This window comes from Salipiger bermudensis, assembly GCF_020171625.1.
In the GTDB taxonomy this organism is placed as follows: domain Bacteria; phylum Pseudomonadota; class Alphaproteobacteria; order Rhodobacterales; family Rhodobacteraceae; genus Salipiger; species Salipiger bermudensis_B.
In genome coordinates this window covers 1-57,295 of sequence record NZ_JAIUZY010000011.1, presented here as the reverse complement: position 1 = coordinate 57,295, position 57,295 = coordinate 1, and the positions used below count along the sequence as shown (strand labels likewise).

At 67.6% G+C, this 57,295-nt stretch carries 50 protein-coding genes (1 of these 50 cut by a window edge); 27 read left to right on the top strand and 23 right to left on the bottom strand.

Features of this window, described 5'->3' with window-relative positions:
• From LCM15_RS17070 to LCM15_RS17025, 10 genes are all read right to left on the bottom strand, one after another.
• Positions 1-203, bottom strand: the 5' portion of a protein-coding gene (locus LCM15_RS17070; RefSeq protein ID WP_007802785.1) for a DUF2160 domain-containing protein. 73 nt of this gene lie to the left of the window's left edge; the window shows 203 of its 276 coding nt (coding positions 1-203); the start codon lies at positions 201-203; its stop codon lies beyond the left edge, outside the window.
• A 198-nt stretch (positions 204-401) separates the two neighbouring features.
• Positions 402-1,265: a carbohydrate ABC transporter permease gene (locus LCM15_RS17065; protein ID WP_224858524.1), complete on the bottom strand. Its 864-nt coding sequence runs from the start codon at positions 1,263-1,265 to the stop codon at positions 402-404.
• 1 nt (position 1,266) lies between these two features.
• Entirely contained in the window at positions 1,267-2,136 is an 870-nt protein-coding gene (locus LCM15_RS17060) for a carbohydrate ABC transporter permease (RefSeq protein ID WP_007802787.1), read from the bottom strand.
• Between the two features lie 136 nt (positions 2,137-2,272).
• Complete coding sequence (locus LCM15_RS17055) at positions 2,273-3,349, bottom strand: ABC transporter ATP-binding protein (protein ID WP_224858522.1); 1,077 nt, start codon at positions 3,347-3,349, stop codon at positions 2,273-2,275.
• A gap of 12 nt (positions 3,350-3,361) precedes the next feature.
• Positions 3,362-4,450: an ABC transporter ATP-binding protein gene (locus LCM15_RS17050; RefSeq protein WP_224858520.1), complete on the bottom strand. Its 1,089-nt coding sequence runs from the start codon at positions 4,448-4,450 to the stop codon at positions 3,362-3,364.
• A 12-nt stretch (positions 4,451-4,462) separates the two neighbouring features.
• A complete protein-coding gene (gene glpD, locus LCM15_RS17045; RefSeq protein ID WP_224858518.1) occupies positions 4,463-6,058 on the bottom strand; it encodes a glycerol-3-phosphate dehydrogenase in 1,596 nt (531 codons plus the stop codon).
• 425 nt (positions 6,059-6,483) lie between these two features.
• Positions 6,484-8,280, bottom strand: coding sequence for an IlvD/Edd family dehydratase (locus tag LCM15_RS17040; RefSeq protein WP_224858516.1), 1,797 nt, complete (start codon positions 8,278-8,280; stop codon positions 6,484-6,486).
• Between the two features lie 16 nt (positions 8,281-8,296).
• Complete coding sequence (locus tag LCM15_RS17035) at positions 8,297-9,613, bottom strand: TRAP transporter large permease (protein WP_224858514.1); 1,317 nt, start codon at positions 9,611-9,613, stop codon at positions 8,297-8,299.
• Positions 9,613-10,173 carry a TRAP transporter small permease subunit gene (locus LCM15_RS17030; protein WP_224858512.1) on the bottom strand — a complete coding sequence of 187 codons (561 nt, stop codon included), beginning with the start codon at positions 10,171-10,173 and terminating at the stop codon, positions 9,613-9,615. The genes LCM15_RS17035 and LCM15_RS17030 overlap by 1 nt, the downstream gene beginning before the upstream one ends.
• Before the next feature lie 74 nt (positions 10,174-10,247).
• A complete protein-coding gene (locus LCM15_RS17025; protein ID WP_224858511.1) occupies positions 10,248-11,285 on the bottom strand; it encodes a TRAP transporter substrate-binding protein in 1,038 nt (345 codons plus the stop codon).
• 278 nt (positions 11,286-11,563) lie between these two features.
• Between LCM15_RS17025 and LCM15_RS17020 the strand changes: the two genes are divergently transcribed.
• Genes LCM15_RS17020 through LCM15_RS17010 form a run of 3 tightly spaced genes read left to right on the top strand, consistent with a single transcriptional unit; the run spans position 11,564 to position 14,228 of the window.
• On the top strand, positions 11,564-12,595 hold the full coding sequence (locus LCM15_RS17020) for a LacI family DNA-binding transcriptional regulator (RefSeq protein WP_224858510.1): 1,032 nt from the start codon (positions 11,564-11,566) through the stop codon (positions 12,593-12,595).
• Between the two features lie 30 nt (positions 12,596-12,625).
• Positions 12,626-13,576, top strand: a complete 951-nt coding sequence (locus LCM15_RS17015) for a 2-dehydro-3-deoxygalactonokinase (protein WP_224858509.1) — start codon at positions 12,626-12,628, stop codon at positions 13,574-13,576.
• 10 nt (positions 13,577-13,586) lie between these two features.
• Entirely contained in the window at positions 13,587-14,228 is a 642-nt protein-coding gene (locus LCM15_RS17010; protein ID WP_224858508.1) for a 2-dehydro-3-deoxy-6-phosphogalactonate aldolase, read from the top strand.
• Between the two features lie 466 nt (positions 14,229-14,694).
• Here LCM15_RS17010 and LCM15_RS17005 read toward each other — a convergent pair whose 3' ends face one another.
• The 4 genes from LCM15_RS17005 to LCM15_RS16990 form a co-directional block, all read right to left on the bottom strand.
• Positions 14,695-15,279 (bottom strand): DUF1190 domain-containing protein, encoded by a 585-nt coding sequence (locus LCM15_RS17005; protein WP_224858507.1) that lies wholly within the window; start codon positions 15,277-15,279, stop codon positions 14,695-14,697.
• 11 nt (positions 15,280-15,290) lie between these two features.
• Complete coding sequence (locus LCM15_RS17000; RefSeq protein ID WP_224858506.1) at positions 15,291-16,496, bottom strand: glutathionylspermidine synthase family protein; 1,206 nt, start codon at positions 16,494-16,496, stop codon at positions 15,291-15,293.
• Between the two features lie 326 nt (positions 16,497-16,822).
• Entirely contained in the window at positions 16,823-17,908 is a 1,086-nt protein-coding gene (locus tag LCM15_RS16995) for an acyltransferase family protein (RefSeq protein ID WP_224858505.1), read from the bottom strand.
• Between the two features lie 147 nt (positions 17,909-18,055).
• Entirely contained in the window at positions 18,056-19,753 is a 1,698-nt protein-coding gene (locus LCM15_RS16990; protein ID WP_224858503.1) for an ArnT family glycosyltransferase, read from the bottom strand.
• Positions 19,754-19,927: 174 nt separating this feature from the next.
• Between LCM15_RS16990 and LCM15_RS16985 the strand changes: the two genes are divergently transcribed.
• The 4 genes from LCM15_RS16985 (at position 19,928) to treY (ending at position 25,954) form a co-directional block, all read left to right on the top strand.
• Complete coding sequence (locus LCM15_RS16985) at positions 19,928-21,412, top strand: UbiA family prenyltransferase (protein WP_224858501.1); 1,485 nt, start codon at positions 19,928-19,930, stop codon at positions 21,410-21,412.
• The gene (locus tag LCM15_RS16980; protein WP_224858499.1) at positions 21,409-21,783 is read left to right on the top strand and encodes an EamA family transporter; all 375 of its coding nucleotides are present in this window, start codon (positions 21,409-21,411) and stop codon (positions 21,781-21,783) included. The genes LCM15_RS16985 and LCM15_RS16980 overlap by 4 nt, the downstream gene beginning before the upstream one ends.
• A 272-nt stretch (positions 21,784-22,055) precedes the next feature.
• Positions 22,056-23,771: a malto-oligosyltrehalose trehalohydrolase gene (gene treZ / locus LCM15_RS16975; protein ID WP_224858497.1), complete on the top strand. Its 1,716-nt coding sequence runs from the start codon at positions 22,056-22,058 to the stop codon at positions 23,769-23,771.
• Positions 23,768-25,954, top strand: coding sequence for a malto-oligosyltrehalose synthase (treY, locus tag LCM15_RS16970; RefSeq protein WP_224858495.1), 2,187 nt, complete (start codon positions 23,768-23,770; stop codon positions 25,952-25,954). Before treZ ends, treY begins: the two co-directional genes overlap by 4 nt.
• Before the next feature lie 33 nt (positions 25,955-25,987).
• Here treY and LCM15_RS16965 read toward each other — a convergent pair whose 3' ends face one another.
• The 3 genes from LCM15_RS16965 to LCM15_RS16955 form a co-directional block, all read right to left on the bottom strand.
• Positions 25,988-26,803, bottom strand: coding sequence for an SDR family oxidoreductase (locus LCM15_RS16965; protein ID WP_224858493.1), 816 nt, complete (start codon positions 26,801-26,803; stop codon positions 25,988-25,990).
• A gap of 23 nt (positions 26,804-26,826) precedes the next feature.
• Complete coding sequence (locus tag LCM15_RS16960; protein WP_224858491.1) at positions 26,827-27,624, bottom strand: SDR family NAD(P)-dependent oxidoreductase; 798 nt, start codon at positions 27,622-27,624, stop codon at positions 26,827-26,829.
• A 301-nt stretch (positions 27,625-27,925) separates the two neighbouring features.
• Positions 27,926-29,980 carry an ATP-binding protein gene (locus LCM15_RS16955; RefSeq protein ID WP_224858489.1) on the bottom strand — a complete coding sequence of 685 codons (2,055 nt, stop codon included), beginning with the start codon at positions 29,978-29,980 and terminating at the stop codon, positions 27,926-27,928.
• A 564-nt stretch (positions 29,981-30,544) separates the two neighbouring features.
• On the opposite strand from LCM15_RS16955, the gene LCM15_RS16950 reads away from it, so the two are divergent.
• The 4 genes from LCM15_RS16950 to LCM15_RS16935 all read left to right on the top strand — a co-directional run bounded on the left by LCM15_RS16950 (position 30,545) and on the right by LCM15_RS16935 (position 36,022).
• Complete coding sequence (locus LCM15_RS16950) at positions 30,545-30,793, top strand: hypothetical protein (protein WP_224858487.1); 249 nt, start codon at positions 30,545-30,547, stop codon at positions 30,791-30,793.
• Between the two features lie 618 nt (positions 30,794-31,411).
• Positions 31,412-31,897: a MarR family winged helix-turn-helix transcriptional regulator gene (locus LCM15_RS16945; protein ID WP_224858485.1), complete on the top strand. Its 486-nt coding sequence runs from the start codon at positions 31,412-31,414 to the stop codon at positions 31,895-31,897.
• Positions 31,894-32,961 (top strand): efflux RND transporter periplasmic adaptor subunit, encoded by a 1,068-nt coding sequence (locus tag LCM15_RS16940; protein WP_224858483.1) that lies wholly within the window; start codon positions 31,894-31,896, stop codon positions 32,959-32,961. The genes LCM15_RS16945 and LCM15_RS16940 overlap by 4 nt, the downstream gene beginning before the upstream one ends.
• A 10-nt stretch (positions 32,962-32,971) precedes the next feature.
• On the top strand, positions 32,972-36,022 hold the full coding sequence (locus LCM15_RS16935) for an efflux RND transporter permease subunit (RefSeq protein ID WP_224858481.1): 3,051 nt from the start codon (positions 32,972-32,974) through the stop codon (positions 36,020-36,022).
• Between the two features lie 92 nt (positions 36,023-36,114).
• Here LCM15_RS16935 and LCM15_RS16930 read toward each other — a convergent pair whose 3' ends face one another.
• A complete protein-coding gene (locus tag LCM15_RS16930) occupies positions 36,115-37,305 on the bottom strand; it encodes an MFS transporter (RefSeq protein ID WP_224858479.1) in 1,191 nt (396 codons plus the stop codon).
• Between the two features lie 195 nt (positions 37,306-37,500).
• On the opposite strand from LCM15_RS16930, the gene LCM15_RS16925 reads away from it, so the two are divergent.
• Positions 37,501-38,091: a TetR/AcrR family transcriptional regulator gene (locus LCM15_RS16925; RefSeq protein ID WP_224858477.1), complete on the top strand. Its 591-nt coding sequence runs from the start codon at positions 37,501-37,503 to the stop codon at positions 38,089-38,091.
• Here LCM15_RS16925 and LCM15_RS16920 read toward each other — a convergent pair.
• Positions 38,088-39,164: an ABC transporter ATP-binding protein gene (locus LCM15_RS16920; RefSeq protein ID WP_224858475.1), complete on the bottom strand. Its 1,077-nt coding sequence runs from the start codon at positions 39,162-39,164 to the stop codon at positions 38,088-38,090. The two genes, LCM15_RS16925 and LCM15_RS16920, sit on opposite strands and share 4 nt — an antisense overlap.
• A 133-nt stretch (positions 39,165-39,297) precedes the next feature.
• Here LCM15_RS16920 and LCM15_RS16915 point away from each other — a divergent pair, with 133 nt between their 5' ends.
• From LCM15_RS16915 to LCM15_RS16865, 11 genes are all read left to right on the top strand, one after another.
• Positions 39,298-39,999 carry a GntR family transcriptional regulator gene (locus LCM15_RS16915; RefSeq protein ID WP_224858473.1) on the top strand — a complete coding sequence of 234 codons (702 nt, stop codon included), beginning with the start codon at positions 39,298-39,300 and terminating at the stop codon, positions 39,997-39,999.
• Entirely contained in the window at positions 39,996-40,907 is a 912-nt protein-coding gene (locus LCM15_RS16910) for an alpha/beta hydrolase (protein WP_224858471.1), read from the top strand. The genes LCM15_RS16915 and LCM15_RS16910 overlap by 4 nt, the downstream gene beginning before the upstream one ends.
• A 24-nt stretch (positions 40,908-40,931) precedes the next feature.
• Entirely contained in the window at positions 40,932-42,146 is a 1,215-nt protein-coding gene (locus LCM15_RS16905) for an ABC transporter substrate-binding protein (RefSeq protein ID WP_224858469.1), read from the top strand.
• 79 nt (positions 42,147-42,225) lie between these two features.
• Positions 42,226-43,149, top strand: a complete 924-nt coding sequence (locus LCM15_RS16900) for a sugar ABC transporter permease (protein ID WP_318246068.1) — start codon at positions 42,226-42,228, stop codon at positions 43,147-43,149.
• Complete coding sequence (locus LCM15_RS16895) at positions 43,149-43,982, top strand: carbohydrate ABC transporter permease (RefSeq protein WP_224858465.1); 834 nt, start codon at positions 43,149-43,151, stop codon at positions 43,980-43,982. Before LCM15_RS16900 ends, LCM15_RS16895 begins: the two co-directional genes overlap by 1 nt.
• Before the next feature lie 17 nt (positions 43,983-43,999).
• Complete coding sequence (locus tag LCM15_RS16890) at positions 44,000-44,887, top strand: sugar phosphate isomerase/epimerase family protein (protein ID WP_224858464.1); 888 nt, start codon at positions 44,000-44,002, stop codon at positions 44,885-44,887.
• The gene (locus LCM15_RS16885) at positions 44,884-45,879 is read left to right on the top strand and encodes a Gfo/Idh/MocA family protein (RefSeq protein ID WP_224858463.1); all 996 of its coding nucleotides are present in this window, start codon (positions 44,884-44,886) and stop codon (positions 45,877-45,879) included. Before LCM15_RS16890 ends, LCM15_RS16885 begins: the two co-directional genes overlap by 4 nt.
• A gap of 207 nt (positions 45,880-46,086) precedes the next feature.
• Positions 46,087-46,992, top strand: a complete 906-nt coding sequence (locus LCM15_RS16880) for an ABC transporter substrate-binding protein (RefSeq protein WP_224858462.1) — start codon at positions 46,087-46,089, stop codon at positions 46,990-46,992.
• Between the two features lie 11 nt (positions 46,993-47,003).
• Positions 47,004-48,173: an ABC transporter permease gene (locus tag LCM15_RS16875; protein ID WP_224858461.1), complete on the top strand. Its 1,170-nt coding sequence runs from the start codon at positions 47,004-47,006 to the stop codon at positions 48,171-48,173.
• Positions 48,170-49,105, top strand: coding sequence for an ABC transporter ATP-binding protein (locus tag LCM15_RS16870; RefSeq protein WP_224858460.1), 936 nt, complete (start codon positions 48,170-48,172; stop codon positions 49,103-49,105). The genes LCM15_RS16875 and LCM15_RS16870 overlap by 4 nt, the downstream gene beginning before the upstream one ends.
• The gene (locus LCM15_RS16865; protein ID WP_224858459.1) at positions 49,102-49,842 is read left to right on the top strand and encodes an ABC transporter permease; all 741 of its coding nucleotides are present in this window, start codon (positions 49,102-49,104) and stop codon (positions 49,840-49,842) included. Before LCM15_RS16870 ends, LCM15_RS16865 begins: the two co-directional genes overlap by 4 nt.
• 276 nt (positions 49,843-50,118) lie before the next feature.
• On the opposite strand, the gene LCM15_RS16860 is transcribed toward LCM15_RS16865, so the two are convergent.
• Positions 50,119-50,433, bottom strand: coding sequence for a DUF6476 family protein (locus LCM15_RS16860; RefSeq protein WP_224858458.1), 315 nt, complete (start codon positions 50,431-50,433; stop codon positions 50,119-50,121).
• Between LCM15_RS16860 and LCM15_RS16855 the strand changes: the two genes are divergently transcribed.
• From LCM15_RS16855 to phaR, 4 genes are all read left to right on the top strand, one after another.
• Positions 50,432-51,463 (top strand): RluA family pseudouridine synthase, encoded by a 1,032-nt coding sequence (locus tag LCM15_RS16855; protein ID WP_224858457.1) that lies wholly within the window; start codon positions 50,432-50,434, stop codon positions 51,461-51,463. The two genes, LCM15_RS16860 and LCM15_RS16855, sit on opposite strands and share 2 nt — an antisense overlap.
• A 241-nt stretch (positions 51,464-51,704) precedes the next feature.
• Positions 51,705-52,601: an RNA polymerase sigma factor RpoH gene (rpoH, locus tag LCM15_RS16850; protein WP_224858744.1), complete on the top strand. Its 897-nt coding sequence runs from the start codon at positions 51,705-51,707 to the stop codon at positions 52,599-52,601.
• Positions 52,602-52,737: 136 nt separating this feature from the next.
• Positions 52,738-53,709, top strand: a complete 972-nt coding sequence (locus tag LCM15_RS16845) for a Gfo/Idh/MocA family protein (protein ID WP_224858456.1) — start codon at positions 52,738-52,740, stop codon at positions 53,707-53,709.
• A 93-nt stretch (positions 53,710-53,802) separates the two neighbouring features.
• Positions 53,803-54,363, top strand: a complete 561-nt coding sequence (gene phaR, locus LCM15_RS16840) for a polyhydroxyalkanoate synthesis repressor PhaR (protein ID WP_224858454.1) — start codon at positions 53,803-53,805, stop codon at positions 54,361-54,363.
• A 107-nt stretch (positions 54,364-54,470) separates the two neighbouring features.
• Here phaR and LCM15_RS16835 read toward each other — a convergent pair whose 3' ends face one another.
• The 3 genes from LCM15_RS16835 to LCM15_RS16825 all read right to left on the bottom strand — a co-directional run.
• Entirely contained in the window at positions 54,471-55,682 is a 1,212-nt protein-coding gene (locus tag LCM15_RS16835; RefSeq protein ID WP_224858452.1) for a DegT/DnrJ/EryC1/StrS family aminotransferase, read from the bottom strand.
• A 121-nt stretch (positions 55,683-55,803) separates the two neighbouring features.
• Positions 55,804-57,105 carry an NAD(P)/FAD-dependent oxidoreductase gene (locus tag LCM15_RS16830; protein WP_224858451.1) on the bottom strand — a complete coding sequence of 434 codons (1,302 nt, stop codon included), beginning with the start codon at positions 57,103-57,105 and terminating at the stop codon, positions 55,804-55,806.
• Between the two features lie 91 nt (positions 57,106-57,196).
• The coding region (locus LCM15_RS16825; protein WP_224858743.1) for a glutamine synthetase at positions 57,197-57,295 on the bottom strand (99 nt) is incomplete at its 5' end.

The following is a 57,295-nucleotide window of genomic DNA, read 5'->3' as shown; positions in this document are numbered from 1 at the left end:
ACGAGCCCCAGCCAGGCGAGGTTGATGAAGGCGCTGCCCAGAAGCGTGATGAAAAGCCGGTCGCCGCGCGTGGTCTCGATCCGCAGCACGCCGACGCGCGGCGTCTCGGGAAACTTGATCGCGAGGATCGTGAACACGATCAGCAGCGAGGCGATCACCATGAAAAAGATCGCGGTCGGCCAGGTCCATGCCATCCAGTCCATGTCAGGTCTCCTTTCGAAGGCTGGCCAACGGGTACAACCGGCGCGCATGCGCCAGGCCCGACCTCCCCCCCGGGAGGGCCTTTGTTGGGTCGATGTATGCGTGGGTGACGCCGGTGCTTTGGAGTGCGACCGCCGGGCTGGCGATGACGCCCTCCCGAGGTCGGGCCTGGCGCATGCGCGCCTTCTTGGCGGCCGTCATCACACCCTCCCCAGGGCGAAGCCCTTGGCGATGTAGTTGCGCACGAAGTAGATCACCAGCGCGCCTGGCACGATGGTCAGGATGCCCGCCGCCGCCAGCACGCCCCAGTCGATGCCCGAGGCGCCCTGCGTCCGGGTCATGATCGCGGCGATGGGCTTGGCGTCGACGGTGGTCAGCGTGCGCGACAGCAGCAGCTCGACCCACGAGAACATGAAGCAGAAGAACGCCGCCACGCCGATGCCGGAGGCGATCAGGGGCATAAAGATCTTCACGAAGAACTTCCCGAACGAGTAGCCGTCGATATAGGCGGTCTCGTCGATCTCCTTGGGCACGCCGCGCATGAAGCCCTCGAGGATCCACACCGCGAGCGGCACGTTGAACAGGCAATGCGCCAGCGCCACCGCGATGTGGGTGTCGAAGAGCCCCACCGACGAATAAAGCTGGAAGAACGGCAGCGCGAAGACCGCCGGCGGCGCCATGCGGTTGGTCAGCAGCCAGAAGAACAGGTGCTTGTCGCCCATGAAGCTGTAGCGCGAAAAGGCATAGGCTGCCGGCAGCGCCACAAGAAGCGAGATCACCGTGTTCATCACCACGTAGATCAGCGAGTTGACATAGCCCAGATACCAGCTCGGATCGGTGAGGATCGTGCGGTAGTTGGCCAGCGTCAGGTCGCGCGGGAACAGGGTGAAATCGTTGAGGATCTCGGCATTGGTCTTGAGGCTCATGTTGAGCAGCCAGTAGATCGGCAGCAGCAGGAAGAGCAGGTAGGCCCCCATCACCAGCGCGCTTGCGTTGACGCGGACGCGATTGCGGCTGGTGGTGCCGCCGGCGGTGAGGTTCTCGGGAATGGCGCTGTCGGTCATGTCACATGCCTTTCTTGTCGAGATTGACCATCACGGTGTAGAACACCCAGCTGATCAGCAGGATCACCAGGAAATACATCAGCGAGAACGCCGCCGCCGGGCCGAGGTCGAACTGCCCCAGCGCCATCTTCACCAGATCGATGGAGAGCAGCGTGGTGGCGTTGCCGGGGCCGCCCCCGGTGACCACGAAGGGCTCGGTGTAGATCATGAAGCTGTCCATGAAGCGCAGCAGGATGGCGATCATCAGCACGCCCATCATCTTGGGCAGCTCGATGTAGCGGAACACCTTCCAGCGGCTGGCCTGATCGATCTTGGCGGCCTGGTAATAGGCGTCGGGGATCGATTTGAGTCCGGCGAAGGCGAGCAGAGCCACCAGCGAGGTCCAGTGCCAGACATCCATCACGATGATGGTGATCCACGCGTCGAGCGTGTCCTGCGTGTAGTTGTAATCGATCCCGAGCTTGTCGAGGACGTAGCCCAGCAGGCCGATATCCACGCGACCGAAGATCTGCCAGATCGTGCCGACCACGTTCCACGGGATCAGCAGCGGCAGCGACATCAGCACGAGGCAGAAGCTCGACCAGAAGCCGGATTTCGGCATGTTGAGCGCCACGAAGATGCCCAGCGGAATCTCGATGGCGAGGATGATGCCCGAGAACAGCAACTGCCGTTTCAGAGCGTTCCACATGCGGTCGTCGTGCAGCATCTCCTCGAACCACTCAAGCCCGGCCCAGAAGAACTGGTTGTTGCCGAAGGTGTCCTGCACCGAGTAGTTGACCACGGTCATCAGCGGTATCACCGCCGAGAAGGCCACGAGGATCAGCACCGGCAGCACGAGGAACCAGGCTTTCTGATTGACGGTCTTGTTCATCGGTTGGGTCCCCCGGTGTGGCGGGTCGCGCGGTCATCCTCGGGCCCGACCCGAGGATCTCGGGCCGAAAGCGTGCGCGTTGAAATGGAGATCCTCGGGGCAAGCCCGAGGATGACGTGGAATGGGAGACGTTGCATCATGCGGCCGCCCCCTTCACGCGCCAGTCGTCTGCATACACGTTGACCTGCGACGGATCGAAGGTCACCCGGTTCATGTCGGGGCTGATGCGCTCGTCCTCGCCGGCGATGATGTTGATGTCCTGCCCGAACATGTCCGCGCGGATGATCTTGTGCCGGCCCACATCCTCTACCCGGCGCACCTTGACCGGCAGGCCCTCGCTCTGCGACAGGCGGGCGAATTCCGGGCGGATGCCGATCTCGACCTTGCCCGAGAGCGGGCCGTAACCCTGCCCCAGAGCGATCTCGGCGCCGCCCACATGGGCGGTCGCGCCCTCGACCCGGGCGGGGATCACGTTCATCCCCGGCGAGCCGATGAAATAGCCCACGAAGGTGTGCTCGGGGCGCTCGAACAGCTCTTCCGGCGTGCCGATCTGCACCACGCGGCCGTCATACATCACCACCACCTTGTCGGCGAAGGTCAGCGCCTCGGTCTGGTCGTGGGTGACGTAGATCATCGTGTGGCCGAACTCGTGGTGCAGCCGCTTGAGCTGGGTGCGTAGCTCCCACTTCATGTGCGGGTCGATCACCGTCAGCGGCTCGTCGAAGAGCAGCGCGTTGACGTCCTTGCGCACCATGCCGCGCCCGAGGCTGATCTTCTGCTTCTCGTCGGCGCCGAGACCGCGCGCCTTGCGCTTGAGCATGTGCTCCATGCCGATCATCTTGGCGATCTCGTTGACGCGCTCGGCCACATACGCCTCGTCTCGGCCGCGGTTGCGCAGCGGGAAGGCGAGATTGTCGTGCACCGTCATGGTGTCGTAAACCACCGGGAACTGGAACACCTGTGCGATGTTGCGCTCGGCGGTGGGGGCGCGGGTGACATCCTTGCCGTCGAACAGGATGCGCCCCTGCGAGGGCGTCAGCAGCCCCGAGATGATGTTGAGCAGGGTGGACTTGCCGCAGCCCGAAGAGCCGAGCAGCGCGTAGGCCTCGCCATCGACCCAGTCGTGGTTCAGCTCCTTCAGCGCGTAGTCGTCCTCGGTCGACGGGTTGGGCTTGTAGCTGTGGGCGAGGTTGTCGAGCGTGATCTTTGCCATGGTCGTCTCCCCTCAGGCGGCCAGCGCGTAGGCGGCGGGGGCGACCAGCGCGCCGTCCTCGCCGAAGATGTAGACGTGCCGCGCGTCGAGCCAGACGTCGAGATCGGCGCCCAGCGTCAGGTCGTGCACGCCGTGGATCAGGCCCACCCAGCGCTCGCCGTGATGATCGAGGTGCACGAAGGTCTCGGAGCCGGTGAGCTCGGTCACCTGTAGCTTGGCGGTGAACTTCATCGCCTGCGTGCCGCCGCTCATGATCTCGAGATGATTGGGCCGGAAGCCGGCGGTGTAGCGCCCGTCGGGCAGCTCGGCGAGCTTGCCGAGCGCCGGCGTGCTCTGGCCGTCGCCGAACATCAGCCGGTCACCGGTCTTGGAGACGGCGAGGAAGTTCATCGGCGGATCCGAGAACACCCGCGCGGTGGTGGCGTCGACCGGCTGGCGATAGACCCGCGGGGTGGGGCCGAACTGGGTGATGCGGCCTTCCCAGAGCGTGGCGACATTGCCGCCGAGCAGCAGCGCCTCCTCCGGCTCGGTGGTGGCGTAGACGAAGATCGAGCCCGAGGCCTCGAAGATCTTCGGGATCTCCTGCCGCAGCTCCTCGCGCAGCTTGTAGTCGAGGTTGGCCAGCGGCTCGTCGAGCAGCACCAGACCGGCGTTCTTGACCAGCGCGCGGGCCAGAGCGCAGCGCTGCTGCTGGCCGCCCGAAAGCTCGAGCGGCTTACGGTCGAGCATCGGGGTGAGCTTCATCATCTCGGCGGTCTCGCGCACCCGGGTGTCGATCTCCTTGGCGGAGACCCCCATCAGCTTTATCGGCGAGGCGATGTTGTCGTAGACGCTCATCGACGGGTAGTTGATGAACTGCTGGTAGACCATCGCCACCTTGCGGTCCTGCACGCGCTGGCCGGTCACGTCCTCGCCCTGCCACAGGATCTGGCCGCTATTGGGCACGTCGAGCCCGGCCATCAGCCGCATCAGCGAGGTCTTTCCCGCCGTGGTCGGCCCGAGCAGCACGTTCATCGTGCCCTTTTCCAGCGTCAGGTCAGTGGGGTGGATATGGGTCTGCCCCTCCACCACCTTCGACACGCCCTTGAGTTCCAGCGTCACCGGTCGTCCTCCCTATTCCGCCGCCGCGACGGCGCGCCGTTGCGCGTCCATCCAGCGGTCGAGCCGCGCCACCTCGTCCTCGGACAGGCGCAGGCCCAGCTTGTTGCGACGCCACACCACGTCCTCGGCGGTGCGCGCGTATTCCTTGTTCATCAGCCACGTGACCTCGGTCGCGGTCAGCGTGGCGCCGAAATCCTCGCCCAGATCCGCCAGCGTCTTGGCCCCCTTCAGCATCTCTGCCGCCTCGGTGCCGTAGGCGCGCACCAGCCGGCGGGCGTGGAATGGCGTGAGATAGGGGTGGGCGCTCGCGAGATCGGTGACCAGCCGGTCGACCCCGTCGACCGGGAAATCCCCGCCCGGCAGCGGCACACCGGCGGTCCACGGTCCCTTGGCCACGGTCAGGTGCGCGCCGATCTTCTCGAGCGCGCTTTCGGCAAGCCTGCGATAGGTGGTGATCTTGCCGCCGAAGACGTTGAGCAGCGGCGCGCCGCCCTCGGCCTCGACCTTGAGCGTGTAGTCGCGGGTGGCCGCCGTGGCGCTGCTCGCGCCGTCGTCATAGAGCGGGCGCACGCCGGAATAGGTCCAGACGATATCGTCCTCGCCGATCGAGCGCTTGAAATACTGGTTGACGAAATCGAGCAGGTAGGCGCGCTCTTCCGGGGTGCAGACCGGGCGCTCCGAGGGGTCGTCGTGCGCCGCGTCCGTGGTGCCGATCAGCGTGTAGTCGGTCTCGTAGGGGATGGCGAAGATGATCCGCCCGTCGGTGCCCTGAAAGAAGTAGCACTTGTCGTGATCGTAGAGGCGGCGCGTCACGATATGCGAGCCGCGCACCAGCCGGATGCCCTCGCGGGTGTTGAGCCGGACCTTGCTGCGGATGATATCGCCGACCCACGGCCCACCGGCATTGACCAGCATCCGCGCCCGGTGGGTCCGCATCTCGCCGGTCTCGGCATCCTGCGTGTCGATCCGCCAGAGATTGCCCTCGCGCGCCGCCGAGAGCGCCTTGGTCCGGGTCAGGATCTCGGCGCCGCGGGCCTCGGCATCGCGGGCATTGAGCACAACGAGGCGCGAATCCTCGATCCAGCAGTCGGAATATTCGTAGGCGGTCTCGAGCCGGTCGACCAGCGGAGCGCCCTCGGGGGTCCCCTTGAGCGACAGAGTCGCAGTGCCCGGCAGGATCTTTCGCCCGCCCAGATGGTCGTACATGAACAGCCCCAGCCGGATCAGCCAGGCCGGGCGGCGCCCCTTCATCCACGGCATGACGGTGGTCAGAAGCTTCGAGGTCGGGGTGTCGCTCTCGAAGCGCATGTCCTTGTGGTAGGGCAGCACGAAACGCATCGGCCAGCTGATATGGGGCATGGCGCGCAGCAGCACCTCGCGCTCGATCAGCGCTTCGCGCACCAGCCGAAACTCGAAATACTCGAGATAGCGCAGCCCGCCGTGGAACAGCTTGGTCGAGGCCGAGGAGGTTGCCGAGGCGAGGTCGTTCATCTCGGCCAGCCGAACCGACAGGCCGCGGCCCGCCGCGTCGCGCGAAATGCCGCATCCGTTGATGCCGCCGCCGATCACGAACAGATCGACCACGTCGATGTCGTGGCTGTCCCGCACAAGCTCCTCCTCACCTTGGCGTGAGCGATAACCTGCTTGATTGTGGGCGCGCCCGCAAGCGAAAATCTTCGCTTATGTTCGGTTTCTCATAAGTCGTTCATTTGTATCGGAATTAGGGGGCAGCGTTCTCTGCAGTCGACCTAACGTCAACATTTGAACACCCTTGGCTCTCGGTTTGGGAGGTTTGGGCGGCGCGTTTACGTCAGGCGATGCCGCCTTTCCACGCGCTTGTCCGAAGAAGCGAACAAAAGCGAAAATTTCGGGTGTGGAATTGCCGCGCCCACGCCGCGAAACCGCATCGAAGAGCCGGAAAGCGATCGGGCGACCGGAAACCGGGCGCGTTTGACGCGATGCAGAGCCCCAAACGCAGTTGCGCCCCGACGGTGGGTCGGGGCGCAACAAGCGGTTCAAAAGGGCGGAGGCGGTCAGTGGCTGTGACGCGGCATGATCTTGTTGCCGATGTCGCGGAACTGATCGGCGCCGTCGAGCACCATGCCTTCCGAGAACTGACGCACCCGGTCGCGGAAGATCGCCTGCCAGGGCGACTGGCTCTCGGGCACCTTGTAGCCGCCCTCGGCCTCGAGCGCGGCCCGGCGCTCGGCAATCTCGGCCTCCGAGAGCTGAAGCTGCACCTGCCGGGTGTTGAGATCGACGCGCAGGCGGTCGCCATCGCGCAGGATGGCGAGGTTGCCGCCATCCGCCGCCTCGGGCGAGGCGTTGAGGATCGAGGCCGAGCCCGAGGTGCCGGACTGGCGTCCGTCACCCATGCAGGGCAGGCCACGGATGCCCTGCTTGATCAGGTAGGAGGGCGGCCGCATGTTCACCACCTCGGCGCCGCCGGGATAGCCCTTGGGCCCGGCGCCGCGCATCACGAGGATGCTGTCAGAGGTGATGTTGAGCGCCGGGTCGTCGATGCGCTTGTGGAAGTCCTCGGGGCCGTCGAACACAAAGACCGGGCCTTCGAAGGCCATCGGGTCCTTCGGGTTGGTCAGGTAGCGGTCACGGAACTCCTCGGTGATGACCGAAGTCTTCATGATCGCGGTATCGAACAGGTTGCCCGTCATGTTGAGGAAGCCGGCCTCGGGCGTCAGCGCGCGGTCGAGCGGGCGGATGACGTCGTCATTCTCGCAGGGCGCATCGCGATAGAGTTGCCCGAAGGCTTCGCCGGTCACGGTCACCGCATCGGGATGCGGCACCAGCCCGCCGCTCAGCAGTTCGGCCACCACCGCCGGCAGGCCGCCGGCGAGGTGGAAGTCCTCGGAGAGATAGGCCCCGGCCGGCTGCACGTTGGCCAGGAGCGGGATCTTGTAGCCATGGGTTTCCCAGTCGGCATTGCTGATCTCGATGCCGAGATGCTTGGCGATGGCGACGAGGTGGATCGGTGCGTTGGTCGAGCCGCCGATGGCGGAGTTGACCACGATGGCGTTCTCGAACGCCTCGCGGGTCATGATCTGCGACGGGCGCAGGTCCTCGTGCACCATGTCGACGATGCGGCAGCCGGTGTAATAGGCCATCTGCCCGCGCTCGCGATAGGGCGCCGGGATCGAGGCCGAGCCCGGCAGCTGCATCCCCAGAACCTCGGCCAGCGAGTTCATCGTCGAGGCCGTGCCCATGGTGTTGCAGTAGCCCACCGACGGCGCCGAGGCGGCGGCCATGGTGAGGAAGCCCTCGCCGTCGATCTCGCCGGCGGCGTGTTTCTCGCGCGCCTTCCAGATCACCGCGCCCGAGCCCGCACGCTCGCCCTTGTGCCAGCCGTTCAGCATCGGGCCGACCGAGAAGGCGATGGCGGGGATGTTCACCGTGGCCGCGGCCATCAGCAGCGCCGGGGTGGTCTTGTCGCAGCCGATGGTCAGCACCACGCCGTCGATCGGGTAGCCGAACAGGCTCTCGACGAGGCTGAGATAGGCGAGGTTGCGGTCCAGCATCGCGGTCGGGCGCTTGCCGGTCTCCTGGATCGGGTGCACCGGGATCTCGAGCGGGATGCCGCCCTGCGCGCGGATGCCGTCGCGGGTGCGCTTGGCCAGCTCGACGTGGTGGCGGTTGCAGGGCGACAGGTCCGAGCCGGTCTGGGCGATGCCGATGATCGGCTTGCCCGAGCGAAGCTCTTCGAGGGTCAGCCCGTAGTTGAGGTAGCGCTCGAGATAGAGGGCGGTCATTTCCGGATCGCCCAGATCGTTGAACCAGCTCTCCGAGCGCAGCGTCTTGCGTGTTGTGTCGGTCATGATGGTCTCCGGTGGGTCAGTGGCCGGTGATGCCGGGGAAGATGATGAGCAGGGCGACGGCAAGGACCTGCATGGCGATGAACGGCAGCAGCGAGCGGAAGATGTCGCCCAGAGAGATGTCCGGCGGCGCCACGGATTTGAGGTAGAACGCGGCCGGGCCGAAGGGCGGCGACAGGAAGCTGACCTGCATGTTCATCGCGAAGACCACGCCGAACCAGACCGGGTCATAGCCCATGTCGATGACGATGGGCACGAAGATCGGCATGCACAGTAGCGCAATGCCCACCCAGTCGAGGAACATCCCCAGCACGAAGAGGATCGCCATCATGAACAGGATCACCACGGTCGGGTTGTCCGAGATGCCGGTGATCAGGTTCGACACGAAGTTGATGCCGCCCATCAGGTTGAACACGCCCACGAGGGCCGAGGCGCCGATGCCGATCCAGACGATCATGCCGACGGTGCGCAGGGTCTGCTTGGCCGCGCCGATCAGCAGCGACAGGCTGAACTCGCCGCGGATCACGGTCGACAGCGTCACGCCGATCACGCCGATGGCCGAGGCCTCGGTGACCGAGGCGATGCCGCCATAGATCGAACCCAGCACGAAGATCACCACGAGGATCGGCAGGAACAGGCCCTTGAGCAGGCGCAGCTTCTCGCCGCGGGTGATGTCCTCGGGCTCGGCGATGGGGGCGAGCGCGGGGTTCATGTAGGCGCGGATCAGGATGTAGGCGGCGTAGAAGCCCGCCAGCATCAGGCCGGGCAGGAAGGCCGCCGAGAACAGGTCGCCGACCGAGACGTTGGCGGTCAGGCCGTAGATGATGAGCACGATCGAGGGCGGCACCATGGTGCCGAGCGCGCCGCCGGCGCAGCACACGCCGATGGCGAGGTTGCGGTCATAGCCCAGCCGCAGCATCTGCGGCAGCGCCAGCAGGCCCAGCAGGATGACCTCGCCGCCGATGATGCCCGACATCGCGGCCAGCACCACGGCGACCAGCAGCGTCTGGATCGCGACGCCGCCGCGGATGCGGCCGGCGAGCACCTTCATCGCGTCGAACAGGTCGCGGGCGATGCCCGAGCGGTCGAGGATCGCCGCCATCAGCACGAACATCGGCACCGACACGAAGACGAAGCTGTTGACGAAGCTGAAGATCCGCGAGGTGATCAGCGGCACCGCCATCGGGCCGAACCAGCCGAGGGCGAAGATCAGCGCCACCAGCAGGGTGACGAAGGCCAGCGGCATACCGGTGAGCAGCAGCACCATGAGCATGACGAACATCGCGAAGGTCGCGCCACCGATGCCCATCGCCTGAAAGTCGGGGAGGAATTCCATCACTTGGCCTTCTTGCGCAGGTAGTTGACCGTGAAGATCGCGAACTGGATCGCCAGCAGGATCATGATGATCAACAGGAAGATCTTGAGCAGCCCGGGATAGGGCGGGTTCCACGCCGAGCCCGAGGTCTCGAGCCGGAAGTCGCCCTGCGGGGTCCAGGCGGCGCGCTCCACGCTCAGCCAGGCGGCCCAGGCAAAGAACAGCGAGGACACGAGGCAGGCCAGCGAGATCGCGACGTCGAAGGCGCGCTTCATGCCGGCGTTCAGCCGGTCGTAGAACAGCACCACGCGGATGTGCTTGTCGATGGCGGCGGCGTAAAGGCCGCCGAAGACGAAGGCGCTGGCGCTGAGGAAGACCACCGTCTCGTGCACCCAGCGGGTGGGCGAGTCGAACGCGTAGCGCATCACCACCTCGTAGAACAGCAGCCCGGCCGCGGCGAGGATGCCGATGGCGAAGAGCAGGCCCACCGCGTTGACCGCATGGCCGAACATGCCGGCTTCGGGCACCGGCTCGGGCGTCTTGTTGTGCGAGGAGAGGGTTTCGTCGATGGCGTCGGTCATGGGGAGCGCGGCCTCCGGAGCGGAAAGGAAAAGCCCCCGGCCGGGGCCGGGGGCGACAGTTGGGACGGCGAGGGTTACTCGGCCGTCATCAGACCTTCTTCGACGAGGTATGTGGTGAGCGTGTCGTAGACCTTCTGCGAGTTCTCCGACGCGCCGGCGGCCTTCTCCCACTGCGAGCGGGCGATGGTGCGGAACTTGGCGCGGTCCTCGTCGGACCAGTCATGCACGGTGATCTCGCCGCCGGCCTTGGCCTCTTCCACCGCTTCCATGTCGCGCTGGTGCACGGTTTCGGACTGGTAGGTGGCGAACTCCTTCACCGATTCTTCCAGCGCGGTCTGCAGGTCCTCGGGCAGCGCGTCCCACTTGGCCTTGTTCATCGACACTTCGATGAGCGGCATCGAGTGGAAGCCCGGGTAGACCGGGTGCTTGGCCACGTCGTGCAGGCCCTGCGCCGCGTTGGTCGAGAAGGTGTTGTAGTCGGCGGCATCGATCACGCCCTTGTCGAGCGAGGTGAAGACCTCGGAGCCCGGCAGGTTCACCGGCGAGGCGCCGGCGGCGGCGAAGACGTTCTGCACCATGCCCTCGGGGGCGCGCAGCTTCAGGCCCTGCAGGTCGTCGACACCTTCGAGCGGAACCTTCGAGACGAAGGCCTCGAGGCCGGGCGTGGTGGCGCCGATGAAGTGCAGGCCGTAGGGCTCGAGCATCTCGTTCATCAGCTCCTTGCCGCCACCGTTCTCGATGAAGTCGAACATCTGCTCCGGCGCGGACCATGCGCCCACCGGGTTGGCGATCAGGCCGAAGGCCGGATCCTTGCCCGAGGCGTAGGAGGTGTCGGTGAAGTGGCCGTCAAGGATACCCGCGGCGACCGCGTCGAGGGTCTCGGAATGCGCGACGATGGTCTCGACGGGGAGCATCTCGATGGCGACGCGGCCATCGGTCTTCTCCGAGACCATCTCGGCCCATTCTTTCTGCAGCATGAAGTTGGTGTTGCCGGCGGGGTCCGAGGACTGGAAGCGGAAGCTGTGTTCCTGCGCCTGTGCAGCACCGCCGAGCGTGGTTGCGATGGCGATGGCAGTCCCGAGGAAAACGCCGCGGCGTGTGAGGGTCGTCATAAGAGGGCTCCTCCCTTTTGAAATCCGGCTCGAACGGGGCGGGCCCGTCTCCGAGTCGGCGGCAAGATATGTGACCCGATATGACAGCGCAATCATTTTGTCTGTCCCCGGGTTTGGCGCACTTCTCCACTCGCCGCATCGGGAATTGCGGCGCTTGGGCGAGGGCGCAGGGCCGGTTTCGGTGATCGCGGGTAAGATAAGTATTGAGCACGGTTTTTCTTGAACAAACCGGGCGGTTCGGCGATGCTGCGCCGGCACGGAAGGACCGAAACAGCGCGATGCCCCGCAAGAGCAAGACCCAATCTGACCGCCCGACACTGGTGGATGTGGCCCGCGAAGCCGGTGTCAGCGCAATCACCGTGTCCCGGACGATTCGGTCTCCCGAGATCGTCTCGGAGCGTGCTCGCCGCAAGGTCGAGGAGGCGGTCCGCAAACTCGGCTACACGCCCGACCCTGCGGCCTCGGCACTGGCGTCGCGCAGCACCTCGACCATCGGGCTGCTGGTGCCGTCGCTGACCAACAACGTCTTCGCCGACGTGCTGCGCGGCGTTTACGAAGGCGTCGAAAGCACGCGCTTTTTCGTGCAGATCGGCAATTACCGCTACAGCGCGCTGTCGGAGGAGGGGCTGATTCGCAACTTCCTCAGCCAGCGCCCGGCGGGGCTGATCGTCTCGTCGATGGACCAGACACCGGCAGGGCGCAAACTGCTCGAGGAGGCGCCGTGCCCGGTGGTTCAAATCATGGAAACCGGCGCCGACGCGATCGACATGAGCGTGGGTTTCGACCAGCTCGAGGCGGTCCGCGCGGCGGCGCGCCACGTGGCCGAATGCGGCTATCGCAGGCCGGGCTTTCTCAGCGCCCGGATGGACCCGCGGGCGCAGCGCCGGCTGGCAGCGTTCCGCGAGGTTGCGGCGGCCAACGACATGCTCGACGAGGCGCGCATCATCACCACGTCGCAGCCCTCCTCGGTGGGCATGGGTCGGCACCTGCTCGAGCAGCTGCTGGCCCGCGCGCCCGAGACCGACGCGGTGATCTGCAACAATGACGACCTCGCCGTCGGCGCGCTGATGGAGGCGATCCGGCGCAATATCGCGGTGCCCGAACAGCTTGGCATCTGCAGCTACAACGACATCGAGATGGCCCGCCACATGGTGCCGGCGCTGACCGCCGTGGCCACGCCCCGGCGCGAGATCGGCCGCCGCGCCATCGCCATGCTGCTGGCCGAGATCGAGGCGCCGGGCGCGGTCCGCGAGCGCCATATCGACCTTGGATACGAGCTGGTGGTGCGCGAGTCGACCGCGCCGCGCTGACCACGTTTAGACGGGCAGGAGACCCTGAACATGAGCGACACGACAACCGCGCTGATCGCGCTGGACTGGGGCACGTCGAGCCTGCGCGGCTTTCGCCTCTCGGGCTCGGGCGAGGTGCTCGACAGCCGCGCCTCGGCGCACGGCATCCAGCACCTGCCCGAGCCCGGCGAGGCGGGATTCGAGGCGGCCTTCGCGCAGCTTTGCTGCGACTGGCTGGCGGCGGCCCCGGTGCCGGTGGTGGCCGGCGGCATGGTCGGCAGTGCGCAGGGCTGGCGCGAGGTGCCCTATCTCGCCTGCCCGACGCCGCTTGCCGGGCTCTACGAGGCGGCAGAGCGCGTGGTGACCCGCGACGGTGTCGAGATCCTGCTGGCGCCGGGGCTGATCTTCGAGCCCGAGGGCGGCACCCCGGAGGTCATGCGCGGCGAGGAAATCCAGATCGCCGGAACGCTGGCGGGGCGCCCCGACTGGCAGGCGGCCTCGACCCTTGTCCTGCCCGGAACCCATTGTAAATGGGCCGAGATCCGCGACAACAGCGTGACCGGCTTCGGCACCTACATGACCGGCGAGATCTTCGCGCTGCTGCGCAGCCACTCGATCCTCGGGCGGCTGATGACCGATGCGCCGATCCGCGAGGACGCCCGCGCCGAGGCCTTTGCCCTCGGGGTGGCGCAGGCCGCCAAGGCCGGCCCCGGCGACCTGGCGCGCCAGCTCTTCAGCACCCGTACGCTGGGCCTGACCGGGCAACTGCCCGGCGGCGCGCTGGCCGATTACTGCTCGGGGCTGCTGATCGGGCACGAGATCGTCTCGGGCATGCGCGGCAGCGGCGAGGCACCGGTGGTGCTGGTGGGCAGCGGGGCGCTCTGCGCCCGCTACGCCGAGGCGTTGCGCCAGCTCTCCGGCGAGGGCCCCGCCGCCATCATCGAAAACCCCGCCCCCGCGGGGCTTCACCGTTTCGCCCGCGACGCGGGCCTGCTTCCTTAGGAGACCTGACATGACCGACATGACCCGCCCGCAACGCCTTGACGCCGCCTGCGAGGCCCTGCCGCTGGTCGCCATCCTTCGCGGCCTGCGCCCGGAGGAGGCGGTCGAAATCGCGCAGGCGCTGTTCGACGCGGGCTTCCGCCTGATCGAGATCCCGCTGAACTCGCCCGAGCCGTTCGACAGCATCGCCGCGGTGCGCAAGGCGCTGTCCGCCGAGGCGCTGGTGGGCGCAGGCACCGTAACGACGCTCGCGGACGTGGCGCGGCTCGATGAGATCGGCGCCGATCTGGTTGTGATGCCGCACGCGGATACCGGGGTGATCGCGGCGGCAAAGGCGGCGGGGATGATCTGCATTCCCGGCATCGCCACCCCGACCGAGGCCTACGCGGCGCTCAACGCCGGCGCGGCCGCGCTCAAGGTGTTCCCGGCAGAACTGGTGGGGCCGGCGGCGGTCAAGGCGATCCGCACCATCCTGCCCGCCGGAACGCGCCTCTTCCCGGTGGGGGGCATCGCGCCCGACACGATGGGGCCGTTCCGGAGTGTCGGTGTCGCGGGCTTCGGCCTCGGCAGCGCGCTCTACAAGCCGGGCGATACCGTCGAGACGGTGGCCGACAAGGCGGCGCGCTTCGTCACCGCATGGCGCGAGGGCTGAGGTTACGCACCAAGGCGGGGTGGTGACGGACGCTGCCCCGTCTTGGTCATTTGACATCGCGCCCGTTGTAGTAGGTTGGTGTCGGTGACCTCTGGCCGCGTGGCATAGGCGCCGAGCGGCATCCTATTGGGCAGCGCGCTGTTCCGGGTGCCCCACGATTATGCCACCGGTCCCACTCGTTTCTCGAACGTCCAGGCTCCGCCAAACGGGGGCGACTTGCCTTACCGCAATGACTGAAACCGCGCGGCATAGGCGCCGAGCGGCATCCTATGGACGTTGCGCTGGCCCCGGCGCACCGCGATTTGGCCGCCGGTTCCGCTGGTCTCCCGAACGATGCAGCGTCGTCGAACGGTGGTCGATCCGTTCATGCTCAATCGCGGGACCGCGCAGCGGTCGCCCGGCGCGGTCGTAGGCGTCCCATTTTTTACGGGCTGACACGCATCCGCGGGGCCAGCGCCCACAAACCTCAGCCGCCGAAGCTGCGCATCCCGCCGCCGGTCCTGGAGCTGCCGAAGCCGCCGCGCGAGGCGGCGGTGGCGCGGGTCAGGGGCGGTTTGCCGACGGTCACCGGGGCCTTGTTGAAGGTGTTCGGGCTCAGATTCGCCCGGCCGGTGTTGTTCGCATAGGTCGTGCCGCCCGCGGGCGTGGTGAAGCGGCCGTTGGCGTTGCGATACATCGGCTGTGCCGCAAGGCCACGCTGCCCGCCCAGCATGTTGCCGATCAGGTAGCCTGCCAGCAGCGGCATGAAGATGCTGCCCGACCCGCCGCTCGTCGCCTGCGCCTCGGAGCCGCAATTGCCCTCGCCATACTGCTCTTCGCAGACCTCGAGGCTGTCATAGCGCGGCGCGGTCTCGGCGTGCAGCGTCTCGGCCTCGGCGAAGGCGTCGGCGCAGTCCTGTTCGGAGAACAGGCTGGTCGGGCCGACGGCGCTGCGGCAGCTCTCGAGATCGGGGAAGGCCTGCGCCTCGACCGGTTCCTCGCGGCATCCGGCGAGCGCGAAGGAGGCGGCGCCGACGATGGCGAGGGCGGCTGTGCGGGAGCGTTTGGTCATGGCTGTCTCCGTCAGTCTCGGATGAAATGGGGTTTGAAGCGCGACAGGTCCTGGGTGATCCGCCCGCGATCCTCGCGGATGCCGATGCCGACGCAGCGCTCACCGGCGATCCATGCGCCGATCACCGGGCGGAAACCGCCGAAGACCGGCAAGGGGTGATAGGCCTGCGCGATGCGCGGGTGGCCGGCATAGCCGTCCTGGCTTGCGGTCTCGGTGACCTCGCCATCCTCGACGATGCTGATCGACGCGCCCTCGCGCGAGAAGATCGGCTTCAGGACGTGGCCGAGGCGCATCGCGTCCGAGGCCCGTTCGAGCCGGGCGGCGGTCTCGGGCGACGGTTCGGTGAGGTCGGTCTCGAAGAAGGCGGGCAGCAGGTTCGGGTGGTCCTCGAACATCTCCCACAGCACCGGCAGGATGCCCTTGTTGGACAGGATCGCCTTCCAAGGCGGCTCGATCATCCGGCACTGCGCGGTGGCGAGATGCCGGGCGTAATCGTCGCGCAGCAGGTCTTCCCACGGGTAGAGCTTGAACAGCGTGCCGATCACCCGGTCCTCGTCGTCGAGGAACTGCCCGTCCTCGCTGATGCCGATCTTCTCGAGATCGGTGTAATGCGCGCCAAGCCCCGCCTCGCGCGCGGCCCAGCCAAGCGCCTCGACGGTGGCGTAATCCTCGGGCGCGCCCGACATGGCAGTGAAGTGCAGCTGCGTCTCGGGGGCGAACATCGCGCCGAGACGTTCGACGATGGCCTCGTGGAGGCCGTTGAACTGGTCGTCGTCCGCGCGAAGCACGCCACGCGCCTGCTGGTCCTCGAACCACTGCCACTGGAACGCGGCGCTCTCGTAGAGCGAGGTCGGGGTGTCGGCGTTGTACTCCAGCATCTTCGCCGGGCCGTCGCCGTCATAGGCCAGATCGAACCGGCCGTAGAGCTCGGGCTCACCATCCTGCCAGCTCTGCGCAATATAGTCGCGATGGGCCTCGGGAATGGCAAGCCTGTCGAGCAGCTGCTCCGAGCCGATCACCCGCGCCACCGCCTCGCGGCACATGCCGTGCAGCTCGGTGGCGGGATCCTCGATGCGGTCCTCGATTTCCGACAGCGTGAAGCAGTACGCTGAGCTTTCCTCCCAGTAGGGCTCGCCATGCATGTCGGCAAAGGTGAAGCCCTGGTCGGCGGCCTTGTCGCGCCAGTCCGGGCGCTCCGGCAAATCGAGCTTCTGCACCTGTCGTCCTTCCTCCTGTCGCCGCGCCGGTCCGGGGCGGCGGTGTTGCGCGATATATGGGCGGTTCGCGCCGGATTGTGAACGGGGCATTCGGAAAAAGGCGGATTGCAGCCCCGGGGGTGGCGGGCCTGCGCCAAACGGCGGGGGGGAGGCGGCGCATGGGGAAGAGAGGCCGCACCGGGCCGGGCGGGGCTGCAGGCGCTGAAGGTCGGCATCCGCGCCCCCGGACCCGACGATTGCCAAGCTCCCACGCGCGCGCTGGCCACACGGACCCCGGTTCCGCGCACGCGTCGCGGACGGAGGGGCGTCCTGCGACGGGGACAGGCTCACTCCGCCGGGTGCCGCTGCGCGGTGGCGCGTCGGTTGACCCAGCCTTTCAGGCTGCGTTCGGCGGGGCGTTCGAAATAGAGGAACAGCAGCAGCGAGCCGACGAGGGACAGCGCAAAGGCCGACGCTCCGACCAGAAGATCTCGGTAGGGCAGCTCGCCCACCAGCCGGCTGCAGATGCGGATCGCGGGCTGGTGGATCATGTAGAACGCGAAGGAGGCCTCTCCGAGCAGCACCATCGTTCGCCCCGACAGAACGCCGCAGATCGCCCGGCTCCGGTCGAGATGAACCCAGAGCAGCAGCGTCACCACCGGCAGGAAGAACAGCGACATGCGGAACGCCTCGGGAACGCTGTCGGCCACGAACATCGCCGCGAACAGCAGCCCCCAGGCCAGCGGCAGCGCGGCCCGCGGCAGGCGCATGCCCCGTTGCCAGAGGTCGTAGAGCGCCATGCCGGCGAGGAACTCCAGCAGGCGAAAGCCCGGGAAGATGTAAAACACCCAGTGCCCCACCGTGCGCTCCCCGAGGAGGATGACACTGTTGTAATGCGCGACGGCGTAGACCGCGCAGGCCACCACCGTCAGGCCCAGCAGCGCGGTCAGCAGCCAGCGCCGCGGCGCGGCCACGAAACACAGCGGGAAGAAGCACAGGTAGAAGAACATCTCGTTCGACAGCGACCAGGACGGCGCGTTGAGCGAGAAGTAATAGGTCGAGTCGGGCACCCATGACTGCAGGAAGGTCAGGTTGAGCAGCGCCACCGGCGCGGTGAGGTTGTTGCGCCAGACCCCGACCAGCACATAGGGCAGCGCGGTCGCGAGGTGCAGCGGTGACAGCCGCGCGAGGCGCAGCGCCATGAAGCGGGCGTAGGACATCTCGCTGCCGGTGATGCGGCCTGTGTAGGAATGCGACAGCACGAAGCCCGACAGCACGAAGAAGAACGACACGCCGACAAAGCCCTGCGCGAGCATGGTCTGCAGCCAGTCCGGCGCCGAGGGCCATGGCACGTGGCTGAGAAACACCAGCAGCGCCGCGATGAAGCGCAGGCCGGTCAGCTGGTCGAGCCGGGGGGCACCTCCGGTGTTCATCGCAGAGACCTCTGAAAGGGGCGTCGTGTCGCACATCGTGCCAGTGGGACGGGACGGAGCAAAGACGCGCGCCTCCGGCCTGCGAAAGCGCCGCGCGCTGCAAGCGGCCACCGGGTCGCCTTGGGTAAAGACGCCGGCGGGCCGGCGTCAGCTCTCGGCGACGGGATCATGGGGCGCGCACCTGAAAATGCTGACATCGCGTTCGAGGAACAGGGGTTTGCGGGCGCTGAACTCGGCATCGAGCATGCAGCGCGTCTCCATGTCGGCAAAGAAGCCCCGCATCAGCTCCGAGGGAACCTCGTCGCGCATGTAGGGCAGGTTCTTGACGATGAAGACCGAAAAGCCCTGATCGAGCCAGTAGTCGAGCTGCCACTCCTCGCGCTGCGGCGGCCAGGCATGGGCCTGCACCACGTAATCCTCCGAATCCTCGTCGACGCCTTCGAGGCCGTACATCACCGTCGGCATCCCGATGTAGAACACCGCGCCGGGCAGGTCCTCGTGCACGAGGCGCTCTTCGCTGATCTCGGGCATCACCACGTTGTACTTCGCCGCCAGCCGGTCCCAGCGGGCCAGCTCCATCGTTTGCGCCTCCAGGCGCCGGGGCAGGTTGGTCTCGAGCATGGTGAGGATGCGCTCGTCGGCGTAATCGCGCGCGATGCGGGCGTCGACCTCCTCGCGGATCGCGGGTGCGGTGGCCTGCCGCAGCGGGATCGCGGCGTTCGCCGCGCTGAGCACGAGGCCCATCGCCAGCGCTGCAGTGGCGCCAAAGCGCAGAACGGCCTGCGGCGCAGCGCTGAGCCCTGCAAGCGCCAGCGCGGCCAGCAGGGCAAGCCCCGCGAAATTGGCGATCCAGAGATGCTCGGGCTGGCGCGAGCCCACCAGCAGGGCGGTGCCGGCGGTGGCCAGCACCAGCGCGACCCAGATCACCAGCAGCAGCGGCGTCTTGTCGAGCCTCACGCCCGGCAGCAAGAGAACCAGCGGGGCCAGAAGCGCCGCGACCAGCCAGACCGCGTTGAGCCCCAGCACCGGCGTCGCGAGCCGGGCGAGCAGGGTGGAAAGGCCCACCGTCCGATCGGCGTCGCCGGTAACCGACATCACCGCCTGGATCTTCTGGAACTCGAGGAAGCTCGCGAAGTCGAGCAGCAGGCCGATGTTGAGGATGGGCCACGCGATCAGCGCGGTCAGCACGATGCGCCCGACCGAGGCGGCGCAGGCCCGGCCGCCCTCATCGCTGGCGATCAGGACCCAGTACCCCAGCGCCAGCGGCGCGAGCACGAAGACGCCGGATTGCTTGAAGCTGACGGTCAGCACCGCCATCAGCGCCACGATCACGTCCCAGCGCCCCGGCCGCGGGCTGTCGAATCGCACGAGCGTCGCCCAGACCGTCGCGATCAGCGCGGTCGCCAGCGCCACGTCGCCCTTGGCGATATGCGACATGTAGACCCCGAGCGGGAACAGCGCCCCCACCAGCCCGACCGCGAAGGCGCGGTCTCGCGCAAGGCCGGTGTGACGGGCGATGCCGTAAAACAGCGGCGCCAGCAGCGCGCCGGTGGCGGCAGTCAGCAGCCGCGCGGTGACGTAGAACGGCGTGGCGTCGGCGAAATACTGGGCGCGAAAGCCGCCCGGCCCCGACCACCAGTCCAGCACCTGCCCGACGCCGAACAGCGCCGCGAGTCCTATCGCGTTGAGATAATTGATCAGCGGCGGATAGAAATGCTGCTCGGGCACGAGTTGCCCGGTCAGCACCTTCGCCGCCTCGTTGATCCGCTCGTCGCCGTGGAAATAGCCGTAATCCGCTCCGACCGCCCGCAGCAGAAATGCAACGGTGAAAAGAACGAGAACCAACACAGTTCCGACCCGCGTCCGGCCAGCTATACTCATACCCATAATCCCTGGAACCGCCTTGGCCCAGTCACATACCACGAAGCGACAATTCGAAACAGTTTTTGTATCTATATTCCCGAGACGCGCACGAATGGCCATGGCCAGAGGGCACTCTGACGGAAAAGGGGGAATTTGATGAACGCTGCGCCCACGTCTCCGGCCTCCTCCGCGCCCGGTGCCGAAAATCCGCTCTATGTCGATCTCGACGGCACGCTGATCCGCACCGATGCCGCGCAGGAGCTTCTGATCGAATCGCTCAAGGTGCCGGCGCGCTGGCCGGGCATCGTGCGCGCCGGCCGGCAGGACGGACGCTCGGGGATCAAGCACGCGCTCTGGGACGAGACGCGGTTCCGGCCCGAGCTGCTGCCTTATAACGACGACGTTCTGATCTATATGCGGCAGGCCCGCGAAGAGGGCCGCCGGGTGGTGCTCGCCACCGCCGCCGACCGCCGCGCCGCCGAGGCCGTGGCCGCGCATCTCGGGCTGTTCGACGGCGTGCTCGCCTCCGAGCCGGGCCGCAACCTGAAGGGCGGCGCCAAGCTCGAGGCGATCGAGGCCGATGCCGGAGGCGCGGCCTTTGAGTATCTCGGCGACAACCGCGCCGATATCCCGATCTGGAACCGTGCCGGGTGGGCGGGCTTCGTGGCCCCCTCCGGCGCCGTGGAGGAGGCGCGCCGCCGCAGCGGAACGCGCGCGACGCTGGTCTCGCACTCCGACCGATCGCTGACGCACGGGCTCTGGAAGGCGATGCGGCCGCATCAGTGGTCGAAGAACGTGCTGGTCTTCGTGCCGCTGCTGCTGTCGCACCAGTACGGCCACGCGGGGGCGCTGCTCGCGGCGGTGATGGCCTTTGTCTGCGTCTCGATCCTCGCCTCGTCGGTCTACCTCGCCAACGATCTCGTGGACATCGAGGCCGACCGCCGCCACCGCAGCAAGCGCAACCGCCCCTTCGCCTCGGGCGCGGTGCTGCCGGTCGAGGGGGCAGGGGCGGCGCTTGGGCTGGCCGCGCTGGCGCTAATGCTGGCGTTCCTGACGCTGCCGGCGAAATTCGGCGCGATCCTTCTGGTCTATCTCGCGATGACGACCGCCTATTCGTTCGTCCTGAAGCGCTTCTCGACCATCGACACCATCGTTCTGGGGATGCTCTACACGCTGCGCATCGTCGCCGGGGCGGCGGCCTGCGGCATCGCCGTCAGCTCGTGGCTGCTGACGTTCTCGTTGTTCTTCTTCGTCAGCCTCGCCTATCTCAAGCGCGCCATCGAGCTCGACCGGGTGGAAGAGACCACCAAGCTGCCGAGCCGCAACTACTGGGGCGCCGAGCTTGCCACGGTGCGCGCCTTCGGCATCGCCAACGCCGCGGCGGCGATGCTGACGCTGGCGCAGTACATGTCGAGCGCCACCGCCAGCCAGACCTATGGCGCCGCCGACCTGCTCTGGCTGGTGCTGCCGCTGATGATGTTCTGGATCTACCGCACGTGGATGTGGGCCTGCCGCGGCAAGATCGGCGATGACCCGGTGATCTTCGCCGTCACCGACCGGATCAGCCAGCTGACCTTCGCCGCGACCGTCCTGCTGGTCATCGCCGCGCGCTATCTCACCATGGAGCCCCTGATCCAATGACCCCCCTCGGTTTCGCGCTGATCTTCGTTTCGGTCGCCCTCTCCGCTCTGGGGCAGACCTGTTTCAAGGCGGGGGTGACCCGCGTGACCTTTGCCGACGGGGCCGGCGTGCTGGGCAAGGCGGCGGCGCTGCTGTTCTCGCCGTGGGTGCTGGGCGGGCTGGCCTTCTACGGCGTTGGCACCGTCCTGTGGCTGTTTGCGCTGCGGCGGGTGGACCTGTCGCTGGCCTATCCCTTCGTGTCGATGAGCTTCGTCATGGTGGTAGGAGCGGGTGTGGTGTTCCTCGGCGAGGCGCTGACCCTGCCCAAGCTGCTGGGGCTGTGCCTCATCATCGCGGGGCTTTGCGTCATGGCGCTGGACGGGGTGCGCTGAGCCGGCCTCCCTTTGGGCGCCCTGAACGGTAGGAAGACAGGCGTGAGCCCCGGGAACTTCGCGCTGCAGCGCGGCGTTGGGTGACCGGTTGTGCCGGCGTGAAGCGCACGACCGATCTTTGCAATCGACGGGGCAAGCCGCATGACACACCCCCCAGCCGTCGCGCGGGGCCGTAGCCCGCACCGGTGCCGGTGGCGGCCTGACGCCTGTGGCGCGCCGCGTGGATGCTGATGTCTCGTGAACCACTCTTTCCCGAACGACAAGGGGACGGCATGACCCGATCATTCGACTGGGGTGCGCAGCCCAGCGGCGCCGGCCATTGGTCATTCAACATCTGGGCCCCGGCGGCGACCAGCGTTCAGCTGCTGCTGGATGGCGACACGCATGCGATGACCGGGGGCGAGGACGGCTTCTGGCGCACCGAACTGCCGGCGGGACCGGGCCTCGACTATCTCTTCCGCATCGACGGGCACGACCGGCCCGATCCGGCGGCGCGCGCGCAGCGTGGCGGCGTGGACGGTGCCTCGGTCACCGTCGATCCCTCCGGCTTCGACTGGGGGGCGCCGTGGCAGGGCCGCCCCTTCGAGGAGGCGGCGATCTTCGAGCTGCACATCGGCACCTTCACCGAAGAGGGCACCTTTGCCGCCGCCACCGCGCGCCTGCCCGAGCTTGCCGCGCTTGGCATCACCGCGGTCGAGATCATGCCGGTCGGCCAGTTCGGCGGGCATCATGGCTGGGGCTATGATGGGGTGCTGGTGCGCGCGCCGCACGTGCCTTACGGCACGCCCGACGATCTGCGCCGCTTCATCGCGAGCGCGCAGCGCCATGGCATGATGGTGCTGCTCGATCTGGTGATGAACCATTTCGGCCCGTTCGGAAACTTCCTGCCGAACTACGCGCCTGCCTTCTTCAATCAGCGCCCGACCCCCTGGGGCGACGGCATCGCCTTCGAGCGCCCGGAGGTGCAGAGCTTCTTCCGCGAGGCGGCGCTTGGCTGGCTGGAGGAGTACCGGCTCGACGGCTTCCGTCTCGATGCGGTGCACCAGATCCGTGACGGGCAGGAGCAGAAATTCCTCCGCGATCTGGCGCAGGAGATCTGCGCGCGGGAGTTCGGCCGGCCCATTCACCTGATCACCGAGGACGAGCGCAACCTGCCGCACCTGCGCGAGCAGGGCTTCGACGCCGAGTGGAACGACGACTGGCACAACGCCCTGCACGTGGCGCTGACCGGCGAGACGCAGGGCTATTACAGCCGCTTCGCCCGCGATCCGTTCGGCGATCTGGCGCTGGCGATGGCGCGCGGACAGGTCGACGAGGGCGCGCCGCACCCCGAAGAAGTGCGCGGCGCGCCCGCCGGGCACCTGCCGTGGACCGCCTTCGTCAACGCCAACCAGACCCATGACCAAATCGGCAACCGCGCCCATGGCGAGCGGCTGATCTCGCTGATCGGCGAACCCGCGGCGCGGGTCTGTCACGCGGCGCTTCTGCTGATGCCGTTCCTGCCGATGCTCTACATGGGTGAGGAAGAGGGGCGCGACACGCCGTTCCTGTTCTTCTGCGATCCGCCCGACGAGGACGCCCGCGAGGCGGTGCGAACCGGCCGCGCCGCCGAGCTGCGCGGCATCGGCTACGATCTGGACGGGATGATCGATCCCACCAGCGCCGCGGCCTTCGAGGCCTCGAAACCCTACGCCTCCGACCCGCCCCCTCACGCCGAGGCGTGGCGCACACTGACCCGAAAGCTCCTCGCCCTGCGCGCGTCGCACGTGGTGCCGCTGCTGCGCTCGGGTAAGACCGGTCTCGGCGAGGTCACCCGCCACGGCCCCAAGGCCTTCGAGGTCCGCTGGCCCTTCGCGGCGGGCGAGATCCGGATGCGCCTCGCACTTGGAGCGCCGGCTACCAGCGCTGCGCCGCTTGCCGCCCCGCAGTTCCGCCTCGGCGATCCCACCGCCGAGGCCTTTGCCATCGAAGTGGAGTTCACAGCGTGAAACCTCTTGTCGCCAGCTACCGTCTGCAACTGCGTCAGGGCGTCGATTTCGACCGCGCCGTGGAGCTTTTGCCCTATATCGCCGGGCTTGGCGTGAGCCACCTCTATCTCTCGCCGATCTTCACCGCCGAGAGCGGCTCGACCCATGGCTACGACGTGGCCAACCCCGCCGAGATCGACCCGGTGCTCGGCGGGCGCGCGGGCTACGAGCGGCTCGCCGCGGCGGCCAAGGAGCGGGGCCTCGGGATCATCCTCGATCTGGTGCCCAACCACACCGTGCTCAGCGTCGAGAACCCGTGGCTTCTCGATGCGCTGACCCACGGAGCCGAAAGCCGCTATGCCCGGCATTTCGACATCGATTGGGACAGCCGGCTGATCCTGCCGCTCTTGCCCGAGCCGCGCGACGACATGATTGCGGCTGGCGCGTTCGAGATCGACCGCGAGACCCAGCGCGTAACCTGGGAGGGCGGCTGGCTGCCGCTGGCGCCCGGCACCGCGGAGGAGGGCGGCGTGGCAGAGATCCTCGACCGGCAGCACTGGCATCTGCGCCACTGGGTGCGCGAGCGGCGCAGGCTGTCGCACCGGCGCTTCTTCAACATCACCAGCCTGATCGGGATGCGGGTCGAGGAGCGCGCGGTGTTCGACGCCATGATGGCCCTGCCGCTCGAGCTGGTGCGCGCGGGGCTGGCTGAGGGTCTGCGCATCGACCATGTCGACGGGCTTGCCGATCCGGCGGGCTATCTCGACTGGCTGCGCGAGGAGGTCGGGCCGGATGTGCCGGTCTGGGTCGAGAAGATCCTCACCGGCGACGAGGACATGCCCGACTGGCCGGTCGAGGGCACCACCGGCTACGAGGCCAACGACCGCATCACCCGGCTGCTGCTCGACGAGGGCGGCATGGACCGGCTCGACGCCATGTGGCGCGGGGTGACCGGGGCGCGCGGCGACTACGAAGCCGCCTGCCGTGCCGCGCGGCACCAGATCCTGTCGGGCGATCTTGCCGCCGAGCTGCGCGAGATGCTGCGCCGGGCCGAGGCCGCGCTGGCCGAGGCGGGCCAGCAGCTGCCGGAGGAGAGCTTGCGCGAGGCCCTGCGCGAGATGCTCGTCGCCTTCCCGCGCTACCGCAGCTACATCACCGCCGAGGATGGCCCCTCTGCCGAGGACCGGGCGCTGATCGACGAGACCATCGCCATCGCCGCCGTGGCAGGCGCCGACAGTGCCGCGCTCGAGGCGCTGCGCGACGTGCTGCTGTCGCCGCAGGGGGAGGCCGGCGCAGCCTTCGTCGTGCGCTTCCAGCAGGTCACAGGCGCGGTGGTCGCCAAGGCGCAGGAGGACACCGCCTTCTACCGCCACACCCGCTGTCTCGCCGAGGCCGAGGTCGGCTCGGAACCCGACGCCGAACCGCTCTCGGGCGCGGATTTCGAGGGCTGGTGCGCGGCGCGTCTGGCGCGCTGGCCGCGCGCCATGTCGCTGGGCTCGAGCCACGACACCAAGCGGGCCGAGGACGCCCGCACGCGGCTCATCGCGATGACCCACCTGCCGGCGGAGGTGGCCGAGCTCTGGGTGCACGCCCACACGCTCGACGCCCCCGAGCCGCCCGACGAGTCGACGCGCTGGTATATCCTGCAATCAGCCGTGGCGTTCTGGGAGCCCGAGCGCGACGATCTCGAGGCGCGCCTTGCCGCACATCTCGAGAAGGCGCTGCGCGAGGCCAAGGAGCTGACCGACTGGCACGAGCCGGACGAAGAGGCCGAGGGCCGCGCCAAGGCGTTTGCTGAAGCCTTGCTCGGGGCGTGGCGCGCGGCGCCACCGGCGGCGCTCGAGGCGCTGGTGGCGCGGGGCGAAATGCTGTCCCTGAGCCAGCTTGCGCTGCGCTTCCTCATCCCCGGACTGCCCGACATCTATCAGGGCAGCGAAACCGGCACCTTCGCGCTGACCGACCCCGACAACCGGGCGCCTCTCAATCCCGACGCACCGGTGTCGCCGTTCGGCGCGCGCAAGTTGACGTTGTTGAAGGAGTTGATCGACCTGCGCCGCGCGCTGCCCGAGCTGTTCGCGGCCGGGGAGTGCCGCGTGTCGGAAGACGGGGAGCGGCTGACGCTGATCCGCGCGCAGGACGGCGCGGAGGTCGCGCTGCACGTGGCGACCGACGGCAGTGCGGCGCCGGAGATCATGCGCTTCTGACGCGGCGGGGGCGGGGCCTGAGGCCCCGCCCTTTCACGCCCCGACGATCATGCCGCCGTTGACGTGGATGGTCTGCCCGGTGATGAACGAGCCGTCGCGCGAGGCGAGGAACACGTAGGCCGGCCCAAGCTCGCGCGGCTGGCCGACCCGCCCGATGGGGGCGGCCATGTTCTTCAGCATGTCCTCGTCGAAATCCTCGAACACCGACTGGATGTCGGTTGCCACCGGTCCGGGGGCCACTTCGTTCACCCGGATCCCGCGCTCCATGAGCTGCTTGGCCAGCGAGCGGGTGAAGGTGGTGATGGCCCCCTTGGTGGCGGAGTAGGGCAGTAGAGCATCGTTGCCGACGAAGGCGTTGATCGAGCTGGTGTTCACGATCGCGCCGTCATCCGGCATGTGCTTCAGCGCCGCGCGCGACAGGAAAAACATGCCGGCCATGTTGACGTCGAAATGCGCCCGCCAATCCTCGTCGCTGACCTCGTCGAGCGTGTGGTAGGGCTTCTGGAAGCCGGCGTTGTTGACCAGCACGTCGATGCCGTCCCAGACCTCGACGACCCGGGCCACCGCCGCGTCGCAATCGGCGCTCTTGCCGGTGTCGCCCTGGATCACGAGCGCCTCGGCGCCTTCGGCCTCGAGCCCCTCGCGGGTCTCCTCCGCCTTGTCCTCGGCCGAGTGGTATATGATCGCAACCTTCGCGCCCTCGCGGGCCATGTGCAGCGCCACCGCGCGACCGATGCCGCTGTCGCCGCCCGAGATCAGCACGCGCTTGCCAGTGAGCTTGCCGGCGCCCTTGTAGCCGTCGTCGATATATTCCGGCTCGGGCAGGTGGGGAATGTTCTCGTCAGACATAAATCTGTCCTCTCAATCGAATGTCAGGTGTTGATCGCAGCAACGGCGCCGCCATCCGCACGCCAGGCCGAGCCGTTGGTAAAGCTCGCGCGGTCCGAGCACAGAAGCGCTGCCACCGCCGCGACCTCGTCGGCCTGTCCACGCCGCTTGAGCGAGAGATAGGGGCGTTCCTCGTCGAGGAAGCTCTTGATCGCCTCGTCCTTCGAGACACCGAGGGACTTGGCGCGCTTTTCCATCATCCCGTCGGTCATCGGGCTTTCGATGAAGGCGGGCATCACCGCGTTCACCAGCACCCCCTTGGGGCCATAGGGGAGCGACAGCGCCTTGGTGTAGCTCAGCAGTGCGGCTTTCGAGGCGTTGTAGACGGCCTCGTCCGGGTAGGGCTGCACGGCGTTTTCCGAGACCGTGAAGACCACCCGGCCCCAGCCCTTCTCGACCATGCCGGGCACCAGCGTCCGGGTCATGCGCACGGCGGACATGAAGTTGGTGTTCCAGCAGGCGAACCAGTCGTCGTTGCTCATCTCGAGCGGGTCGCCCTTGGCCCCGGTAATCCCGGCCATGTGCACGAGGATGTCGGCCCCGCCCTGCTCGGCGACATGCTTCGCCAGCGTCGCCACTTCCCCGTCGTTGGTCAGGTCGGCGGCGTAGTGGCCCACCACGCTGTCGCCGAGCGTGTCGGCCGCCTCTTTGAGTTCGTCTTCCGACGTGTCGGTCAGGAACAGGCGCGCACCGTCCTCGGCCAGCACCTTGGCCGTGGCCAAGCCGAGTCCGCCGGCTGCGCCGCTGATTACGGCGAGCCGTCCGTCAATATTCAGTTTCATCGCTAGACCTCTTGGTTTCAGGCGAAACGATTGGGGGGAATGAACGGTTCCGGTTGCCCCTTCAGAAGCCCGCAATGCGCCCCGCATCGCGGGCAGAATGACGGCGTTCGAGGCATTTGCAGGGAGGGCTGTCCGAGAGTGCCGCGGGCGTCGCGAGACGTGCCGCGCGGGAGGGTCGGCAAAGCGCAATGCGGCGTGCCCGATGACTTCGCCCGAATGCAATCGAACCGCAGGTGCCCGGCGGACTGTTGCGCTTCGGTCAGACCATGAGAGCGCCTGCGCCCCGCTTCGGAGGGCAGCCCTACGCTCTCGCGGTCAGCTCCACAATCCGGCGCACCATGACGTCGAACGAGAAGGGCTTGAGCAGCACCTCTGCGCCGGCCAGCGCAGGGCCGGAATGGGCCTCGTCGTCATAGCCGGTCATGAAGATGATCGGCAGCTGGGGATGCGCCTCGTGCGCCGCGCGCGCCAGTTCGCGCCCGGTCATGCCGCCGGGAAGACCCACATCGGTGAGCAGGGCCGAAATCTCGGGATGCGCCTCCAGCAGCGCCAGCCCCTCGCGCGCGGTCCCCGCCTCGAGCACCTTGAACCCCGCATCGGTCAGCGATTCCGCCACCACCATGCGCACCAGAACCTCGTCATCGACCACGAGGATCGTCGCGCCGCTGCCCTCTCCTGCCGAGGCCGCGTCAGCGGCGGGCGTCGCCGCCTCGGCCGCCTGTGCAGAGCGCGGCAGGAAGAGCTCGACCGTCGTGCCCTCGCCAAGCTGCGAGCGGATCAGGGCGGCGCCGCCGGACTGGCGGGCAAAGCCATAGACCATCGACAGGCCAAGCCCGGTGCCCTTGCCGCTCGGCTTGGTGGTGAAATAGGGCTCGAAGGCCTTCGCCAGCTGGTCCGGGCTCATGCCGCTGCCGGTGTCGCGCACGGACAGCTTCACATAGGCCCCCGTCTCGAGATGCTCGGTCGCGGTGGCGACGGTTTCGTTGTCGGCCTCGATCTCGATCAGCCCGCCGTCGGGCATGGCGTCGCGGGCATTGAGGCAGATGTTGAGCAGAGCGTTCTCGAGCTGGTTGCCGTCGACCATGGCGGGCCACGTGTCCGGGGCGAACCGGGTCGACACACTCACCTCCGGCCCGATCGCGCGGCGCACCAGATCCTCCATGCCATGCACCAGCGCGGGCACGTCGGTGGGCGCCGGCTGCAGCGACTGGCGGCGCGAGAAGGCAAGCAGCCGCTGGGTCAGCGTGGCGGCCCGTTCGGTCGAGGCCTGCGCCGCCGCGACGAAGCGGTGCGCTTCGTCGGTCCGGCCCTCGTCGAGCCGGCTGGTGATCAGGTCTAGCGAGCCCGCGATCGCTGTCAGCAGGTTGTTGAAATCATGCGCTAGCCCGCCGGTCAGCTGGCCGACGGCTTCCATCTTTTGCGCCTGACGCAGCGCCTCTTCCTGCTCCATGAGCTTCGCGGTCTGGTCCGCGACCCGCTGCTCGAGCGTCTGGTTGAGCTGGAACAGCTCGGCGGTGGCGCGGTCGCGCTCTTCGAGGATCGCGCGCCGGTCGTCGAGATCCATCAGCACGCCGGCAAAGATGCGCGGGCTGCCGCCTTCGAGACGACCATTGGTTTCGATCCAGTGGTACTGGCCGTCGGCCTGCCGCACCCGGAACTGGAAGGCGATGGCGGCCCCGCCCGAGGTCGACCGGTTGATCTCTTCCATCAGCGCGGGGCGGTCGCCGGGGTGGACGTTGGCCACGATCGTCTCGAGCGTGAGCGACGAGGCCGGCAGCGCCGGGTCAAGGCCCATCGCGGTCGAGAACCCGGTGTCGAGCTCGAAATGGTCGGTGTCGAGGGTCCAGACCCAGGTGCCCAGGATCGCCCCGGCCGACAGCGCCCGTGCGAGATGACGGGCGTCGCGTGTGGCGCGCTGCTCGCTGTCGCGCAGAGCCTGCTCTGTGCGTTTGCGTTCGGTGATGTCACGGAACAGCACCGCAACCCGACCTTGCTCGACCTTGCCCGCGAGCGTGGCGGAGACCTCGATGTAGCGATCGACCTCGGCAAAGCGGCGCTCGAACCGGATCGGCTCGCCGGTTTCGAGCACGCGCCGATAGATCTTGACCCACTCGGCGCCGTCCTGCGGCGAGACGTCGAACACCGACTTGCCGACGACGCCGCTGATCCCGGTGTGGCGCTCGTAGCCCGAATTGGACTCGACATGCACGTAGTCGCTGAGCGGGCCGTCGGGGCCGTCGGTGAACTGGATGATGCAGAAGCCGTCATCCACGAGATCCATCAGCGCCTGATAGCCGGACGGGCGGGCCGGTGTCGGGGGGGCTTTGCCGAAACGCAGCTTGTTTTTCCAGATCACGTCGGCGGTCGCTTTCGAGTGCACTTCAGTCGCTTGAAGGATAGGCCGGTTCCCACCGGTATCAACAGGCGGGGAGGGGGATCTTCGTGCTGTCTGGATGCCGGGCGAGGAGGCCGTGGCGTCCGCGGTTTTGCTGGGGTGGCGGGGGCGCGATTTGTGGGGGCGCTTTGGCGTGGTTTGACCGCTCGAGGCGTGCAGCAGGTTTTGGTGACGGCGGCGGTGCCGCCCTGCGAGATCAGCCAATCTTTACACCGTTCTTGAATACAAGGTGCAAAAATGCACAGCGGGGATGCTGCAACTTTGCGGCGCTGCTTTTCGGGTGGTTTTTCAACCCGTATCAGGTGCGTCGGATCTAGGGTGTTTCGATATAAATCAATTAAATCAGGCTGATAAGAGACGGCATTGTTTTGGCATCTCATCCGCTCGCACGTGTTCGAGAGCGTGCGTGAGCGGTTCGGTGATTTGAAAGGTCCGGGGCGAATACGCAGATATTCCTCATCCGAACGACACGGACCACAGATTTCTCGCACAACCGTGCGAATACACACCGAAAGGACTGAAGACATGAAAAACGCATCCTTCCTCACCGTCGCCGCCCTCGCCGCCGCCACCGCCTATGCAGGCGCCGCGTCGGCCCAGACCTTCAACACCGGCGACTTCGCCCGGACGGCTCTCGAGAAGATCGCCCCCACGGCAGACGTGGCCGATCTGAGCAACGCGCAGGCCGTGGCCGTGTATCAGGCCGTGCAGGACGAGGCCTCTGCGGCGAACCGCGCGGCCAGCGCCGAAGCGATGATCAAGAGCTACCAGTAAGCGCGCAGACCGCCACGCGCGGTCTCGCCATCGATCCTGTCACGATCCGGGGAAGGGGTGCCGCACTGGCACCCCTTTTTCGCGTCGCCGCGGCGTGGTGACCGATCATGGGCGTCCGCAGCGGGGTCTGCGTGTAGACCCTACACGGCGGGCGCGGTGCCGTGCGGCAACATGGCCGGGGTGTTTGCCGTCCGGCTTTGTGACGCGTGGCCGCGGCTGCTACGCTGGCACGCAAAGCAACCCGGTCCGATCACCGGGGCACAGGCAAGGACCGACCACATGACACCCGCGCGCATTTTCCTGCTGATCGTCGCTGCACTTGGCCTCTCGGCCTGTGGCGTGCCCTTCGTGCCGCTGATCTGACAGCCGCGCGTGCGCGCCCCAACGCCCACCCTGCCGATCCGCTTTGACCCCGCTTGGCAGCACGCCGGGCGGGTGGCGTCTTGCCGCCATGCCGCCGGTGCCGGACCTCCCGCTTGCCAGCGTAACGCGCCATCCGCAGCACACCGGCCCCATGCCAGTCGGACAGCGAGACCGTCATTTCGGCACGGAAACATTTCGAGACTTGAAATATCCCCCTCGTCGAACTAATTCGATGCCGGAAAGGGAGCCCTGCCCATGACAAGTGTCACCGACCGCCTTCTCGATCCCTCCGGACGCCAGCTCCCGCAGGAGCTGCGCATCCTGCTCGGGCACTTCGTCCTGTCGCACGCGCTCGACGAGCAGATGGACGCCTGCCAGATGGTGCAGGCGCTGACCAAGCCGGAGCGCAAGCTGATGATGCATCTGGGTGTGCCGCGCCGCATGGGTCAGCTTGCCGAGGACCTGAACACCCAGCCCTCCACGGTGACCGCGGTGGCCGACCAGCTTGAGGCCAAGGGCATGGTGCTGCGCGAACGCGACCCGGACGATCGCCGCGCCTGGCAGCTCTGCCTGACCGAAATCGGGCAGGGCGCGCGAAGCGACCTGATCGAGCAGATCGTGGCGCAGTTCCGCGACCTGTCCGGGCTCAGCCCCGACGAAATGACCCAACTCGCCACGCTGATGGACCGCGTGGCCGAACGTATCCTGCAGAACGGACTGCCGAAGGGATTTACCCTATGACCATTTTTTCCCGGTTCCCCCTTGCCGCCGCCGCGGTGGCGATGCTTCTGGCCGCGCCGCAGACGGCGCTGGCCCAGACCGAGCCGCAACCCGCGCTGCGCCCGGTGAAGCTCGCCGTGGTCGAGGCCGGCACGCAGGAGATCACCCGTCAGTTTTTCGGCAAGGTGGTGGCGCGGCGCACCGTGGATCTGGCCTTCCAGGTCGCCGGCCAGATCGAGCGCTTCCCGGTGGTCGAGGGCACGCATATCGAGGAGGGCGCGCTGATCGCGCAGCTCGACCTGCGCCCCTTCGAGCTGTCGCTCGATCAGGCGCAGCTGCAGAAGGAGCAGGCCGACCGCAGTCTCGACCGGCTCAACAAGCTGCGCGGGAGCACGGTGAGCGAGTCGGCGCTCGACGATTCCGAAACGCAGGCCGGGCTGGCCCGGATCGAGGTCGACAACGCCCAGATCGCGCTTGACGATGCGACGCTCTACGCGCCGTTCGACGCGCTCGTGGCCTCGCGCATGGTCGAGAACTACACCACGATTTCGGCTGGCACCCCGGTGGTCCGGCTGCATGACATGTCCGAGATCCGGGTCGAGATCGACGTGCCCGAGGTGCTGATCCAGAAGGCCGACGTGGCCGACGATGTGAGCGTGCTGGCGCGCTTCCCGGCCTCGTCCGAGAGCTACGAGATGACGGTGCGCGAGCTGAATGCCGAGACCTCGGCGATCGGGCAGACCTACCGCGCCACCTTCGGCATGGCCCCGCCCGAGGGGCTCGATGTGTTGCCGGGCTCGTCGGTGACGGTGACCGCGAAGCTGAGCCGCGGCGAGCCGCGCATCACCATCCCGGCGGCGGCGGTGCAGATCGCCCCGGACGGGTCCACCTTCGTGTTCCGCTTCGATCCCAAGGGCGCGGCGGAAGGCAAGCTCACCCGGCTGCCGGTGACGGTCGAGCCGACCGACGACGGCGGCGTGGCGGTGGTCGAGGGGCTGAAGGACGGCGACGAGATCGTCGTGGCCGGGGTCAGCGACCTGAGCGACGGCATGAAGGCGCGCCGCTTCGTCGGTTTCGGCGAGTGAGGGCAGGGAGATGAAGAGCATTGCACGCGGCTCGATCGAGCGCCCGATCTACACTTGGATCCTGATCCTCATCCTGTTCTTCGGCGGAATCTGGGGGTTCTTCTCCATCGGCCGGCTCGAAGACCCGGCCTTCACCATCAAGAACGCCGTCATCGTCACCCAGTACCCCGGCGCCTCGGCCGAGCAGGTGGCGACCGAGGTCTCGGAGCCGCTGGAATCCGAGATCCAGAAGATGGGCGAGCTGAAGACCATCACCTCGGTCAACCGGCCCGGCGTCTCGACCATCGAGGTCGAGATCAAGTCGACCTATGACGGCACCGAGCTGCCGCAGATCTGGACCGACCTGCGCAACCGGGTGGGCGACGCGCGGCTGCCCTCGGGCGCCGGCGCGCCCTACGTCAACGACAGCTTCGGCGACGTCTACGGCCTGTTCTACGCCATCACCGCCGACGGCTTCTCGGACGCCGAGAAGCACCGGCTGGCGATCTTCCTGCGCCGCGAGTTGCTGGGCGTCGAGGGGGTGGCGGATGTCGAGACGGCGGGCCTCCCGGACGAGGCCATCTTCGTCGAGCCCGACCTGTCGCGGGCGGTCAACCAGAACATCCCGCCCTCGGCCCTGGCCGGGGCGATCTCGGAGGCCGACAGCGTTTCGCCCGCGGGCACCATCGAGAGCGACGGCTCGCGCACGGTGATCCAGCGCCCGCAGGGCGAGGACACGGTCTCTGCCATCGCCGGGCTCACGGTCGGCGTGCAGGGCGAGACCGTCAACCTCATCGACCTCGCCGAGGTCTATCGCGGCCGGCAGGACAATCCCGACCTCATCATCCGCCAGAACGGCCACGAGGCCTTTACCCTCGGCGTCGCGGGCCTGTCGTCGGAGAACATCGTCGAGGTGGGCGCACGGGTCGATGCCAAGCTTGCCGAGCTCGACAAGGACATCCCGCTCGGGGTCGAGATGACGCCGATCTACCAGCAGCACGTGGTGGTGGACGAGGCGTCGAACGCCTTCCTGCTGAACCTCGCCACCTCGGTCGCCATCGTGGTCATCGTGCTGGCGCTGGCCATGGGCTGGCGCGCCGCCGTCGTGGTCGGTGCGACGCTGCTGCTGACAGTGATCGGGACGGTGTTCTTCATGGCGATCTTCTCGATCGAGATGGAGCGCATCTCGCTCGGGGCGCTGATCATCGCCATGGGGATGCTGGTCGACAACGCCATCGTGGTGGCCGAAGGGATGCAGGTCTCGATGCTGCACGGCAAGCGCGGCCCGGCCGCGGCTGACGAGGCGACGAAGAAGACCCAGGTTCCGCTGCTCGGCGCCACGGTCATCGGCATCATGGCCTTTGCCGGCATCGGCACCAGTCCGGACGCCACGGGCGAGTTCCTGTTCTCGCTCTTTGCAGTGATCGGCATGTCGCTGATGCTGTCGTGGATCCTTGCCATCACGGTGACGCCCTATCTTGGCAACAAGCTGTTCGTGACCAAGGACGAAGGCGATCACGATGCCTATGGCGGGTTCTTCTTCCGCCTGTTCGGGCGCACGCTCGATCTCGCGCTGCGCCTGCGCTGGCTGGTCGTGGTGGGCCTGATCGCGCTGACGGCGGTGTGCTTCAACGCTTTCGCCAAGCTGCCGCAGCAGTTCTTCCCCGACAGCAACACGCCGCTGTTCTTTGTGCATTACAAGCTGCCGCAGGGCGCCTCGATCGCCAAGACCTCTGAGGACCTTCGGGTGCTCGAGGACTGGCTGGCCGAGCGCGACGAGGTGGTCGCCACGACCACCTTCGTGGGGCAGGGCGCGACGCGCTTCATGCTGACCTATCAGGCCGAGAAGGCAAACCCCTCCTACGGCCACATCATCGTGCGCACCGCGACGCTCGAGGAGATCCCGCAGCTCAAGTCCGATCTCGACGCCTTCGGCGCCGAGGCGCTGCCGCAGGGCGAGATGCGCACCAAGCGGCTGGTCTTCGGCCCGGGCGGCGGCGATCCGGTCGCGGCGCGGTTCTCGGGGCCCGACCCGGAGGTGCTGCGCAATCTCGGCATCGAGGCGCAGGCGGTGATGAAAGAGGCCAGCGACAAGATCACCACCACCCGCACCGACTGGCGCGAGCAGGAGCTGGTGCTGCGCCCGCGCTACGCCACCGACCGGGCGCAGGCGGCGGGGATCAGCCGCGACGACGTCTCGACCGCGCTGCTCACCGCCACCGACGGCGCGCAGGCGGGCACCTATCGCGAGGGCGAGCGCCTGATCCCGATCCTCGTGCGCGAAGATCCCGAAAGCGATCTGACGCTGATGGACCAGGTGATCTATTCCGACGCGGCGCAGGCCTTCGTTCCCATCGAGCAGGTGCTCGACGGTCTCGAATTCATCCCCGAGAACACGCTGGTGCACCGCCGTGACCGTGTGCTGACCCTCACCGTCGGCGCCGATATCGCCGACGGCGTGACCCCCGCCACGGCCTTTGGCGAGGTGCGCGGCGCGGTCGAGGCGATGGAGCTGCCGCTGGGTTACAAGCTCGAATGGGGCGGCGATTACGAAAGCTCGAGCGAGGCGCAGGAGGCGCTCGGAAAGCAGCTTCCGGTCAGCTTCCTGATCATGGTGCTGATCTCGATCCTGCTGTTCAACGCGCTGCGCCAGCCGCTGATCATCTGGCTTCTGGTGCCGATGTCGGTCAACGGCGTGGTGCTGGGGCTCGGCTTCACCGGCCTGCCGTTCAGCTTCACCGCGCTGCTGGGTCTGCTGTCGCTGTCGGGGATGCTGATCAAGAACGGCATCGTGCTAGTCGAGGAGATCGACCTGCTGCGCGAAGAGGGCGAGGCGCTGCGCCCCGCGATCATCCGGGCCTCGACCTCGCGTCTGCGCCCGGTGGTGCTGGCGGCGGCGACGACGATCCTCGGCATGGCGCCGTTGCTGGGCGATGCGTTCTTCGTGTCGATGGCGGTGACCATCATGGGGGGTCTGGCCTTTGCGACCGTGCTGACGCTGGTGGCCGCCCCGGTGCTCTACTACATGTTCTTCGCCCGGGAAGAGCGCCGCACCGTGGCGGCGCGCGAGGCAACCGCCTGATGCATGTGAGACGGGGGGGCGGAGTGGATCCGCCGCCCGTCTCTATTTCGGTCGCCTTGGTCGAGGGGCTAATGTCGCCCCGCGTGCCGGTCTCAGACCGGCAGCGGGCGGGCCGCCGGATCGCGCGGCGCGCGCAGGCCGATCAGCGCCACCAGCGCCAGAAGCGTCAGCAGGGCGCCGGTCGCGAGGAAGGTCGTGGCATAGCCCAGCGAAGCGATCAGCGGCGTCGACGCGAAGGGCGACAGGAACTGCCCGAGGAAGATGCTCGTGGTGATGGCGCCCGCCGCCAGTCCGCGGCGATGCGCCGGGGCAATGCCCACCGCAAGGCCGAGGAAGGTCGGCATCAGTAGCCCGCCGCCGGCCCCGATGAAGGCCGCGCCGATGAGCGTCAGCGCAAAGCTCGGGGCGATCCCGAACAGGTAGAACCCGGTCGCGAAGCCCAGAAAGCCAAGCGCCGGCGTGCCCGAACGCCCCAGCCGCATCCGGACCCGCCCGAAGAACAGCGACACGATCCCGCCGGCCAGCGTCATGGCGCCCATCAACATGCCCGCGGCCTGCGGCTCGGGATGGTTGATCGAGGCGAGGAAATACGGCGCCTGCGTCGGCAGCAGGTAGAAGCAGAGGAAGCACAGCCCGGCGAGCAGGACCACCAGAACCAGCGTGGCCACCCAGTTGGCCTCGCCCTCGGAGGCGGCGGGCTCGATCTGCGAGGCGCTGCGATCGGATTTCTCCAGCGTCAGCATCATGATCGGCAGATAGACCAGCGCGATGCCGTAGATCGCGAAGGGGGCAAGCGGCGAGAAGGCCGCGAGCCAGCCGGCCAGCATCAGCAGGATCAGGCCGCCGAAATTGGTCGCGGCGATCTGCAGCCCCATGAAGGTGCCACGCTTTTCGCCCTTGAAATAGTCGCCGATCAGCGCCGTCTGCGCGGTCATGATCATCGCCACCGCGACCCCCAGAAACAGCCGGCTGAACAGCACCAGCTTGAGGGTCGGCAGGTAGAGGCCGGCAGTCCCGGCGATGGCGAACAGCGCCACCCCCGCGAGCAGCTGCAGGCGGCGGCCGAAGCGGTCGGCCAGCGCCCCGGCGAAGGGCGCGAGGATCGCCACCATCAGCGAGGGCGCGGTGACCAGCAGGCGTGCCAGCAGCGCGGCATTCTCCTCGTCGGCAAAGCGCGCCTCGATGCCCGGCAGCGACGGGCTGATCAGGCTGTTGGACAGGATCGTCAGAGAGGCGGCCAAGAGCAGCGCAACGGCCCGGGAATCCTTGAGCAAGCTCAACATCGTGTGGTCTTTCAGTTGGTCTGCCGGAAATCACGGCGCCAAACCCCGGCCAAGGTCCGTGGCTGCTCCGTGCAGGCATGTCGAAATAGAGAAACCCGCGAACGCCAAAAACCATCGGTCAGAGGCGCGCGGGCGGTTGATTACATTTTTGCGATTCTGTAATCGGCAAAGACCGAAGCGTCAAGGAGGAGCGACGTGCCCCGGACAGGTCTCAGCCCGGAAGAAGCGCGGCAGCGTGCCGTGGAGATCGCGGTTGTCCGCATCCGTGAAAACGGCTTCGTGAAGCTGCGGCTTGCGGATGTGGCGCGCGAGATGGGCGTGAGCCACGCCGCGCTCTACGGGCATTTCCGCGACAAGGCGGCACTGCTCGACGCGGTGACGGGACACTGGCTGAGGGAGGCGCGGGCGCGCACTGCCGTGATCTGTGCCGGCAGCGCGCCTGCGGCGGAGCGGATCGAGGAATGGTTCGTCACGCGCTACAGGATCAAGAGCGCGCGGGCGCTCTCAGACCCCGAGATCTTCTACGGCTTCAACGATGCCACGGAAAGCGAGCGCCCGGTGATCCGCGTTTACATGCAGCAAATGCGCCGGGACCTGTCGGGGCTGCTGAGCGAGGCCGGTCTCGGCGGTGAGGCCGAGGCGACGCTGCTCGAAGAGGCGCTCGCCAGCTTCCTGCATCCGGCGCTGATCGGCGCGGGGCCGAAGCCGGAGCGCGAAGACGCGCTGCGGCGATTGCTGAGGGTGCTGCTGGCCGGTCTGGCCGCGTCACGGGAGGGCGGCACCTAGGCCGCGTCGAGTCGCCGCCCGGACTCGCCGTCGAAATAGTGCAGCTTGGCGCGGTCGTATCCCAGCGGCAGGATCTCGCCGGAGCGCAGCGGCACGTTGGGCGCGAGCCGGGCCGAGACCTCGTGCTCTCCGAGCCGGCAGATCGCGATGGTGTCCGAGCCGAGCGGCTCGTAGATGTCGATGACTGGGCTCATCGCGCCCTGACCGGGCGCCGCCAGCGCCAGATCCTCGGGGCGCACGCCGACATCGAGCCTGGCGCCATCGCGGGCGGCGACCTCGCCTAGCTCGAGCGTGCCGTCCTTCATGCGCAGCACCGGGGCCGCGCCCGAGCGGTCCAGCGCGCCCGAGAATACGTTCATCTGCGGCGAGCCGATGAACTCGCCCACGAAGCGGCAGTTCGGGCGCTCGTAAAGCTCCATCGGCGGACCTTCCTGCACGATGTGGCCGGCCTTCAGCACCACCACCTTGTCGGCCAGCGTCATTGCTTCGGTCTGGTCGTGGGTGACGTAGACCGTGGTGGTGCCGAGCATCGCGTGCAGCCGCTTGATCTGGGTGCGCATCTCGACGCGCAGCTTGGCATCGAGGTTCGACAGCGGCTCGTCAAACAGGAACACCGAGGGCTCGCGCACGATGGCGCGGCCCATGGCAACGCGCTGGCGCTGGCCGCCCGAGAGCTGGCCCGGCTTGCGGTCGAGATAATCGCCGATCTGCAGGATGCCGGCGGCCTCCTCGACCTTCGGGGCGATATCGGAGGCCTTCCAGCCGCGCATCTTAAGCCCGAAGCCGATGTTCTCGCGGATCGTCATGTGCGGGTAGAGCGCGTAATCCTGAAACACCATGGCCACGTCGCGGCCCTTGGGTTCGATCTCGTTGACCACCCGACCGCCGATTCTCAGCGTCCCGCCCGAGATCTCCTCGAGCCCGGCAATCATTCGCAGCATCGTGGATTTGCCGCAGCCCGATGGCCCGACAAAGGCGACGAACTCGCCATCTTTCACCTGCAAATCAACACCGTGGATCGCGCGATGCGCGCCATAGTCCTTGACGATGCCCTCCAGCTGGATCTCTGCCATGTGGTCCTCCCTGACCTGCCGCCCCGGAATTGCAGGGTTGCATTATCGATATCTATGATGTTATCGATATTGATAATGAACGACAAGGGCAAAGCCGAGAGGCACCGCCCAACGGCAGGAGGACCGGCGCAGAATGGCCGTGGAGAGTTTCACCAGCATGACCGTGAGCGATGTCACGCCACGCCGCACGAGCAAGCGCAGCCATGCGCTGTTCGAGGCGCTGGAGAAAGAGATCGTGCTGGGAACGCTCACGCCCGAACAGGCGCTGACCGAGATGGACCTCGCGCAGCGCTTCGGATGCAGTCAGGGCACCGTGCGCGAGGCCTTGATGCGGCTCAGCGAGGAGGGTCTGGTGCATCGCCTGCCCAATCGCGGCACCACCGTCGCGCCCTGCGAGGCCGACGACGCCCGCGCGCTGCTGCATGTGCGCCGCGAGGTCGAATGCGCCTATCTCGACCGCGTGGTGGCCCGCGCCGACGCGGTGCTCGAAAGGGATCTGCACGACCTCCTCAACGCCATGCGCAACGCCGCGCGGGACGGGGACGAATACCGGCTCTCGGTCTTCGACCGCGCCTTTCACCGGCGTTTGTTCGAGTCTGCGGAGCTGCCGCTGGTGGCGCCGATCCTGACCCGTTGCCTGATCCACAACCACCGCTTCAAGATCCTCAACGCCCAGCCCAACCGCGAGCTGGAGGCCACCGCCGAGCGCCACGTGCCGATCCTCGAGGCGCTGGCGCGCCGCGATGTCGAGGCGCTGCGCGAGCTGCTCTCACACCACATCGCCACGATCGTCGATTTCGGACCCGACCTCAGCGACACCGGAGAAAGTGCATGAGTGTGCCCACCGCCAACATGCGCGCCGTGCTGGAGCGGCTGGCCCAGGAAGATGCCGGGCTCTGCGATCCCACGCTCATGCCGCCGCAACACGCCCGCGCGCTGGCCGAACTGACCAACCAGCGATGGAATGCCGATCTGCCCGAGATGGCCGAGGCGCGTACAATGATGTGCGCCGGGATGCCGGCCCGCTGGGTGGCGCCGGAGAACGACACCGGCACCGAGGCGATCCTGCACGTGCATGGCGGTGGCTGGGCCTTGTGCTCGCCGATGACCCACGAGGGGGCGTCGCGCCGCATCGCCGACGCCTGCGGCTGCCCGGTGCTGACGGTGGATTATCGCCTCGCGCCCGAGCACCCTTATCCGGCCGGCCTGTCCGACGTTCTGCGCTCCTGGCGCGCCCGTGACCCGGGCCGGCGCTGGAGCATCGCCGGCGACAGTGCCGGGGCGAACCTCGCGCTTGCTGCCATGCTCCACCTGATCGACGAGGGCGCCGAGATGCCGGCCTCGGCGCTGCTGTTCTATGGCGTTTACGGCGCGGATTTCGACAGCGAGAGTTATGTCCGCAACGCCGACGGACCCGGCCTGACACGCGCCAAGATGATGCGCTACTGGGACTGGTACGCGCCCGAGAGCAAGCGCAGCGGTCCCACGGTGGCGCCTTTGACTGCCAGCGACGCGCAGCTCGCCGCGCTGCCAGCGCTCTATTTGAACGCCGCCGAGCTCGACCCGCTGCTGTCGGACACCGAGGCGCTGGTCGCCCGGCTTCGCGGGCTTGGCCGCGACGATGCCTACGATCTGTTCGAGGGTGTCGTACACGGATTCATGCAGATGGGCTCTGTCCTGCCGGAGGCGCGTGACGCGTTCACGCGGGCGGGCGGGGCCTTTCGCAGGATGGCCGCTCCGTAGGGGTGGAAACACAGGGAGGACGTTATGAAATTCAAGACATTGACAGGCATCGCCTCGACGCTGGCGCTTTGCGCGGGCATGGCGAACGCCGACAGCACGGTGCGCTTCTGGTACCATTTCGACAACGCCGACAACCCGATGGACGCGCTTGTCGCCGCCTTCGAGGAGGCCAACCCCGACATCACCGTCGAGGCCGAGAACATCCCGTGGAACAGCTATTATGACCAGCTCTACACCGCGGTGATCGGCGGCAACGCGCCCGACGCGGCGATGGTCAAGATGTTCGCCCAGCCCCGCCTTGTGGAGATGGGCGCGCTGGCGCCGATCGATGACTGGCTGGCGGAGTGGGACGGCGCCGACGGGCTGCAGGACAACCTGATCAAGCTGACCCGGGGGCCGGATGGCCAGCAGTATTACCTGCCGGTGCAATACGTGGTGCTGTATCTTTATTACCGCACCGACATGTTCGAGGAGCTGGGCCTCTCGGTGCCCACCACCTGCGAGGAATTCCGCGAGACCGCCAAGGCGCTGACCCGCGACACCGATGGCGACGGGCAGACCGATGTGTACGGCTTCGGCTTCCGCGGCGCCAAGGGCGGGCATGACCACTGGGCGAGCTTCACGCTCGGCGCCGAGGGCGTGAGCCTGACCGAAGGGCTGACCTCGGAGGCGGGCGTCGCCGGCACGCAGTTCGTGGCGGATCTCTTCCAGGAAGACGGCGTGTTCCCGCCCTCAGCGCCGAATGACGGCTTCCAGGAGATCATCGGCGCCTTCAAGGCCGGCAAGACCGCGATGACCATCCACCATATCGGCTCGGCCAACGGCATGGTCGAGGCGCTTGGAGACAAGGTCTCGGCGGCGCCGGTGCCCGAATGCGGCGGTGGCCGCTGGACGGCCTTCGGGGATGAGAGCACCGCGGTGCTGTCCTCGGCCGAGGATCCGGAAGCGGCGTGGAAGTGGATCACCTTCCTGTCTTCGGAAGGCAACAACACGATGTTCAACGAGGCCACCGGCCAGCTGCCCGTGGTCAAGGCCGACAGCGAAGGCTGGACGCTGCACCCGCAGCGCTTCGTGCAGGCGACCGTCGACAGCCTGCCCTTCGCCGAGATGCTGCCCAACAGCTCGGCCACGGCGGATTTCGTCAACACCGTGTGGCCCACCAACATGCAGCGCGTGCTCACCGGCGATATCGAGCCGGCCGAGATGAACGCCAAGATCGAAGAGCTCTTCGCCGAGTAAGCGCTCTGCCACGATCCGGGCGCCCCTGTGCGGCGCCCGGACACCCCCCCGCTCTCCAAGCCGAAAGCCCCGTGCCCCCATGACGGACGCGACCATGACCGATGTCTCCGAGACACCCAAGCACCGCGCCTCGCTGGGCCGTCAGGTGCTGCCCTACGCGATGCTCACGCCGGCGGTGCTCGTCACCCTCGCCATCGTGTTCTTGCCGATGCTGCAGACCGCGTGGATGAGCCTGCACGACTACGTGCTCTTCCGGCCCGACGACTTCACCTGGGTCGGGCTCGACAACTTCAAGGCGGCGCTCGGTGACGAGGTGTTCTGGATCTCGCTCAAACATACGATCATCTGGATGTGCACGACGATCCCGGCGCAGCTTCTGCTTGGTCTCGTGACCGCGCTGCTGCTCAACCAGGAGTTTCCGTGGCGTCCGGTGGCGCGTGCGCTGATCATCATCCCGTGGGCGCTTCCTTCGGTGGTGATCGCGCTGATGTGGGTGTGGATCTATGACAGCAATTACGGCATCGCCAACGAGTTCCTGCTGCGCATGGGCCTGATCCAGCAGGCGATCCCGTGGCTGGCTGATCCCGACACCGCGCTGGCCTCGATCATCCTCACGCTGACGTGGCAGGGCTTCCCGTTCTTCGCGGTGATGATCCTCGCAGGTCTCCAGTCGATCCCGCAAAGCTACTACGAGGCCGCCTCGATCGACGGCGCCTCGGCCTGGCGGCAGTTCTGGCACATCACGCTGCCCGGCATCTCGGGCGTGATGATGACCGCTGTGCTGCTGCGGATGATCTGGGTCGCCAACAGCTTCGACGTGATCTTCGTGATGACCGGCGGCGGCCCCGGCTACGCCAGCCACACCCTGCCGCTCTATGCCTTTATCAAGGCGCGCACCAATCTCGATTTCGGCTATGGCTCGGCCATCGCGGTGCTCTTTACCCTGCTGCTGATGGTGGTCGTGGTGTTCTACCTCAAGCGCACCGGAAAGGCGGTGTCCTGATGGCCCTGCACAGACCCTCGACCACCAAGCGCATCCTGACGGTCGATCTGCCGATGCTGGCGATCCTTGTCTTCACGCTCGGGCCGTATGTGTGGATGTTCATCACCTCGATCAGCGACCAGAGCACGCTCTTCACCGAAGGGCCGTCGCTGCTCAATGCCACGATCGAGAACTACATTCGCCTGTTCCGCACCGTGGGCTTTGCCGAGAACCTGCTCGACAGCTTCATCGTCGCAGGCGGGACGGTGATCGTCGGACTCTCGCTCAGCGTCACCGCGGCCTACGCGTTCTCGCGCTTCAACTTCAGGGGCAAGCGCATCCTGATGCTGCAGTTCCTGCTCATCAACATGTTCCCGCTGGTGCTGCTCATCCTGCCGCTCTTCGTGCTGATGCGGGTGCTGGGGCTGCTCGACACCCATATCGCGCTGATCATCGCGAACTCGACCGTGGCGATCCCGTTCTCGATCTGGATGATGGTCAGCTACATGAACGGCATCCCGCGCTCGCTCGACGAGGCGGCGATGACCGACGGCTGCACCCGGATGCAGGCGCTGCGCCGCGTGGTGCTGCCGCTGTGCCTGCCCGGCATCATCGCCACCGGCATCTACATCTTCATCACCTCGTGGAACGAGTATCTCTATGCCCTCACGCTCGGCGGGCGCAACGTGCGCACCATCACTGTCGCCGTGCAGACGCTGATCGGCGAATACGAGGTGCAATGGGGCCTGCTCACCGCTGGCGGCATCGTCGGCGCTCTCCCCGCCACCGTGCTCTTCCTGCTGGTGCAGAAACGCCTGATCTCCGGCCTCACGCAGGGCGCGGTCAAGGGCTGACGGAAAGGACAAGAAACGTGAAAAACCCCATCGGCATCATCTCCATGCAGTTCATCCGGCCGTTTACCGGCAAGGATCTGCATTACTTCCAGAAGGCCGCCGATCTCGGCTTCGACTTCGTCGAGCTTCTGGTGCCAGAGCCCGAGGACGAGCTCTCCATCGCCGACGTGAAGAAGGCCGCAGAGGACGCCGGCATCTTCACCGTGCTGGCGGCACGGGTGAACCCTCAGCGCTCCGTCGCCTCGGAGGATGCCGCCAATCGGCAGGGCGGGATGGACTACCTCAAGCTTTGCATCGACGTGGCGGGCGAGCTTGGCGGCGGCGTGGTCGGCGGGCCGCTCTACGGCGAGCCGATGGTGTTTGCCGGGCGCCCCCCTGTGCCGCGCAGCGACGACGAGATCGCCGCCCGCGCCGAGCGCACGATCTCGGCCTTCCAGACCATCGCGCCGCAGGCCGAGGCCGCCGGCGTGACCTTCGCGGTCGAGGCGCTGAACCGCTTCGAGACCGACATCCTGTCAACCACGCGGCAGGCCTGCGAGGTGGTCGACGCGGTCGACAATCCCGCCTTCAAGCTGATGCTCGACACCTTCCACATGAACATGGAAGAACGCTCGATCCCCGATGCGATCCGCATGGCGGGCGATCGGATCGTGCACTTTCAGGCCAACGAGAACCATCGCGGCCACCCCGGCACCGGCCATATCGACTGGACCGCGGTGATGCGCGCGCTGGCGCAGGTGAATTACACCGGGCCGATCTCGCTCGAGCCGTTCCGCCGCGCCGACGACCGCGTCGCATTGCCCATCGCGCACTGGCGCGCCCCGCGCGAGGACGAGAGCGACAAGCTGATGGCCGGACTTGGTGTCATCCGCAACGCGCTGGCGCTGGCGGAGGTGGACCAATGATCAATATCGGCTGGATCGGCTGCGGGCGCCACGCGCGGCAGATGCTGCTGCCGCAGCTCGGGCGCAACGACATCCGCATCGCGGCGCTCTGCGACCGCGACGGCGCGGCGCTGAAGAAGACCGCGGCGGAATACGGCGTCACCGCGCTGCACGACGATTTCCGCGAGATGATCAGGATGCCGGGTCTTGATGCCATCGGCATGGCGGTGGGCCCAGAGCTGCACCGCATGGCGACGCTGGCCGCGCTCGAGGCCGGGCTGCCGGTGTTCATGGAGAAACCGCCCGCCGCCACTGCCGCCGGCGCGCTCGAGATCGCCCAGGCGTCCGAGAAGGCCGGCAAGCCGGTGATGGTCGGCTTCATGAAGCGCTATTCCACCGGCAACCGGATGGCGATGAACGTGCTCAGGGGCGGCGAGTTCGGCGACGTGCTCGGCATCACCGGCGCCTACATGACCGCGCCGACCTATTTCGAGGGTGAGCCCGACTACAGCGGCTTCTACCTGCATCATTGCGTGCACTACATGGACCTGATCCCGTGGTTCGCAGGCGAGGATTTCGGCGACATGCAGGTGCGCTCGATCTCGCCGCAGCCGGGCAAGCTCTTGCTGCACCTCAATTTCACCACCGAGAGCGGAAAGATTGGCAACATCGTCATGGGCACGGTGCAGTCGCGCGGCACGCCGATGGAGGAGATCCGCATCATGGGCGATCACGCCCGCCTCCATGTCGACAACATCATCAACGTGGCGCTCTACCGCGACCCGCCCTTCAAGGCCGACGATCCCGGGGCGGTGCTTGACCCGGCCTGCGACACGCTGAGCTGGACGCCGAATTTCACCGCCGCCGCCAACGAGGATCACAAGGGCTATGCGGCGCTGCTGGCCGACGTGGCCGCCGTGCTGCGCGGCGAGAGCCGCGACGTGCCCGATATCGGCGACGGGGTGCGCGCGATGGAGCGGCTCGAGCGGATGATCTCGCAGATCGGGGCGTGACCGGGCCATCCCCGCCGCCGGGAGCCACGCGCTCGCGGCGGCGGATTTCCGGCCTTCGCAGGTCGGCGCAGGGCGGGGGCGCTTGCCGGTCGACAAATGCGCTATGCCCGTGCTTTCCTCCTTGGTGAACGACGCTCGCGCGCTAAGTGCGACAGGGAAACGCCCTGAACGGGCGCGGCCACCCATCCCGGAGGAGCTCAGACCGCCATGAAATCCCAGGTCCTTACTGCCGCCCTTGCGCTGGCTTCCGCGTTCGGCACCGCTGCCCATGCCGACATCACCGTCTCATCCAAGATCGACACCGAGGGCGGGCTGCTCGGCAACATGATCGCGCTCGCGCTCGAGGATGCCGGGCTGCCGGTGGAGCGTCGGCTGCAGCTTGGCGGCACCCAGGTGGTGCGCGAGGCGCTGCTCGCGGGGCAGATCGACATCTACCCGGAATACACCGGCAATGCGGCGTACTTCTTCAACGAGGCCGACAGCGAGGTCTGGAAGAACCCCGAAGAGGCCTATGCCCGCGCCGCCGAACTCGACACCGAGAACGATCTGACCTGGCTGCAGTCGGCTCCCGCGAACAACACCTGGGCCATCGCCCTCACCGGGCCGTTGGCCGAGGAAAACGGGCTGGTGACGATGTCGGATTTCGGCGCTTGGGTGGCGGAGGGCGGCGAGGTGAAACTCGCGGCCTCGACCGAGTTCGTGTCCTCCCCGGCGGTGCTCCCGGCGATGCAGGAGACCTACGGCTTCGAGCTGGCCCCCGACCAGACGGTGATCCTGTCGGGCGGTGACACCGCGGCGACGATCCAGGCTGCGGCGCGCGGCACCTCGGGCGTGAACGCGGCGATGGCCTATGGCACCGATGGCGGCGTTGGCGCCGCGGGTCTCGTGGTGATGGAGGACGACAAGGGCGTGCAGCCGGTCTACGAGCCGGCCCCTGTGGTGCGCGACGCGGTGCTCGAGGAATTTCCGGCCATCGCCGATGTGCTGAACCCGATCTTCACCGAGCTCGACATGACGACCCTGCAGGAGCTCAATGGCCGCATCCAGGTCGGTGGTGAACCCGCCGAGGCGGTGGCGCGCGAGTACCTGACCAGCATCGGCGTGCTCGACTGATCGCGCTCGCGGTGCCCGCCAGACGCCTAACTGCCGTCTCGCCGCCCGGCGCGCTCTTCGCGGCGCTGGGGGCGCTGGCGCTGCTGGCGCCGTTCATGACCGTTGCCGCCAACCGGATCGTGGCGGGCGAGGGGGTGGGCATCTGGACGATCGCCGCGCCCGGCGCGGTCGCCGGTGGCCTCGCGACCGTGGCACTGGCGCTGCTGCTCGGGCTCCTGCCGCGCCGGCCTTGGCTGAGGCTCGCCGGGGCGGCGCTCGGCCTTGCCGGGGTGGTCTGGCTGCTGGGGCAGGGCACCCAAACCCTGCTCGAAGGCGCCGGGGACTATGCCCGGGTCTCGCCCGCCCCGGGCTTCTGGTACCTGCTGGTGATCCTCGGCCTGCTGATGGCCGACGCGCTTTCGGCGCTGTCGCCGGGCCCGCTGGTGCGCGCCGGGCTGCTCGCCCTGGCACTTCTGGCCGGGGCGATGGTGTTGCAATCCGATGCGCTGGCCCAGCTGTCGATCTTTCGCGAGTACGATGGCCGGCGCGCCGCCTTCGCCACCGCCTTCTGGCGCCATCTCGGCCTCGCCTTCGGCTCGCTCGCGGTGGCCGCGGCGATCGGCTTTCCGCTCGGCATCGCCTGCCATCGCAACACCCGGCTGCGCGCCGCGCTGCTGCCGGTGCTGAGCTTTCTTCAGACCATCCCCTCGCTCGCGATGTTCGGCATTATGATCCCTCTGCTCGGCTGGGTCGGCGACAGCGTGCCCGGCGCCGCGGCGTTCGGGATCGCGGGCATCGGGTTCGCCCCGGCCTTCCTCGCGCTGGTGCTCTATTCGCTGCTGCCGGTGGTCGCCAACACCGTCGCCGGGCTCGACAGCACGCCGCCCGCCGCCCGCGATGCGGCGCGCGGCATGGGCATGACCTCGCGCCAGCGGCTGTGGCAGGTCGAACTGCCGCTCGGGCTGCCGGTGATCCTTGCCGGGCTGCGCATCGTGCTGGTGCAGAACATCGGCCTTGCGGTGATCGCGGCGCTGATCGGCGGCGGCGGCTTCGGCACCTTCGTGTTCCAGGGCCTCAACCAGACCGCCACCGACCTCATCCTGCTCGGTGCCCTGCCGACCGTGGCGCTGGCGCTGATCGCCGCCATCGTGATGGACATTCTGGTCGACCTGACCAGCCCGACCCCGGAGAGCCACCCATGATCGAGATCGACGCCATCACCAAGGTCTACGACGGCACACCGGCGGTGGACGCGGTCTCGCTCACTGTCGAGACCGGCACGATCACCGCCATCGTCGGCACCTCCGGCTCCGGCAAGACGACCCTGCTGCGGATGATCAACCGGCTGGTCGAGCCAAGCTCCGGCGAGGTGCGGATCAACGGCGAGCCCACCACCGGGCTCCCCAAGGTGACGCTGCGGCGGCGCATCGGCTACGCCATCCAGGGCCACGGGCTGTTCCCGCATCATAGCGTGGCGCGCAATATCGGCGCGGTGCCGCGGCTGCTGGGCTGGCCCCGCGACGAGATCCGCGCCCGCGTCGACGAGCTGCTCGAGCTGTTCTCGATGCCGCCCGACGCGTTTCGCGACCGCTATCCCGGCGAGCTGTCCGGAGGGCAGCAGCAGCGCGTGGGCGTGGCGCGGGCGCTGGCCTCGCGCCCGGACATGATCCTGATGGACGAGCCCTTCGGGGCGCTCGACCCGATCATCCGCACCCGCGCGCAGGAGGATCTGAAGCGCATCCAGCAGGCTCTCGGCTCGACCATCCTGATCGTCACCCACGACATGGAAGAGGCGATCCAGCTGGGCGACAAGGTCGCGGTGATGGATGCCGGCAAGCTGGTGCAATACGCGGCCCCCGCCGAGATCATCGCCAAGCCCGCCACCGAGTTCGTGGCCGAGATGGTGGGCGGCGTCGACCGACCGCTGAAGATGCTGTCGCTGGTCCCGGTCTCCGAGATCGTCGAAGAGGGTGCCGTCGACGGCCCGGCCATCGGTGCGGAGACCAGCCTGCGGGATGCGCTTTCGACCTGTCTGTGGAGTGGACGGGACGCACTGCGGGTCGAGCGTGAGGGCCGCGTCGTGGGGCATGTCACGCTGGCGGCGATCCGCGCCCGGGCCGAGGCCCACCGGTGAGCTGGGGAGCGGCCCTCCGGGCGGCGCTGATCGCGCTGCTGCTGGCGCTGGTGCTGCGCCCGGACTGGTTCGAGCCGCTCTTCGCCCCTGCCGCCCCCGCCGGCGGCCCGGTGATCTACGAGCGCGCCTCGCTGCTGTCGCTGTCGCTGAGCCATTTGGGCCTCGTGGCGCTGGCCTCCGGGGCGGCGACGCTGGTGGCGGTGACGCTGGCGGTGCTGGTGACCCGGCCCGCCGGGGCGGCCTTCCGGCCTCTGTCGCGCACCATCACCAATATCGGCCAGACCTTCCCGCCCGTCGCGGTGCTGGCGCTGGCTGTCCCGGCGCTTGGCTTCGGGGCCGGCCCGACGCTGGTGGCGCTGTTCCTCTACGGTCTGCTGCCGATCTTCGAGAACGCGGTGACGGGCCTGTCGAGCCTGCCGCCCTCGGCGATGGAGGCGGCGCGGGGCATCGGGCTCAACCGGCGCCAGAGGCTGTTCCAGGTCGAGCTGCCGCTGGCGCTCCCGGTGATCCTGACCGGGATCCGGCTCTCGGTGGTGATCGCGCTCGGCACCGCCACGATCGGCTCGACGGTGGCGGCGCGCACGCTGGGCGAGGTGATCATCGCGGGGCTTTTGACCAACAACACCGCCTATGTGCTGCAGGGCGGGCTGATCGTCGGGCTGTTCGCGGTGCTGATCTATGACGCGCTGGTCCAGCTCGAGCGCCGGCTGGCGCGGCGGCTCGGGGTTGCAGGCTGAGCGGGGCAGGAAGAGGCAAACCGGGTTGCCCGTGATAGGAGGGGGGCGCGGGGCGCGCCTCAGGAGGTTGCTCCGAACGGGATTGCGCTGCGTTTCGAAGGGGGGCAGCGGGGCGGCGCGTAGCGTGACGCTGGTAACGGCTCGGAACTTGCACGGACCGCGTTCGCGCGGGTGACCGCCGAGTGGTCGGGGTGCGATGGTGAAGTCGGGTCGGGACCGGCCTGTACCGCGTTTGGCCGGGCTTTCGCCGGGGGAGCCCGGTCGCGCGCCTTGGCGTCAGGGCCGGCTCTGAACCGCGATCCGTTGCCGGATCTCTCCCGAGGCGCGGTCGAAGATCAGGATCTCGTCCTCTGCCGTCACCACCGCATACCAGTCTGAGCCTTGGGTGTACGCGGTGGCGCTGGTGCCATCGGGGAGGGTGATGATCTCGGGCAGCGGCACGCGGGTGGTGCGGTACTGGATGACAATCATCGCAAGGATCGCTAGAAGCCCGGCGATCATCACGCCCGTGAGCACGGTGACCAGCAGGCGCAGGAAGCGCAGGTTGGCCGGCTCGGGCAACTGTTCGTCGGGATCGGGAGTCTGGGACATGGACAAGGCCTTGCGCATCATCATCGGGGAAGCCCCGCCTGCGCGCCTTGATAAGGCGCTGGCGCGGGATGTGCCAGAGGCCGCGGCGCTGTCGCGGACCCGGCTGGCCAAGCTCATTGCCGAAGGCGCGGTGACCTGCGGCGGAGAGGTGCTGAGCGATCCCAAAGCCAAGGTCGCCGAGGGCGACGAGATCGTCATCGCCGTGCCGCAGGCCGAAAAAAGCCATATCGGCCCCGAGGATATCCCGCTCGAAATCGTCTGGGAGGATGACGACCTCGTCGTGGTCAACAAGCCCGCCGGCATGGTCGTCCACCCGGCGCCGGGAACGCCCACGGGCACGCTCGTCAACGCGCTGCTGCACCATTTCGGCGGCAAGCTGTCTGGCGTCGGCGGCGTGGCGCGGCCCGGCATCGTGCACCGCATCGACAAGGACACCAGCGGGCTTCTGGTGGTGGCCAAGTCAGACCGCGCGCATCACGGGCTCGCGGCGCAGTTCGAGGCGCACAGCGCCGAGCGCGCTTATCGGGCGATTTGCTACGGGGTGCCAAATCAGGGCGATCCCCGGCTTCTGGGCACCCGTGGCGTCTCGGTCGAGCCGGGTGGAGTGCTGTGCATCCAGTCTGGGCTGGCGCGGCACAAGACCGACCGCCAGCGTCAGGCGGTGTATTTCGATGGGCAGGGCCGGCACGCGGTGACCCGGGCGCGGGTGCTCGAGAGCTTCGGTAGGCCGCCGGCGTTGGCGCTGCTCGAGTGCAGGCTCGAGACCGGGCGCACGCACCAGATCCGCGTGCACATGGCCCATGCCGGGCACGGGCTGGTGGGCGATCCGGTCTATGGCGGCCGCCGCAAACCGCCGGTCCAGGCGATCGGCGAGGCGGCGGCAGCCGCCGTCGCTGCCTTCGACCGGCAGGCGCTGCACGCCGCCGAGCTGGGCTTCGACCACCCGGCCACCGGCGAGCGGCTGCACTTCGAGGCGCCGCTGCCCGCGGACATGCAGACCCTGCTCGCTGCGCTCGGTCACTCGGGGTGACGCGATTGTGTGTGCCTTACCGCACACAAAGCCCGCCGTCTGCGCCGTTTACGGGCGTGCCGCACATATGACATCAAGTTCCCAACCGCGTGAGCGTGGCGTTTTGACGGACCCGTCCGACGGAAGCCTGCGTTAACGTCGTATAAAGGTCTCAAGGTGACAAACCTTGCAAACTCATGGTGGCGCTCCCATATGGGATGTTAAGCCCCGTAACATTGGAGGAACCGGGCACGTGAGCAACGTGAGCAAATATGCCAATCTGCCGGCACCATCCCCGGAGGCGGGGCTGAGCCGCTATCTGTCCGAAATCCGCAAGTTCCCGCTTCTGGAACCCGAAGAAGAATACATGCTGGCCAAGCGCTGGGTCGAAGATCAGGACGCCGAGTCGGCGCACCGTCTGGTCACCAGCCACCTGCGCCTCGCCGCGAAGATCGCCATGGGCTACCGGGGCTACGGACTGCCGCAGGCCGAAGTGATCTCGGAGGCGAATGTCGGGCTGATGCAGGCGGTCAAGCGCTTCGATCCCGAGAAGGGCTTCCGCCTCGCGACCTATGCCATGTGGTGGATCCGTGCCTCGATTCAGGAATACATCCTGCGCTCGTGGTCGCTGGTGAAGCTCGGCACGACGAGCGCGCAGAAGAAGCTATTCTTCAACCTTCGCAAGGCCAAGAGCCGCATCGGCGCGCTCGAGGACGGCGATCTGCGTCCCGAGCACGTGGAGCGCATCGCCACCGATCTTGGCGTGACCCACGACGAGGTCATCTCGATGAACCGGCGTCTGTCGGGCGGTGATGCGTCGCTGAACGCCACCGTGGGCAGCGACGATGAAAGCTCGATGCAGTGGCAGGACTGGCTCGAGGACGAGAGCGCCGATCAGGCTGGCGATTACGCCGAACGCAACGAGCTCGAGGCACGCCGCACGCTTCTTGGCGAGGCGATGGATGTCCTGAACGACCGCGAGCGCGATATCCTCACCCAGCGTCGTCTGGCCGAACAGCCGGTGACCCTCGAGGAGCTGTCGGGCGTCTACGACGTCAGCCGCGAACGGATCCGTCAGATCGAGGTGCGCGCTTTCGAGAAGCTGCAGAAGCGGATGCGCGACCTCGCGCAGGATCAGGGTATGCTGACCAGCGCCTGAGCCTCCGAATTGGAAGAATTGCCAGCGCCTGCCCCCTCTGGGGGTGGGCGTTTTTTGTTGGCGGCAGGTCTCCGCCCGGGTTGCGCGCGGCGCCTGCGACGTTACCGTCGGCGCCAACCGGAAAAGGAGTATTACCATGGCCGTTCACCTGCGCTGGGGCATTCTGGGTGCCGCCAACTTTGCCCGCCAGCAGATGGCGCCCGCCATCCATGCGGCGCGCGGCGGGGCGCTCTCGGCCATCGCCACCTCGGCCCCCGAAAAGGCCGAACCCTTCGCCCAGATCGCGCCCGGACTGCGGGTGTTCGACAGCTACGATGCGCTGCTCGCCGATCCCGAGATCGACGCGGTCTACATCCCGCTGCCCAACTCCATGCATGTGGAGTGGAGCGAGAAAGCCGCCGAGGCCGGCAAGCACGTTCTGTGCGAGAAACCCATCGCCATGGAGGTGGCCGGGATCGACCGGCTGATCGAGACGCGCGAGCGCACCGGCAAGCTCATCGCCGAGGCGTGGATGATCTCGCATCATCCGCAATTCGCCAAGGCGCGCGAGCTGATCCAGAACGGTGCGCTGGGGCGGATCGTGCGCATCGACTCGACCCACAGCTTCTACAACGACGATCTCGACAACATCCGCAACCGCCCGGAAACCGGCGGCGGGGCGCTCGGAGACATCGGCATCTACGCCTTCGGCGCGATCCGCCTCATCACCGGGCAAGAGCCCGAAGAGCTGCTGGCGGTCGAGACCGACTGGATCAACGGCATCGACGCCAGCACCCACATCATGGCCCGCTTTCCCGAGTTCCTCTACAGCGGTCGGGTCTCGATGCGGGCAGCACCGTGGCAGGAGATCGTGGTGCACGGCGAACGCGGGGTGCTGCGCCTGCCGGTGCCCTTCAACGTGCAGGTCTTCGGTCAGGCCTCGGTCGAGCTTCATCACCCGGGCGGGCATGTCGAAAGCTGGCGCTGGCCGGCCGAGAACCACTACGTGCTTCAGGTCGAGGCGTTCAACCGCGCGGTGTCAGAGCACGCCGACTGGCCGCTGCCGCTGGAATTCTCGCGCGGAACACAGGCGTGGATCGATCGCATCCGCGCCACGGCAACGGCCTGATCGCGGGCTTCGTGCTTGCACGCAAAGGCTTTTCTTTTTTTCTGCGCTCGCATAGGCTTTTGCTGCGATGCTGCATCCCAGGGAGGGCACCAGGTGGCCGATAAGGAAAAACCGCTGCTGATCAAGCGCTATGCCAGCCGCCGTCTCTACAACACCGAGACGAGCGACTACGTCACTCTGGAGGACATCGCGGGCTTCATTCGTGATGGCCGCGACGTGCAGATCGTCGACCTGAAATCCGGCGACGACCTGACCCGGCAGTACCTGCTGCAGATCGTGGCCGAGCACGAGAGCCGCGGCGAGAGCGTGCTGCCGATCAACGTGCTCACCGATCTGGTGCGCAGCTACACCACGCAGGCGACCTCATCGGTACCGCAGTTCCTTGCCGCCTCGTTCGAGATGTTCCGCGACAGCCAGACCAAATGGGCCGAGACCGTCAAGGCCAACCCGATGATGCCGAAGATCCCCGGGTTCGAGGCGATGCAGGCCCAGCAGGAAGCCTTCCTCAAGGCGATGACCGGGAACATGGGCAAGCAGTGGTCCGGCCCCGAGGCCGAGGGCGAGACGCCGGCCAAGGGCGAAGAGGAAGACCTCGACGCGATCAAGAAACAGCTCGCCGAGCTGCAGAGCAAGCTGTCCAAGATGAACAAGTAAGCCGCGCGCCCCTCCCAGGGGAGGGCGGCGGTTTCCAGATACGGCGACGGGCGGGGAGCATCATCCCCGCCCGTTTTGCTTTGTTCGTCAGATGGTCGTGACAGGCCTCAGGTGCCGTAGGCGCGAGCCTCGCCCATCACGGTCTCGGCGGCGTTGACCAGGATATCGGCCACGGTGGCGCAGTCCTCCAGCGTCAGCCGCGCCGGCAGACGGGTGTCGCAGGCGCGTTCGAGCATGGCGCGGGTCTGCGGCAGCTCGGGGATCTCGCCCAGGAACTGCCAGTTCCAGAAGGCGCGGGCATTGTCCGAGGACAGGCCGAAGACCTGCACCTTGACGCCCATCGCGGCAGCTGCCTCGGCGAAGCCGCGCATCTCGTCGCGGTCCATGCTGACGAGGTTGAACTGCAGCGAATCGGGCGCGCGCTCTTCGCGGTCGAGCTTGGCGGGGACCTCGATCCACGGGCTCATTGCGATGCGCTCGGCGACAAAATCATGGTTGCGGCGGCCGTCTTCGACGCGGCGCGCGACATGCGGCAGCTGCGGCCGGATCACTGCCGCCGACAGGTTCGACATGCGCAGGTTGTAGAGCGGCAGCTTGTTCTGCCAGCGCGCAAAGGCCGCTTCGAGGTCGGCCCGGTTGTCGCCGCGCGCCATGTGCTTTTGCCAGTTGTGCTCGTAAGCGCCCGACAGGATCACCGCCTGCGCCACCACATCGGCATCGTCGGTGATCAGGATGCCACCCTCGCCGGCATTGACCAGTTTGTAGCTCTGGAACGAGAAGCAGCCGATCTTGCCAATGGTGCCGATGTTGCGCCCGCCCCAGACGGTGCCGAGGCTGTGCGCGGCGTCTTCCACCACCGGGATGCCGCGGGCGTCGCAGAGCGCCATGATCGCGTCCATGTCCGAGGTGTGGCCGCGCATGTGGCTGATGATCACCGCCATCACGCCGTCGAGCTTGGCCTCGAAATCCGCCATGTCGATACGGTAGTTGTCACCGACCTCGCAGAGCACCGGCACGCAATCGGCGTGCACGATGGCCGAGGGCACGGCGGCGAAGGTGAAGCCCGGGATCATCACCCGCGCGTCGCGCGGCAGGCCGAGCGCCTTGAGCGAGAGGAACAGCGCCGCTGAACAGCTCGACACCGCCAGCGCGTACTTGCTGCCCAGCATCGCGGCGAACTCGCGCTCGAGCAGCGCCACCGGCGCATCCTCGGGGGCGGTGTAGCGGAACAGGTCTCCGGACTGCAGCAGCCGGTCGATCTCGGCACGGGCCTCCGCGGGGATCGGCTCTGCGTCATGCATGTTTGGCAAGCTGTTCATATTTCAAAATCCCGAATGTCCTATTTCGGAAAGCTTAAACACGAGATCTGTGACAGCCAAGTAAAAACCGCCCCCCCGAGGGGAGCGGTGTCCTGTCGCGCCGTGGCCGAAAGGTCGCGGCTCAGAGCCCGATGCGGTCCCGAAGCGCGAACCACGTCATCGCGAGGGTGAGCAGCGGCGTGCGCAGCGCCGGGCCGCCGGGGAAGGGCGGCGCGGGCAGGGCGGCCATGGCGTCGAAGCCCTGCGACTCCCCGCGCACCGCCTCGGCCAGCAAGCGCCCGGCATGAACGGCGGTGCCGACCCCGTGGCCGGAATAGCCCGAGGCGCTGAGCACGTTCGGCGCCAGCCGCGCGAGGAAGGGCAGCCGCTTCATGGTGATCCCCAGCGTGCCGCCCCAGGCGTAGTCGAGCCGCACGCCTTCGAGCTGCGGGAAGATCTCAAGCATCGGCTTGCGCACCTTGGCCTTGATGTCGGCGGGGAACTTGTAGCCGTAGCTTTCTCCGCCGCCGAACAGCAGGCGGCCGTCCTGGCTGAGGCGGAAGTAGTTCACCACGTGGCGCGAGTCGGCCACCGCGATGTCGCGGGTCAGCACCTCGGCGGTGCGGGCGCCCAGCGGTTCGGTCGCGGCGATGAAATTGTTGATCGGCATCACCCGGCGTGCCACCCGGGGCTGCAGCCTGCCGAGATAGCCGTTGCCGGCATAGATCACGTGATCGGCGCGCACCGATCCCTGCGCGCAGGTGACGACGCAGTTGGTGCCTTCCTGCACGTCGGTCACGAAACTCTGCTCGTAGATCCGCGCCCCCGCACCGGCCGCCGCCTTGGCGAGACCCTGCGAGAAGCGCAGCGGATGCAGATGCGCCGCGCCCATGTCGACGATGCCGCCGCAATAATCCGGCGAGGGGCAGATGGCGCGGAAGCTCTCGGCGTCGTGGCGCTCGATCTCGTAGCCGTATTGCGCGCCCATGTGGTCGGCATAGTCGTGCAGGTGCTGCACCTCGCCGGGGCGCGAGCCGCACCACGCCACGCCGTCGCGCAGATGGCAATCGATGTCGTGCTTCGCGATCAGCGTGCGCACGAGCTCTTTGGCCTCTTCGCCCAGATCCCAGTACTTGCGCGCGTCTTCCCGCCCGAGCATCTGTTCGAGCGTCAGCTGGTCCTGCCGCTGCCCGGAGCCCAGTTGCCCGCCATTGCGCCCCGAGGCGCCGAAGCCCACCCGGTGCGCCTCGAGCAGCACCACGTCGAGCCCGGCCTCGGCCATGTGCAGCGCCGCCGAGAGCCCGGTGTACCCCGCCCCGATGATGCACACGTCCGCCCGCGTCTCGCCCTCGAGCGCCGGGAAGGCCGCGAGATCGCTCGCGGTGGCGGCATACCAGCTTTCCGGGTAGTGCCCCCGTCGGTCATTGGAAAACAGCAGGTCCACGGTCCAGCCCTTCTCTTCGTCAGAAATACTCCGGGGTGAATTGGCCGCAGGCCAAGAGGGGCAGCGCCCCTCCCGCCCCCGGCCAGAGGGCTCAGACGTTGAGCAGCAGGTGCTCCCGCTCCCACGGGCTGATCACCGACAGGAATTCCTCGTATTCCGCCCGCTTCACGATCGAGTAGACCCGGGCGAA

What these genes read in the sequence shown, in the direction of transcription:
- LCM15_RS16945 (WP_224858485.1), top strand. Translation starts at nt 31,412, where the DNA reads ATGACAAGTGTCACCGACCGCCTTCTCGATCCCTCCGGACGCCAGCTC.
- LCM15_RS16855 (WP_224858457.1), top strand. Translation starts at nt 50,432, where the DNA reads ATGGACAAGGCCTTGCGCATCATCATCGGGGAAGCCCCGCCTGCGCGC.
- LCM15_RS16935 (WP_224858481.1), top strand. Translation starts at nt 32,972, where the DNA reads ATGAAGAGCATTGCACGCGGCTCGATCGAGCGCCCGATCTACACTTGG.
- LCM15_RS16895 (WP_224858465.1), top strand. Translation starts at nt 43,149, where the DNA reads ATGGCCCTGCACAGACCCTCGACCACCAAGCGCATCCTGACGGTCGAT.
- LCM15_RS16900 (WP_318246068.1), top strand. Translation starts at nt 42,226, where the DNA reads ATGACGGACGCGACCATGACCGATGTCTCCGAGACACCCAAGCACCGC.
- LCM15_RS17010 (WP_224858508.1), top strand. Translation starts at nt 13,587, where the DNA reads ATGACCGACATGACCCGCCCGCAACGCCTTGACGCCGCCTGCGAGGCC.
- LCM15_RS17060 (WP_007802787.1), bottom strand. Translation starts at nt 2,136, where the DNA reads ATGAACAAGACCGTCAATCAGAAAGCCTGGTTCCTCGTGCTGCCGGTG.
- LCM15_RS17020 (WP_224858510.1), top strand. Translation starts at nt 11,564, where the DNA reads ATGCCCCGCAAGAGCAAGACCCAATCTGACCGCCCGACACTGGTGGAT.
- LCM15_RS16980 (WP_224858499.1), top strand. Translation starts at nt 21,409, where the DNA reads ATGACCCCCCTCGGTTTCGCGCTGATCTTCGTTTCGGTCGCCCTCTCC.
- LCM15_RS16940 (WP_224858483.1), top strand. Translation starts at nt 31,894, where the DNA reads ATGACCATTTTTTCCCGGTTCCCCCTTGCCGCCGCCGCGGTGGCGATG.
- LCM15_RS16915 (WP_224858473.1), top strand. Translation starts at nt 39,298, where the DNA reads ATGGCCGTGGAGAGTTTCACCAGCATGACCGTGAGCGATGTCACGCCA.
- LCM15_RS17005 (WP_224858507.1), bottom strand. Translation starts at nt 15,279, where the DNA reads ATGACCAAACGCTCCCGCACAGCCGCCCTCGCCATCGTCGGCGCCGCC.
- LCM15_RS16965 (WP_224858493.1), bottom strand. Translation starts at nt 26,803, where the DNA reads ATGTCTGACGAGAACATTCCCCACCTGCCCGAGCCGGAATATATCGAC.
- LCM15_RS16950 (WP_224858487.1), top strand. Translation starts at nt 30,545, where the DNA reads ATGAAAAACGCATCCTTCCTCACCGTCGCCGCCCTCGCCGCCGCCACC.
- LCM15_RS16880 (WP_224858462.1), top strand. Translation starts at nt 46,087, where the DNA reads ATGAAATCCCAGGTCCTTACTGCCGCCCTTGCGCTGGCTTCCGCGTTC.
- LCM15_RS17065 (WP_224858524.1), bottom strand. Translation starts at nt 1,265, where the DNA reads ATGACCGACAGCGCCATTCCCGAGAACCTCACCGCCGGCGGCACCACC.
- LCM15_RS16885 (WP_224858463.1), top strand. Translation starts at nt 44,884, where the DNA reads ATGATCAATATCGGCTGGATCGGCTGCGGGCGCCACGCGCGGCAGATG.
- LCM15_RS17015 (WP_224858509.1), top strand. Translation starts at nt 12,626, where the DNA reads ATGAGCGACACGACAACCGCGCTGATCGCGCTGGACTGGGGCACGTCG.
- LCM15_RS16995 (WP_224858505.1), bottom strand. Translation starts at nt 17,908, where the DNA reads ATGAACACCGGAGGTGCCCCCCGGCTCGACCAGCTGACCGGCCTGCGC.
- LCM15_RS16870 (WP_224858460.1), top strand. Translation starts at nt 48,170, where the DNA reads ATGATCGAGATCGACGCCATCACCAAGGTCTACGACGGCACACCGGCG.
- LCM15_RS17030 (WP_224858512.1), bottom strand. Translation starts at nt 10,173, where the DNA reads ATGACCGACGCCATCGACGAAACCCTCTCCTCGCACAACAAGACGCCC.
- LCM15_RS16860 (WP_224858458.1), bottom strand. Translation starts at nt 50,433, where the DNA reads ATGTCCCAGACTCCCGATCCCGACGAACAGTTGCCCGAGCCGGCCAAC.
- LCM15_RS16960 (WP_224858491.1), bottom strand. Translation starts at nt 27,624, where the DNA reads ATGAAACTGAATATTGACGGACGGCTCGCCGTAATCAGCGGCGCAGCC.
- LCM15_RS17035 (WP_224858514.1), bottom strand. Translation starts at nt 9,613, where the DNA reads ATGGAATTCCTCCCCGACTTTCAGGCGATGGGCATCGGTGGCGCGACC.
- treZ (WP_224858497.1), top strand. Translation starts at nt 22,056, where the DNA reads ATGACCCGATCATTCGACTGGGGTGCGCAGCCCAGCGGCGCCGGCCAT.
- LCM15_RS17040 (WP_224858516.1), bottom strand. Translation starts at nt 8,280, where the DNA reads ATGACCGACACAACACGCAAGACGCTGCGCTCGGAGAGCTGGTTCAAC.
- LCM15_RS16920 (WP_224858475.1), bottom strand. Translation starts at nt 39,164, where the DNA reads ATGGCAGAGATCCAGCTGGAGGGCATCGTCAAGGACTATGGCGCGCAT.
- LCM15_RS16930 (WP_224858479.1), bottom strand. Translation starts at nt 37,305, where the DNA reads ATGTTGAGCTTGCTCAAGGATTCCCGGGCCGTTGCGCTGCTCTTGGCC.
- LCM15_RS16845 (WP_224858456.1), top strand. Translation starts at nt 52,738, where the DNA reads ATGGCCGTTCACCTGCGCTGGGGCATTCTGGGTGCCGCCAACTTTGCC.
- LCM15_RS16905 (WP_224858469.1), top strand. Translation starts at nt 40,932, where the DNA reads ATGAAATTCAAGACATTGACAGGCATCGCCTCGACGCTGGCGCTTTGC.
- LCM15_RS16985 (WP_224858501.1), top strand. Translation starts at nt 19,928, where the DNA reads ATGAACGCTGCGCCCACGTCTCCGGCCTCCTCCGCGCCCGGTGCCGAA.
- LCM15_RS16910 (WP_224858471.1), top strand. Translation starts at nt 39,996, where the DNA reads ATGAGTGTGCCCACCGCCAACATGCGCGCCGTGCTGGAGCGGCTGGCC.
- LCM15_RS17055 (WP_224858522.1), bottom strand. Translation starts at nt 3,349, where the DNA reads ATGGCAAAGATCACGCTCGACAACCTCGCCCACAGCTACAAGCCCAAC.
- LCM15_RS16835 (WP_224858452.1), bottom strand. Translation starts at nt 55,682, where the DNA reads ATGAACAGCTTGCCAAACATGCATGACGCAGAGCCGATCCCCGCGGAG.
- LCM15_RS17025 (WP_224858511.1), bottom strand. Translation starts at nt 11,285, where the DNA reads ATGACGACCCTCACACGCCGCGGCGTTTTCCTCGGGACTGCCATCGCC.